The following is a 47,662-nucleotide window of genomic DNA, read 5'->3' on the forward strand; positions in this document are numbered from 1 at the left end:
CTTCTAGCCCTCATGCTTGTGGTCCTTGTCGTGGGAGTAGATCGCCAGGTTCTGCACCGCCAGAGGTCCGAACAGTTCCAGGTAGGCGGGGTTGTGGGTGACCACCTCCGGGGTGCCGGTGCAGCAGACGTGGTGGTTCAGGCAGACCACCCGGTCGGTGGAGGCCATCACCAGGTGCAGGTCGTGGGAGACCATGAGGACTGCGCAGTTGCGCCGGTTCCGGATGCGGGTGATGAGCTGGAACAGCTCGACCTGCCCGTGGACGTCGACCCCCTGAACCGGCTCGTCCAGAACCAGCAGGTCGGGATCGCGCAGCAGGGCGCGGGCAAGGAGGATCCGCTGCAGTTAGCCCCCGGAGAGCGCCTGCAGCGGGGAGTCGGCGGTCTGGAGGGCGCCGACCTCTTCCAGGGTCGCCTCCAGGTCCTCCACGGCTCCCCGTCGGGCGAGGGATAGAAAGCGCCGGACGCTGAGGGGGAGGGTGCCGTCGATGTGAAGGCGCTGGGGCATATAGCCGATGCGCAGCCGGGGCCGGCGCCGCACCTGCCCGGCGGTCGGGGGAAGCAGCCCGAGGGCCACCCGCAGCAAGGTCGTCTTGCCGGCGCCGTTGGGGCCGATGACCGTGACGATCTCCCCGGGACTGATTGCCAGGCTGACTTGTTTCAGAACCTCGCGCCCCTGCATGCGGGCGGTGGCATTCTCTATCTCGAGCAGAAAGGTGCTGCCCATGGGCTCCTCGCGGGGGATGGCTATTCTAGCGGCAGTCGGGGCAGAGCCCCTGGATCTCCAACGTTTGCTGTTGGACTTGGAAACCCGCCGCCCGGGCGCTTCTCTCGATGGCCGCAGCGACCCCGGCCTCGTCCATTTCGACGAGGTTGTGGCAGGCGCCGCAGATCAGGAACTGGCCGGTGTGGAGGGTGCCCGGCCGGGAACAGCCCACGTAGGCGTTGAGGGAGGCCAACCGGTGTACCAGGCCGTGGGCCTGCAGGAAATCGAGGGCCCGGTAGACGGTGGGCGGTGCGGCACGGCCCTCCTCGCGCAGCATGTCGAGCAGGGCGTAGGCTCCCACCGGCCGATGGCTTTGCCAGACCAGTTCGAGCACCCGGCGGCGCAGCCTGGTGAGGCGGGTGCCGTTCTTCCTGCAGATCGATTCGGCGGCCGCCAGCGCCGCGGCGACGCACCCGGCGTGGTCGTGGTCAGCGCCGGCGAAGCGAGATGGTGAAGGGGCTGATTTCGGGGCGGCGGTCATGGCAAACGGTCCTTCCTTCCTTAGTGTTAATGTTATAACATAACAAATTGCATTGATGTCAACGAATCGACTCTTCGGAGAAAGACCATGCTCTCGACCCTCCCGCGCCTTGCCGCCCTGTGCCTTTTCTTCTTTCTGCTGACCCTGGCCCCTGCCCGGGCCGACTCCCCGCCTCGGGTGGTGGCCAGCATCCTGCCGATCCATTCCCTGGTGGCCTCGGTGATGGCCGGGGTCGGGCAGCCGACTCTCCTGGTCAAGGGCGGCGGCTCTCCCCACAGCTACGCGCTACGCCCCTCGGAGGCCCGGTCCCTGGCCCGGGCGGATCTGGTCGTCTGGGTCGGCCCCGAACTGGAGAGTTTTCTGGAAAAGCCTCTTTCGAGCCTGGGCGGCGGGGCGAAACTCCTGACCCTTGCCTCAGCCCTCGAGGGGGAACTGCTGGCTGCGCGCGAGGGGGGAGGCTGGGAGGAAGGCGGGTCCCACGCCAAGTCCCACCATGGCCACGGTCACGGCGCCACCGACCCCCACTTCTGGCTCGATCCCCGGCTGGCGGGGCGGGTCGCCGGCCTTCTGGCGGAGGCCCTCGGCGAGGCCGACCCGGCGCACCGCGAGCGTTACAGGGAAAACGGCGCCGCTCTGGTGGAGAGACTGGAAGGGCTTTATGTCGAGATGCAGGAGAGGATCGCCCCGGTGCGGGAGGTTCCCTACGTCGTATTTCACGATGCCTTTCAGTACCTGGAGCGGACCTTCGAGCTGCGGGCGGCCGGCGCCCTTACCATCAACCCCGACCGGAAGCCGGGTGCCCGCAGGTTGCGGGAGATCCGGGCGGAAATCCGACGCCTTGAGGCACGCTGCGTCTTCAGCGAGCCCCAGTTCGAACCCCGCCTGGTGGCCGCGGTGATCGAGGGGACGGGGGCGCGCAGCGGAGAGCTCGACCCCCTCGGCGCAAAGCTTTCTCCCGGTCCGGAGGCCTACTTCGAGCTTCTGCGCCGCCTGGCCGCCTCCCTGGAGGAAGGCCTCCTGCCCGCCCAGCCCTGATTCTTTAGACGTGGTTGCGCAGCTGCAGTTCCACGGGGTGGGGGTCGAGGTAGACCTGCTCCCGGAGGTAGGGCTGGTCGTACTTGCGCACGAAGTGTTTGAGCAGGGTCACCGGGACGATCAGGGGCAGGATGCCTTCCTGGTAGCGGGCGACGATCTCCAGGACCTCCTGCTTCTCGTCGGCCGTCAATTCCTTCTTAAAATAGCCGAGCATGTGCTGCAGGACGTTGACGTGGTTGCTGACCGTGGCCTTCTGGCGCATGGCATTCATCAGCTGCTCCTGATAGGCGCCCAGCAGTTCATCCAGAGGCAGCTCCTTTGCCGTCGCAACGAGTTCTCCCATCTCGCGGTAGAGCTCGGGGCTGTGGGCGAGGATCAGCAGCTTGTGGCGGGTGTGGAAGGCGACCAGGCCGCCGCGGCTCCGGTCGGTCGCCAGAGTGTCCCTCCAGCGCTTGAAGGTAAAGAGGCTCTCGATGAAGTTCTCCCGCAGCCTCGGGTCGTGCAGCCGGCCGTCCTCCTCCACCGGCACCAGCGGGAAGTGCTCCATGAAGACCCGGGCGAAGATCCCCACCCCCCCCTTTTGCGGCACCCCGTTGCGATCGTAGAGTTTGACCCGCTCCATGCCGCTCGAGGGGGAGCGGCTCTTGAAGACGAAGCCGCACAAGTCCTCCTTTTCCAGCTCCATGGCCCGCTTCTCAGCCCAGTCGGTCATCTTGTCGGTGATGTCCTCGCCGCCCTGGGAGAAGACCAGCCGCGGCCGCTCCGGGTCCCCCACCAGGCGCAGAGTCGGCCGCGGCGTCGGCAGGCCGAGTTCCACTTCGGGGCAGACCGGCACGAATTGGACGTACTGGCCGAGAGTGTCTCTCAGGTAGCGGTCGAGGGCGTGGCCGCCGTCGTAGCGGACCGGTTCCCCGAGCATGCAGGCGCTGACGCCGAGTTTGATCCTTTCCATACATCCTCCTGCTGCCTCCGGCTGAAGTCGTCGTTAGGGACAATGGCGAGGCTGGGGTCCAGTTTAGCAGACGGGCCGGGTTTGGCCATGCCGGGGGGGGGATTCGGTAGGCGCCCGGGCCTAGGAAAGGGTGGCGGGGCGGGAGTCGAGCATGAGCCGGATGGCTTCGGTCTGGCCGGCGGAGAGGCCGGCAAACTTGGCCCCGATTCCGGGCACGGCCAGCGATTTGCCCCAGGGGATGTGTCTGCAGATCTCTACCCGGATCGGGGTGCGTTCCTCGAACTCGAGGATTTGGATCCAGGCGGTTTCGGTCCCTTCCCATCTCCTGGTCGAGTACAGGAAGCATCCGCCCCGGGCTATGTCCATGGTGACCGTTTTTTCTGTGTCTTCGGCAGGGAAATCCTCTCTCGGCGACAACAGCACATTAAAGTGAAGGCCGATTCGCGGGTTCCTGCGGATGCCTCTTGCCTTGAAGGGCAGGCAGTGGGAGGTTATGAATTCTTCGACGGAGATGCCCTGGTTGGTGCTTAACAGCAGAGCTCGCACGTTTTCCCCCTGCCCCCCCCGTTTCAGGCGGATAGTCGGAAAGATCTCCAGGATGTCCTGCACCCGGGCCCTTTCTGAATGGCTGGCCTTGATGCCGGTCACCACGTCGAGCAACAGTCCGTTGTAGGGGGTCTGGACAAGCGCCCGGTGGATGTCGGCCAGGCTGGAGACGGAGTCGCAACAGGCTCCCGCGCTTTCCGCCGCCCGCCGGTAAGCGGCGCAGGCCTCTTCATTGTCCGATATGATCAAAACCCGGATGTTCATGTGGGCAGGCCCTCCCGACCTCTTCCGTCCTTTTGCGAAGCCGATACCATAGCGGGGAGGGTAGGTGAAATCAAGTGGTTATGGGGGGGCGATTGGCGTGCGCCTCCGCGGACCGGTCCCCCCGGGCAGGCAGGCGCTGACCGCCATGTGAAGCCCGATCCCCCTGGCAGTCTTTCTTCGAGCCTCTTTATTTCCGTTGGCCAAGTCCTTTACCCCCCAGTAGGGCCTCCACCCTCATTCTTTGTCCGGGGAGCAGATTCAGGAAGGCGACCCCGAGGCCGGGGAGTTTTTTTCCGGCTCCCCACGGTCTGTGCATGCGGACCTCGACCTCCATCGGCGTGTCGTCGTCAAGCTCCATGATCCGGACCCAGGCCCGGCTTCCAACCTCCCAGGGAGAACTGCTGATAATGAAGCACCCTCCTTCGGAAAGGTCCAGAGTGTTGGTCTTCTCCGTAGCTTCGGGGGGGAAGTCGGGGCGGTTCGAGAGCAGGACGCTGAAGTACGTCGTCATCCGTTGAGCCTGGCGCAGGGGGCGGGCGCGCCAGGGGCGGCAGTAGCGGTCGATGAAGTCGGTCAGGGGGGCGCCGGGGTCGAGTTGCCCGCCGGCCACAATCGCCCGGACCTGTTGTCGCTCGGGGAGCCAGCGCAGGCGGACGGTGGGATAGATATCCTGAACCTTGCTGACCAGTTTCTTTGCGGCGGCATCGGAGCGCACCAGGGTGGGCAGGTCGAGGAGGAGGCCGTTGAAGGCCGTCTTCTCCAGGGTCCGGCGCAGGCCCTCCAACGATTCCAGGGTTTCGCAGGCGATTTCACTTTCGGCAACCGCCTGTAAATACCCTTCTCGCGCCTGCCGGTCGGCTGCGACCAAGAGGACTCGTGTTGTCATTGTGAACCTCCTTCTTCTTTCATCGACAGGATGACGGGATAATTTTACCAGAAACGGTTCTGGCCAGTCTCTATCCGGGGGGGTAGAATGGAGTTTCAGAGTCGCCAAACTTTTCGAACGGAAGGTTTCAACATGCAGAAGGTCCCGATTTCGCGCATCCGCGAGGTCAACCTCGCTCCGTTGAGGCAGGAGGGGGGGTACGTCCTCTACTGGATGATTGCCAGCCGGAGAACGAGGTGGAGTTTCGCCCTGCAGCGCGCGGTGGAGATGGCGACCGAACTGAACCGCCCCCTGGTGGTGCTCGAGCCCCTGCGCTGCTGCTACCCCTACGCCAGCGACCGCCTGCACGCCTTCATCCTGCAGGGGATGGCAGAGAACGCCCGCAGCCTGGCGGCCCGCCAGGTCCTCTATCATCCCTACGTCGAGCCGGAGGCGGGGGAGGGCAAGGGCCTTCTTCTGACCCTGGCGGAGCGGGCCTGCCTGGTCGTCACCGACGATTACCCCGCTTTTTTTCTCCCCCGCATGGTCGCCGCCGCGGCGGCCAAGCTGGCGGTTCGTCTGGAGGCGATCGACGGCAACGGCCTGCTCCCCCTTCACGCCGCCGATCACGACTACCCGACGGCCTACGCCTTCCGGCGCTTTTTGCAGAAGGTTCTGCCAAAATATCTTTTGGAATTCCCCGTGGAGGACCCCCTGCAGGGGGGGACGCTCCCTGACCCTCCGAAGCTCCCCGCGGAGGTTCTCCGCCGCTGGCCGGGTGCCGGAAAAGAGCTGCTGGCCGCATCGCGCCGGGTCCTGGCCCGCATGCCGATCGATCACTCCGTTCACACCGCTCCGGCCCGGGGGGGCTCCCGGGAGGGTGTGAAAGCCCTGCGCCGCTTTCTGGAGAAGCGGCTGGCGCGCTACTCTGAGGAGCGCAACGAGCCGGAGGCGGAGGTCACAAGCGGCCTCTCTCCTTACCTGCACTTCGGCCACGTCTACGTCCACCAGGTTTTCGCCGAACTGGCCGAGGCCGAGGGCTGGTCCCCCGATCTCCTGGGGCCCGATACGCGGGGCAAGCGCACGGGCTGGTGGGGGATGGGCGTGGCGGCAGAGGCCTTCCTCGATCAGGTCGTCACCTGGCGCGAGCTCGGCTTCAACATGTGCACTTTCCGGGATGATTATGCCGCCTACGCCTCTTTGCCCGAGTGGGCGCGGCGGACCCTGGAGGAACACCGCGGGGATCCCCGTCCCGTCGCCTATACCCGGCAGGAGCTGGAGGCCGGGAAAACCCGCTACCCCCTGTGGAACGCGGCGCAGATGCAGCTGGTGCGGGAGGGGCGGCTGCATAACTACCTGCGCATGCTGTGGGGCAAGAAGATTCTCGAGTGGACTCCGTCGCCGCAGGATGCGCTGGAGACGATGATCGCGTTCAACGATCGGTATGCCCTGGACGGGCGCGATCCCAACTCCTACAGCGGCATCCTCTGGTGCCTTGGCCGTTACGATCGCGCCTGGGGACCGGAACGGCCGATCTTTGGAAAGATCCGCTACATGAGCTCGGAGAACACCGCCCGAAAGGTGCGGGTGAAGGGCTACCTGGAAAAGTACAGGCCGTGAAAGTCACCTTCCTCTGTACCCGCGCCTATATCGACGCGTCCAATCCACTTCACCGGAGGCACAGCGCCCTTCTTCTCGCCAACGGCGGGGGGCGGGTGCTGGTCGACTGCGGCCTCGATTGGGCCGAGGCGCTCCCCGGCCTGCATCCCGAAGCGGTCGTCCTCACCCACGCCCACGCCGACCACTCAGGCGGGCTCGCATCCGGTGCTCCCTGCCCGGTCTACGCCACCGCCGCGACCTGGGAGGCCATCGCCGACTATCCCCTGGCCGAGCGGGAGACCGTCGAACCCCGCCGCCCCTTCAGCCTCTGCGGCATGCTCTTCGAGGCGTTCGCGCTACGGCATTCCCTGCGCGCCCCGGCGGTAGGTTATCGGATCAGGGCCGGAGAAACCTCCCTTTTCTACGCCCCGGACCTGGCGGCTATCGACGAGCGGCGGGAGGCCCTGGCGGGGGTTGATCTGTACATCGGGGACGGCTCGGCCCTCCACGACGGTCTGCTGCGCGTCGAGGAGGAGACTCTCTGCGGCCACGCCCCGGTGGCCACCCAGCTCGGCTGGTGCGCCCGGGAGGGAGTGCAGAGGGTGCTTTTCACCCACTGCGGGGAGGCGATCGTCCCCGGGGAGGAGGCGGTCCTGGCCGAGGAGGTCGCCGCAGAGGCCCTGCAGCGAGGGGTGCTGGCGATTTTCGCCCACGACGGCATGGAGATCGAACTGCACTGAGGGGATAGGGGAGAGTGCGAAGTGGGAGCCTTTGATGCCTCCCTGAAAATCTTTCAGTCAAAAGCTCGTAAAAGGGCGGTGATCATATCATTTTCACCACCTGCCTCGCGGCGGTCTGTACCGGGTCCCACACCGGCGAGTAGGGGGGCGCGTAGGAGAGGTCGAGGTCGATGAGCTGGGCGGCGGTCATGCCGGCGTGGAGCGCGGTGGCGAGGATGTCGATCCGCTTGGCCGCCCCTTCGATGCCGACGATCTGCCCGCCGAGCAGGCGTCCGCTTCCCTTCTCCATGAGAATCTTCACCGTGATCCGACCGGCCTTCGGGTAGTACCCGGCCCGGGTGCGGCTCTTGATGGTCGCGCTGGCGAATTCCAGGCCAAGGCGGCGGATCTCCTCCTCCTGCAGACCGGTGCGTGCCACCTCGTATTTGCAGATCTTGCTCACCGCCGTGCCCACCACGCCGGGGAAGACCGCGCTGCCGCCGCCGAGGTTGGTCCCCGCTACGACCCCCATCTTGTTGGCGACCGTGCCGAGGGAGACCCAGAAGGGCTTCCGACTGACCAGGTGAATGGTTTCGGCGCAGTCCCCCGCCGCCCAGACCCCGTCGACCGGGGTCTGCATCCGGCTGTTGACCCGGATCGATCCCCTCTCCCCGAGAGGGATGCCGGCCCGCTCGGCCAGTTCCGCATTGGGGCGGGCCCCCATCCCGAGGATGACGATGTCCGCGGGCAGGGTCTGTTTGTCCGTTACGACCGCCGTCACCCGGTCCCCGGAGGCCTCGAAGGCGGTCAGGGATTCTTCCAGGTGCAGGGTGACTCCGGTTTGGCGCAGGGCCTCGGAGACGAGGGCTCCCATGTCGGGGTCGAGGGTTCCCATGACTTGCTCGCTGCGCTGCACGAGGGCGACCTCGAGGCCGCGGCGGAGCAGCGCCTCGGCCATTTCCAGGCCGATGTAGCCGCCTCCGACGACGATCGCTTTTCTCGGCTGCCGCTCTTCCAGGTAGCGCTGCACCCGGATGCCGCTCTGCAGGGTGGAGAGGCCGAAGATCCCCCCGGTGCTCGACCCGGGCAGGCGCGGGCAGAAGGGCACGGCCCCCGTGGCGATCAGGAGCTGGTCGTAAGGCTCCTGCCACTCCCGCCGGGCGTCGCGGTCGCGCACCCGCACTAGGCGATCCTTCGGGTCGATCTCCGTCACTTCGTGCCGCACCTTCGCCTCGATGCCGTACTTCTTGCGGAAATCGTCCGGCGTACGGGCGATGAGCTTTTCCACCTCCGGCACCAGGCCGCCGATGTAGTAGGGCATGCCGCAGGCCGAGTAGGAGGTGTGTGGGCTGCGCTCGAAGACGAGGATGTCCAGCTCCGGGTTGTCGCGCTTCGCCTTCGCCGCGGCGCTCATTCCCGCCGCGTCCCCGCCGATGACGACGAGACGCTCTTTGCTCATGGTGGTCCCTCCCGAAAGAGTTTAAATGCGAGCCGCATTTCACTGGAACTGTGATGATCCCAACGGGGGGAGGGTCTGGCGAAGTCGAAAAAAGAGCACGCCGCACCTCCTTTTACTCCAATTTATCACCACGGAGGGCGGCTGCAACCGGATTGGAAGAGGAGGGGCGGGTCCCAGGATTCGTGCTGTTAGGGCATAGGGAATGATTCGCCGGGCGGGTCCAAAAGAAAAGATTGTTCAGTGGATTTATTGGAGAGTTTTTTAAGGGGAAAAAGGGTGCGCTACGAAGTTGGGTCTACTTTCGACATCGAATCTCTGTTAATAAATTGACCACAAGGTCTTAAACAGTCCAATTGCCTTCATGCCCTTAATCACCTCGATTATTCCAACGATCCAGATGAACCATAATGCACTGAAAATATGCTTTCTGTAGACTCTGGGATTGACAGTGTAGCTGTTCGGTTCATCAAAAGTCGAGAACCTCGGGAAAAAAGGCGGCACTTTTTTGTGTATTCTTCGAAGTCGGCTCCAAATATTTTCTTGAGTCGCCGTTCTTCCCCGGAGATGACGACCGGATAATAAAGGGCAAAAAGGAGAATCAAGGCTGCCGGAAAGGTGAAGGTTTCGGTGGTGCAACCAATCCCGATCAATCCAATTGCGCTGAAAAGGTACAAAGGGTTTCGACAAAGACTATAGGGTCCTTTTGTGACAAGTTTTTTATTTTTGTAGCTGGCGATATAAAGAGAGCACCACATTCTTCCCAAGGAACCAATGCCGACAAAAAAGAGGCCTATGAAAAACAGGACAAATGTGATCGTTTCATTTTTGATGTCCCATTTGCTTTGCGTGGTGCATAAAAAAAACAATGCGACGGCTACGACGGCACGGGACAAAAACATCCTGTGCTTTTCTGATAATGCTTTGGTTTTTTTCATGCTTTCCTCTGGGGAAAATTTCTCGAGAGAAAGGTCGCCGGATGTTCATGGCATAGATGGAAAAATAAAATCAGACTGCTCTCCTGTTCATGTTTTTAACCTTTACTCTGTTGTTGGTGTCCCGGCTTTGTCGGATTAGCTCGTTGTTGGCAACCGTTGACGTTGATTTGGCCATTCGGTCATAAAGGAGGACGTTTACCGATGCAGCAAGGTTCATGCAACCCATAGTCGGTACGTAGACAACCGAATCGGCTTTATCGATTAGTTCTTGGCTGATTGTGCCGTCTTCGGGGCCGAAAATATAAAATGCTTCGTCAGGGTGCTGAAATTCGGGCAAGGGTGTGGCCCCTTCGACTAACTCAACACATACGATTTTCGCAGTTTCTGGAACGCATTCCAAAAGACATGTTGTCCCGGTTAGGGGAATATTCCGGACTGCATCCTTTGTGTCGGTATTGAACTGCGCTGCCCGGACGTAACGCTTCCCCGTATAAAAAACTGAATCAGCCCGGAAGCAGCCAGCCGCACGCATGACTGCGCCTACGTTTGACGGGCTTTTGGGATTGGTTAAGCCGATTATTATCTTTGAATTTTTTGTCTGCATAACTCGCTTGATTTTAGCTTGTCGGCTCAGGAGAATCATAAAATAACGGGTCTTTTTGATGGACAGGTGATTTCTGGGGACATGAAGCCTCTTTGGGACGTGCAAATGCTTCCAGAAAAGCGAGCGACACAACTCTCCCCTGTTGCGGTGATTGCTCAAGCGCCATCTTGAGGCTCCTCGAACGCATCCGTCAGCATCTCCAGCAAATCCTCGCCCTCGGCATCCCCCTTCAGTACCCGCTCCCGGATCGCCATGGCGAGTTTCGCCAGCTCCGGCTCGCTCCCCTGGTATGCGCTGCCGGTGCCGATCAGCTCTTCGAGTACTTCGCGCTCGATCTCGGCCAGGCTGCGGTGGGCCGCTCCCTCTCCCTCTGCCGCCCCGGCGGCCAGGGAAAGCTGGTTGCGGATCTCCACGTGCAGGGGGGAGGCGATTTCCTCCAAGGCCGCGAGGATCTGGCCCCTTCCGAGTTCGAAGGGGTGAAATCCGACTTTGCCGTAGAGTTTCACCTGGAGCAGGGGGCGGGTTTCCTCTCCCGGGACGCCCAGGGCAGCGGCGGCCTCGCCGGCGAATCGGTCGATGGCTACGGAGGCGTGGGCGGCCCCTCCAAGGTCGATGGCGAGGCTGAGCATGGGGCGAGGCGCGGTGGGGCGGAATTCGTGGTTAAAAGTGCTGCCGTCCACGGTGACCAGGTAGTAGCCCTTGTCGTAGGTCTCTTCCCCGAAGTTGACGCATTCGGGGGCGCCGGGGTTGAAAGCGTAGGGTCGGCCGCCGTCGGTTTCGATCACGTACGGCTTGTGGCCGTGGCCCAGGGCGACGTAGCCGAAGGTATCGGCGAGGGGTGCGGCCTCCTGCGGTTGCATCTTGCCGATTTCTACCGGGGTGTAGCTCCAGACCCCGACGTGGAACAGGAGGATGTTGTCTTCGGTGGCGACCGCTTCGCAGATGCGCGGAACCTGGGATCCGGCGTGGGCGCCGATGTAGCCGAGGCCGTAGATGTTGAGGCCGCCGATCTCCACGTGTCCGCCGGCCCCTTCCTCGGAGTCGAAGGGGGCGAAGCGGTAGCCGCCCTCATCGGTCCGTTCGGGGCGCAGCAGGCGGATGTAGCCCATCTGGGAGAGGGCCTCCATCCAGGAAATGTTGTCGCGGCGGTGGATCCAGTCGTGGTTCCCTTCGATGGCGATGCAGGGGATGCCCGCCGTCTTCAGGGGCTGGAGGACCTCGATGGTGCGGGCGAAGGTGCGGGGCAGGATCTGCCCGGTGTGGAAGAGGTCTCCGGCGATGAGGACGAAATCGACCTCTTCCCGGACCGCGTCGGCGACGATGCCGGAGAGGCAGGCGAAAAAGTCCTCGAAGCGCTCCTTTTCGCCGGGCGAGCCCCGGTAGGTCTTGCCAAGGTGAATGTCGGCGGTATGGATGAAGCGGATCGGCATGGCGGCGACTCTCGGTATTGTTGACGGGACGCCTCAAGATATCAGGCCCGGCGGCGCCCTGCAAACCAAAAAACCCGGAACCCCTGTCTTGCGCAAAGACGTCAAGGACGGCCAAGAATACCGATCTTCCCCCGCCGCGAAGGGTGAGGAATTGCCACCTTCTCCCTCAGGGAGAAGGGTCAATCGGAAGGAACAGCGATTTCCTTTGCGGCTTTGCGGCTTTGCGGCTTGAGTGAGCGCATGCGAACGGGCGTGAGGCCGGTTTTGACCTTGTCCTCGGGTTTTTTCCCCATTAGGGACTTCGCCGCAGGCGGTGGAGGGTGATCTCCGGAGGGCAGAAGTAGCGCACCGGGAAGGTCGATGTGCCGGTCCCCCGGGAGGTGTAGCCGCACATCCCGCCGTAGTGCCAGCGGCCGCTGAGGTAGCGGCGCGGGGCGGAGCAGTTGGTGAGGATGGGGATGCGGCCGGGCAGGCAGATCTGCCCGCCGTGGGTGTGTCCGCACAGGTAGAGTCTTGTTCCGAAGGCCGCCGCCTCGGGGATGACTTCGGGGGAATGGGCGAGGAGGATTTTGAATTCGCCGGGGGGCAGTCCGGAGAAGGCCCGGGAGAAGTCGTGGGTTCCGTAAAAGTGGGGGTCGTCGAGCCCGACCAGGCGGAGGGAGTCGGGGCCCCGGCGCACTTCGAGCGCCTCGTTGAGAAGGATGCTGATGCCGAGCCGCTCGAAGCCTGGGACCTTTTCGATAAAGTCGTGGTTGCCGAGCACACCGACGATCCCATCCCGGCGGGTCAGGGCGTCGGCCAGGGGGGGCATGCGCCTGAGGGTCTCGCCGTAGTCGTGAACGGTGAGGAAGCGGAAGTCGCCGGTCAGGACGGCCAGGTCGAAGTCGAGGGGGCGCACGATTTCGGCGAGACGCTCTCCCTCGTCCACCATGCCGTCGATGTGCAGGTCGGACAGGTGCAGGATCGTGAAGCCGTCGAAGGCCCGGGGCAGGTCGGGGAAGGAGAAGGTCTCCTCCTCCACCCGGAAATCGAGGGTGTTGCGGATCCCGCGCCGCAACAGTCCCAGGGCCTTGAGGCCGGTCCGCAGGACCTTGGGGGTCAGGCGCAGGTTCTCCCAGTGGTAGCGCCCCCGCCCTTCTCCGAAGAGGGTGCCGGACATGTTGACCTGCTGGCGCAGGCGCCTGGAGAGGTGCGCTTTGCCCATGCGGTGTTCGAGACGAAGCAGGTCCTCTTGTTCCATGACGTCCCTGGCGGGTGGTCGCCCCCGCGGCCCTGGCGGCTTTAGCGGCCTCGGAACAGGGAGCCGAGCAGGCCGCGAACGATCTGGCGCCCGATCTGGCTGCCGATGCTGCGCATTACGCTCTTGGTCACCGATTCTCCGTAGCCCTGGCGGCCCCGGGCCGGCTTGGCGGCCTTTTTCTCCGGCTTCGCCTTCTCGGCGGCTGCGGCCGCCTGCTCGGCCCGGGCGGAGAGCTTTTCGTAGGCCGATTCCCTGTCCACCGCCTTGTCGTACCGGCCCCCCACCGGGCTGCGGCCGAGGACCGCGCGGCGTTCCTCCGGGGTGGCCGGCCCCATGCGCGAGGCCGGCGGGCGGATCAGGGCCCGCTGCACGACGCCGGGGCGGCCCTTCTCGTCGAGAAGGGAGACCAGGGCCTCGCCGACGCCCAGCTCGAGGATCGCGGTCTCGGTCTCCAGGTTGGGGTTGGCGCGCATGGTCTGGGCGACGGCCCGCACCGCCTTCTGCTCGCGGGGGGTGTAGGCGCGCAGTGCGTGCTGGATGCGGTTGCCGAGCTGGCCGAGGATTTTGTCCGGAATGTCGAGCGGGTTCTGGGTGACGAAGTAGATTCCCACCCCCTTGGAGCGGATCAGGCGCACCACCTGCTCGATCTTGTCCACTAGGGCCTCCGGGGCGTCGTCGAAGAGGAGGTGGGCCTCGTCGAAGAAGAGGACCAGTTTCGGCTTGTCCGGGTCGCCGACCTCGGGCAATTCCTCGAACAGTTCGGACAGGAGCCAGAGCAGGGCCGTGGCGTAGAGGCGCGGGCTCTGCATGAGCCGGTCGGCGGCGAGGACGCTGACCGCCCCCTGGCCGGAGAAGTCGCAGCGCATCAGGTCGGCCAGCTCCAGGGCCGGTTCTCCGAAGAACTGCTCGGCGCCCTGCTGCTCCAGGACGAGAAGGCGGCGCAGGATGGCCCCGACCGAGGCGGCGCTGACGTTGCCGTACTGGAGGGTGAGCTCCTTGGCGTTCTCGCCCACGTGGGAGAGGATGGCCCGCAGGTCCTTGAGGTCGAGCAGCAGCAGCCCCTGCTCGTCGGAGATGCGGAAGGCGATGTTGAGCACCCCCTCCTGGGCCTCGTTGAGCTCCAGCAGGTTGGACAGCAGCAGCGGCCCCATGTCGGAGATGGTGGTGCGTACCGGGTGGCCCTGCTCGCCGAAGAGGTCCCAGAAGAGGGTCGGGGTCGCCGCCGGCGCGAAGCCCTCCAGCCCGATCTTCTCAGCCCTCTCGATCAGCTTCGGCTTCGCTTCGCCTGGGTGGCTCAGGCCCGAGAGGTCTCCCTTTGCGTCGGCGAGGAAGACCGGCACCCCGGCCCGGGAGAGGCCCTCTGCGAGGATCTGCAGGGTCACCGTCTTGCCGGTGCCGGTAGTTCCGGCGATCAGTCCGTGGCGGTTGGCACGGGAGAGGAGCAGCTGAAGGGGGGTCTCTCCCCGGCCGATGAAAATGCCCGCGGTTTCGTTCATGGTCAAACCCTCCGGGAGAGTGCAAAAGTGGCGGTCAGCGCTTATCGTGGCGTAAACGATTGAAACCCATGGGGGAAATGTACCAGAGGGAACGACAAAGTAAACCGCGGAGGGGGCAGGACAGGGGGGCGTTCTTCTGCTATCATGGCCCCACGGCGCACAAGGAGGAAGCGATGCCCCGCCCCTGCCACCTGGAAAAGTTCACCAGTTACGAGCGCTCCGTTCCCCGCGCCCTGAAGGGGGCCGGGGCCGCGAAGGTGCTGGCCGGCCAGCGGCGCATCCTCATCAAGCCCAACCTGGTCAACGCCTCGCCGCCGCCCGTGACCCTGCCGGTAGAGGCTGTCGAGGCCCTGGTGGGGGCGATCAGGGGTTGCTCCGACGCCGAGATCGTGGTCGCCGAGGGGGCCGGGGACCTGCACCTGGAGACCCCGGCGATTTTTCGCATCCTCGGCTATGACCGGCTCGCCGCGGCCTACGGCCTGGAACTTGTCGATCTCAACGAGGCGCCCCTCAAAGAGCTGAAGGACCCTTCCTGCACAGTCTACCCCTCCATGTTCCTGCCCGAAATTCTCCTCGAGAGCTACGTCATTTCCTTTGCGGTGCTCAAGGCCCATTCCCTGGCCGATGTGACTCTTTCCATGAAGAACATGATCGGCTGCGCCCCGCCGAGCCACTACCAGCAGGGCGGGCACTGGAAGAAGTCGGCCTTTCATTCCCGGATTCACGAGTCGATCTTCGAGCTTAACCGCTACCGCAAACCCGACCTTGCCATCATCGACGCCAGCGTCGGCTTGGCCGAGCACCACCTCGGCGTAGCGCCCTGCGATCCGCCGGCGCGAAAGATCGTGGCCGGGTTCGACCCGGTGGCGGTGGACGCGGCCGGGGCCCGCCTTCTCGGTTCGGACTGGAGACAGGTCGGGCACATCCGCCTCGCCGACGGGGTGCTGGGGGAGGCTGAGGTCAGAGGAGGGTGATGAGGGAGTAGCCCCAGGTGGCGGCGGCCCCGGCCAGGGAAAGAAGGACCGCGGCACTGCCCATGTCCTTGGCCTGCTTGGCCAGCTCGTGGTACTCGGGGGAGGCCTTGTCGACGATCGCCTCGAGGCCGCTGTTGAGCAGCTCCACGATCATCACCCCGAGGTGGCAGAGGATCAGCAACAGCTTGAGCAGGCCGGGCAGGGGCAGGGCGAGGGCGAGGGCGGTCAGCACGACGGCCAGGACGAATTCCTGCTGGAAGGCGGATTCCTTGGTGAGGGCGTGGCGCAGCCCGCTCAGGGAGTAGAAGAGGGCCTTCCAGACGCGCTCCAGGCCACTCTTGGGTGTCGGCTTGCTCGGCATGGGCACGTTGTCACCTTTGGGCATGAGGTTTCGCCTGGGGCGGGCAGAGGAAGGGCCAGCCGTCTTTCATCTTCCGCTCTTTTTTTCCAGGGCCTTGAAGATCATGTCGAGAACGGCCTTCTGCTTCGCTTCGTGCTTGTTGAGCACCGCCAGACAGCTTCCCATCGGGAAGTGCTCGTGCAGGTAGTCGGCATCGCGGCCGGAGAGGATGATGATGCGTTTTTTGCTGAGCCCTTTGCCGGTCGCGTAGGCGAGAATTTTTTTTCCGTCCAGGCCGGGCATTTCCAGATCGACGAGAAGCAGGGCCAGGTCGGAGGAGATCTTTCCCAGGCCGCACACCGGGTCGGCGCAGGTAAAGACCTCCAGGGCGGGGAAATGCTTCCGGACGTAGGATTCGATGAACCTCAGGAACGCCCGGTCGTCGTCGATGATCAGGACTTTTTGCATGGTTTTTTTCCGGGCCGGTTCGGGATGTAACTTCGCGGCAATCCTCGGGTGGAGGGTGCCGCACCAAAGTTAACATGTATTTGCCCGGAATGACAAGGATCGTAGCCTGGTTCCCCGGCGGCGCAGGAAGACGGTTGCGCCGAACCTTTGCTCAGGCCGGGGCGGCGGGCGCGGCCTGCGCCGGTCTGGCGAATTTTTTTGAGAGCCGGGCGTCGAGTTTGTCGGCGGGCATGGGGCGGGCGAACAGGAACCCCTGCATGTGGTGGCACCCATGGGCGCGGAGGAAGTCGCGCTGCTCCGGGGTCTCCACCCCCTCGGCGATGATCTCGATGCCGAGGCTGCGGGCCATGGCGATGGTCGCCTGGACGATGGCGGCGTCTCCGGTGTCGTCGGGGATGTCGCGGACGAAGTCCTGGGCGATCTTCAGCCGGTTGATGGGGAAATGCTTCAGGTAGCTCAGGGAGGAGTGCCCGGTGCCGAAGTCGTCGATGGCGAGATGGATGCCCCGGGTGCGCAGGTCGGTGAGGGTGAGGATCGTCTCCTCGGCTTTCTCCATGATGGTGCTCTCGGTGAGCTCGAGCTCGAGGCTGGTGGGATCGACCCCGGTTTCCTCCAGGATCGTCTCCAGGGTGTCGATGAAGTCGGGCTGGACGAACTGGCGCCCGGAGATGTTGACCGCTATCTTCATGGGCGAGTAGCCGGCGTCCTGCCAGGACTTGGCCTGGGCGCAGGCGGTGCGCAGGATCCACTCGCCAATAACGAGGATCAGACCGCTCTCCTCGGCCTGAGGAATGAACCGCCCCGGGGCGATCAGCCCTTCTTTCGGGTGGCGCCAGCGCAGCAGGGCCTCCATGCCGGTCAGCTGACGGGTTCGGAGGTCTATCTGGGGCTGGTAGTGAAGCTGAAACTCCCCACGCTCCACGGCCTGGCGCATGTCCCGCACCAGGTTGAGGCGCTCCAGGCTTTTGGAGGTCATCTGCTCGGAGAAGTACTGGTAGGTGTTTTTGCCCCGGTCCTTGGCCTGGTACATGGCGGCGTCTGCGTTCTTGAGCAGGGTGTCGGCGTCCTCGCCGTCGTCGGGGTAAAGGGCCATGCCGATGCTTCCGCTGCTGTAGAGGACCTGGTTTTCCAGTTCCACCGGGCGCGCCAGGTCGAAGAGGAGTTTGCGGGCGATGACCGAGGCGTCGAGGGGGGTCTGGATGCGGCCGATGAGGATGAACTCGTCGCCTCCGAGCCGGGCCAGGGTATCGCAGTCCCGCAGGCTCTTCTTGAGGCGCTCGGCGATGACCCGGAGGAAGCGGTCGCCGTTGGAGTGGCCGAGGGAGTCGTTGATGTCCTTGAAGCCGTCGATGTCGATGAACAGCACCGCGAATCGGCCGCCGGTGCGTCTCTCCTGGGCGAGCAGGGCCTTGAGCCGGTCGCGCAGCAGGCGGCGGTTGGGCAGTCCGGTGAGGGCGTCGAAGTAGGCCAGCTGGCGGATCTTGTGCTCGGTCTTCTGCCGGTCGGTGATGTCCCGGAAGGTGATCACCGCCCCGACGATGGCGCCGTTTTCGACTATCGGCACGGAGCTCGATTCGACGGGGAAGCTCGCGCCGTTCTTGCGCCAGAAGGTCTCCCCGGTCACCCGGTGGACCTGGCCGTCGACCAGGGAGGCGTGGGCCGAGCACTCCTCGCGGGGGTGGGGGGAGCCGTCCCGGCGGGAGTGGTGGATGATGTCGTGGATGTTTTTGCCGACGAGCTCCTCGCTCGTCCAGCCCAGCATTTTTTCGGCGGCGGGGTTGAGGAAGGTGGCCCGGCCGTCCTTGTCCAGCCCGAAGATCCCCTCCCACACCGAGTCGAGGATCAGCTCGTTCTGGCGCTGCAGGGCGGCGAGGGCCGTTTCTGCCTTTTTGCGCTCCTCGATGTCCCCGACCAGCCGGTTGACCACCTTGGTCAGCTGCTTGGTGCGGACCCCGACGAGCTGCTCCAGGTTGTCCCGCTGCTCGCCCAGAGTCGCCGACATGGAGTTGAAGGCCTCGGACATCTCCGCCAGTTCCTGTACGAAGGGGCGGGGAATCTGTTCCCCGAGCCGGTCCGGTTCGGTTGCGATCTGGTTGGCCTTCTGGCGGATGTTCTCCAGGGGGGAGAAGATCAGCCGGCGGTTGATGGCGAACTGGAGGGCGAAAATGCCTCCGAGGGTGGCCAGCAGCAGTGCCGACAGCTTGAAGGTGAAGAACTGGGCTTCGTTAACCGCCGTCGCCAGGGGGATGCGCACCGTGTAGGCGGAGACGATTTCCCCGGGTTCCCGGTGGAAGCTGCGCTCGGCGCCGTACTGCTGCAGCATGCCCCGGGGGGCGTCCGCCGGGTCGCCATGGCACTGCAGGCAGGCCTCCTCGAGGGTCTTGCCCTTGCGCATCACGACCAGGAAGGGTTCGCCTTCCAGGGTCCGGATCTCGGTGCGCTCGGTCAGCTCGGGGTCACGGTTCAATTCCAGGATGAACTGTCGTTCGAATTCCTGGGCCTCGCTGTCCGGGCTGCGGGCGTTGATTGTGCTCTCGCGGAAAAAGATGTTTTCCTGGGAGATGTCCCGGTAGATGGCTTCGGCGTGGCGCACGAAGTAGGAGGTGGACATCCACACCGGTTCGAAGTAGTCCTCGTCGCCGACCTGGTCGAGGATTTCGAACACCTCGGGGCGCAGGTTTTTTCGGAAATAGATCTGGGTCGCCGAGACCCGGTCCAGGATGGCGCCGGCGATGCTCTCGTAGTGGGCGATCGCCTGGCTCTTCAGGTTCAGGTAGACGATGCTGGTGATGGCCACCGCCACCACCACGACCAGGGTGACCAGGATGAGGTTGTAGGCCCGGGCGAGGTTTATGTTCCGAAGGGGTTTCAATGATGTTCCAACAGTGCGGGGACGGGGAAGGTGGAAGGGGGCATGGGTCCGCGGTCCTTTTTCCGGTGGAAAAAACCGACCGTCGGCCCCGGGAGGTTCAGAGTCGTTCAATCGGTTCTCGATGTAATCGGTGTCGCTGGCCCGGCCGTCATAGCTTTCTTTCCGGGAGGGGATTCTCTGTCTGTTATTTATAGGGTTTCCGGGTGAAAAGGTCAACAAGAATACCCCTCACCTCTGTGCCGCGCCGGTTCAGAGGGGGTGGCCGTGGAGCAGTTCCCGCGCCTGGAGGACGTCCTCAGGTTCGCCGATCAGCATGAGGGTGTCGCCGGGCTCCAGGTGGAGTCCGGGGCCGGGGCCGTAGATGGTTCGCTCGTGGCGGATGACGCCGACCACCGTGACCCCGGTCTGGCGGCGCAGGTCGATTTCGGCCAGGGAGCGGTGCAGGCAGGGCGAGTCGTCGGGAACGGCCTGGAACTCGACCTTGCCCCCCTCCAGCACCGAGAGATAGCCGGAGAGGTTGGCGGGCGGGGAGGCGGGGGTACGCAGGTCCTGGTAGTGTTCCTGGCGCAGGTGCGCCAGGACCTTCAGGGTCTGCCCTTCGGGGACGGAGAAGCGGCGCAGCAGAAAGGCGCTGAGCTGTAGGCTGGCCTCTAACTCGTCGGGGACCACCTCGTCGGCGCCGAGGGAGGTGAGGTAGTCGAGTTCCGCGACGAAGCGCGTGCGGGCGAGGATATAGAGTTCGGGGTTGAGGTCCCGGGCGGCCCGGATCGCCCGGGCCAGGGCCGAGGGGTCGTTGATGGCGAGCACCGGGGCCCTGGCCCTCATGATGCCGACCTCCTGGAGCAGGGTTGGACTGGTGGCGTCGCCGTAGACGACGAACTCCCCGGCTTTGCTCGCCCGGCGCACCGCCTCGCCGTTCATCTCAAGGTGGACCGCCGGCAGGTGCATCTGGCGCAGGACTTTTCCGATGTTGCGTCCCGAGAGGCCGTATCCGGCGATGATGACGTGGCCCTCGAGGTTGCCCGTGCGTTCCCTGACCTCGGGGGAGGTTTCCCCGGCGGGGCGGCCGAAAAGCCCCGCGATGCGGGCGGCGATGGCGGGGGCGCGGGGCATCAGCAGGGGGGTGGCGACCATGGAGAGGGCGATGACCGCCAGGGTCATCTGGTAGATCGGCTCGTCGAGCAGCCCCAGGTGCAGGGCCTGCCGCATGAGAACGAAGGAAAATTCCCCGACCTGGAAGATGATCAGTCCGCAGAGCAGGGCGGCCCGCAGGGGGTAGCGGGTGACCAAAGCGGCGGCCGTGCCGGTGATGATCTTGATCAGGCACAGCAGGGCGCAGAGGCCCAGGACCAGCGGCCATTGCTCGGCCAGGACCCGCACGTCGACCAGCATTCCCATGGAGATGAAGAAGAGGGCCAGGAAGGTGTCCCTGAAGGGGACGACGTCGGACAGGACCTGGTGCGAGTAGTCGGACTCGGCCAGCGCCAGGCCGGCCAGGAACGCTCCGAGGGCGAGGGAGAGTCCGGCGGCGGCGGTTACCCAGGCGGTGCCGAGGACCAGGGCCAGCACCGTGAGGCGGAAAAGCTCCGGCGACCGGGTGCGGATGATGCCCCGCAAGAGGGGTTGGAGCCCGTACCTGGAGAAGAGGAACAGCCCTCCCATGAGGGCCGCCGCCTTGGCCAGGCCGAGGGTGGAAATGCCCTCGGTCTGGCCCCCGAGCAGGGGCAGGGCGACGAGGAAGAAGATCACCATCAGGTCTTGGAAGAGGAGGATGGCCAGGCAGGTGCGGCCGTGTGCTGTGTCGATTTCACCCCCCTCCAGAAGGAGCTTGAGGACGATGGCTGTGGAGGAGAGAGCCAGGGCCATGCCGAGGGCGCCGGCCGTTTCGTAGGGCAGCCCGGCCAGGCGGGCGCCGGCGAATACGATCAGGGCGGTGAGCAGGACCTGCACCGTGCCGCAGCGCAGCAGCAGGCCCTTGATGCGCAGGATGCGGGAAAAAGAGAATTCCAGCCCGATGGTAAACAGCAGCAGGATGACACCGATTTCGGCCATCACTTCCACCTCGTGGACGCCCTCGATGAGGTGCAGGCCGTAGGGTCCGATCAGAATGCCGGTGGCCAGGTAGCCGACCATGGGCGACTGCTTCAGGCGGGCGAAGAGGAAGGCGTTGGCGAGGGCCATGCCGAAGAGGATCAGCAGGTCATTGAGGAACGAGAGGTCGGTCATGGTGTGCACCTGCTGGAGACGTCGGGGTTCCAGGGCGAAGCGGGGGCCCAGGGACTATGGCGGATGTCTGTTTCGTAAAGACCGGTTCAGTGCAGGATGCGGCGTCGCTGGGCGACGCCCGCCACCGCCCCGCGCAGTGCGCTGACCACGGCCGGCTTGCGCAACCCGCTGGCGGCGCCCTCCTCGATTGCCGGGGGGTCTTGTTGGCTTTGAGCGGTCAGGAAGACGAAGCGGTACTTCAGGTTCGGGTCGATGCCGACGGCTTGCTGGTAGAATTCGAGTCCCTCGCTCTGGTCCGGGTCGAGGTCGGAGAGGACCACGTCGTAGCGCTCCAGCCCGACCCGCTCGAGCCCCTCGGGGATGCTCTCGACGATCTCGGTTTCGCCCAGGGTGGCGAGAACCGCCTGCAGCACCCGGGCCGCTGCAGGGTCCCTTTCGACAATAAGGATGCGGGTCCCGGAGACCTGCGGCATGCGGGCGATAGTGTCCATGAAGCGCCCGCCTTCGGGCAGGGAGGCGAGAAAGGCGGAGATCTGCTCCTTGTGCCGGTCGATTTCGGTGGCCGCAGCCAGAAGATGGCCGCCCCGGCCGCGCAGGGTGCTCATGGCGTAGAGGAAAATTTCGTTCCACTCGGAGAACTCGACGGCGATCATGATCTGCAGAAGCTCCTCGAGGGGCATTTTCCCCTCTGCCAGGCGCCCTTTGGCGCGGCGCATCTGGCCGTCGACGCTGTCCCGGGTCGGCTCGTCGATGGCGACGATGGCGGTCTCGGTGTCCCGGCCCTCGAGGGCCGCGCCCGCGGTGCGCACCAGCTGCCGGTGCCAGCTATCCTCCTCGGCCAGCCCGGTGAAGAAGGCGGCGACCCGGGCTTCTCCTGCGAAGACTTCGGCGGCCAGAGTGTAGAGGGCGGCGGCTTCCTCTTCGACCTCCTCAAGCCAGGCGACGATGTTTTTCATGGGGGCTCCTTGCGACGCGGGGGACGTTCTTTCAGAACCCGACCCGCAGGCCGAGAGAGAGTCTGTGGCTGGAATACTCTGATTCGAACGTTTCCCCGGTGGCGTCTTTTAACTCGGGCTCCACGGCGGAGAAGTAGCGGTAAGCGAAGTCGAGGTTAACGAGGCGGTGCATGGCCAGGCTGATCCCGGCCAGGGCCTGCCAGGCGAAGACCCCGTCCTCGTCGTCCGCCAGGGGCTGTCCGGAGGCCCGGGCGTTGTTGAGGGAAACGAGGGCGTAGCCGAATCCGAAGCCGATGAAGGGGGTCCAGGCCGAGTCGTTGCGGCTTTCTCCGACCGTGTTGAGCATGAAGGAGAGAGCCGAGATGTCTCCTTCGGCATCGACCTTGCCGTCCAGGAAGTGGGCCTCCTTGAGGTCGCTCTGGCCAGAACTGACTTCCAGTTCGACCCGGCCGCGTCCGATCCGGGGGTGGTTCTCCCCGAGGTCGTAGCCGAAGGCTCCTCCGTAGAGGGTTCCTGGATCGAAATCGAGGTGGAAAGAGTCGCCTCTCCCCGTGTTTTCAGCCTCGTCGAGGAGCAGGGCACCGAAATGGGCCCCGATATAGGGTCCCTCCTCGCCCGCCAGGGCGGGGGCGGCGAACAGGGTCAGGCAGAGAACGCCCAGCGGCAGCGCGAGTCTTCTGATCATGCGGTCTTCTCCAGGAGGCGGCCTGTCACAGGGGCGCCGCCTTATTGTTATTCGACGGTGAGTTCGGTCGAGGCGCTGATTCCGCTCTTGGAGGCCTCGATGAATGCTTCTCCCTCGTCCAGTCCCCGGGCCAGCCCCTTGCTGTCGCTGTCGTTGCTGACCGTGGCGACATCTTCGTCGTCCGAACTCCAGTTCGCGTCCCGGGTGATGTCCTGGGTGGTGTTGTCGGAGAAGGTCCCTGTGGCGGTGAACTGCTGACGGGCGCCGACCTCGATGGTCGGATCCTCCGGTTCGATCTCGATCTCCTCGAGCAAGGCGTCGGTGACGGACAGGTCGGCCTCCGCGATGATGTCCTGGAACTCGGCTTCGATGGTGGCGTCCCCGGCCGAGAGGCCTCGGGCCAGGCCTTCGTCGCCGGCATCGTTGCTGACCGTGGCGATCGATTCGTCATCGCTCGACCACAGCACCTCCTCGGTGAGGTCGGAGGTGGAGCCGTCGGAAAAAGTCCCGGTGGCGGTCAGTTCCAGGCTGGTGTCGGCGGCGAGCTCCGGGTCGACGGGGGTGATGGCGATCGAATCGAGAACGGCGGCGCTTACGATCAGGCCGGCTTCGGCGCTGAGGCCCGCGAAGGCGGCGATGATCGCCGTGGACCCTTCGGCGACCCCGGTGGCCAGGCCTTCGTTGCCGGTGGCGTTGCTGATCGTGGCCACCGCCGCGTCGGCGGATGACCAGTTGACGTCCCGGCGGAGTTCCTGGGCCGATCCGTCATCGAAGGTTCCGGTGGCCTCGAACTGGACGTTCAGACCAGCCGTGACGTCGGCCTGGTCTGGCGAGACGGTGAGGGAGGCCAGTGCGGCGTCGGTGACGATGAAGGTCAGCTGAGTGCTCAGCCCCTCCGTCTCGGCGCTGACCGTGACCGTGCCGGGTGCGAGGGCCTGGCCCAGTCCCGCCGTCTCAGGGCTGTTGCTGACGGAGAGCAGGGTCGGGTCGGAAGAGTTCCAGACGACTTCGGCGGTCAGGTCCCGGGTAAAGGCGCCGGAAAAGTTGCCGGTGGCGGTGAACTGGTTGGTGGTGCCGCCGGCGACGAAGAGGTTTTCTGAACCGATGGCCAGAGAGGTCAGGACTGCGAAATCGTTAGGCCGGGTTGGGTCGTCGTCTTCGCTGCAGCCCGCGATTGCCGCCAGGATTATCAGGCACAGGGCCGCCAACAAACGTTTCATTCCGCTGATCTCCTCCTGGACGATGGCATGGGGCGGGGCGTCGAGGCCCAGCGCCCGAAGATTGCTTATAGCACGGGGACGAAAACCTGTTCAAGTTCAAGCGTCCCCGAGAACGAAGGCGGGGAACTTTTTCCCCCGGCTCAGGATGCGGGGAGGTCTCTCAGGGACCTTTCCAGCCCCCTCAGTCCTTCTTCGGTCAGGACCGCCCGGACATTGCACTCAGGGCACTGGCGGTTCTGCTCCGGAGCCAGTTCCCGCAGGTTCCGCTGGATGGTGATGTTGCAACGGGGGCACTCGTAATCGATCCATAACTCCATCGCCGGTCCTCCACCCTGCTCGCGTTTCGCTCAAACTGAAACTCTGCCAGAGTCCGGGCGGTTTGCAAGTAAAAAGGCGGGAAGCCCGGTGCCGGGCTTCCCGCCGAGAGGGATGAGGGTGGCTGCCGTCGCGGGCGGTGCCGGTCTCTTCGGAGAGTCAGGGCAGTCCGAGGGCCTCTTTGCAGGAGGGGCAACGGACTTTTTTGCCGACCATTTTCTCCTTGTAGGCCAGCTTGTGGCCGCATTGCTCGCATCTGGCCAGGTGAACGCCGGGCTTGCGGGGGTCGTCGGGTAACCTGGAGGCCATAGGTTCTGCGGGAGGGGGCTGGAAACTTTCGGCCGGTGCTTCGGTTTCTTCTTCCTCTGCGGCCTCCTCCCACGGCTGTGCGGGGAGGGATTCCTCCCGAAGGGCGGTGGCAGTCGCAGTCGCCTCTTCTGCGGCCTCCTCTGCGTCTTCGGGGGGAGCGGGAGTCTCCTCTGCCGACTCCTCTTCGGGGCCGGGCAGGACATCTTCAACCGGCGGCGGTTCGGCGCCCCCCTCCTCGTTCTCTTCGGGAGTCGGCTCCGGAGCGGCCTCTGCGTAGACCGGTTCTGGGCCCGCCTCGAAAGTGAAGTTTTCTTCCCCGGTTGCTGCTGCAGCGGGGGCTTCTTCCATCGTCGCAAGGGGGGGCAGAGTCAGGGACGGGGCCACGGCCTGCTCCTGTTCCACCGCCGCCAGAAGCTGGTCGAACTTGCCGTTCAGCACGTCGAGGGCTTCGCGTGTGGAGCGGGTCCACTTGGCGACTCGCCAGGCGGCGAGCAGCAGGAGCAGAAGGAGAAAGGTGCCGATCAGGGGAAGAAGGAAAATCAGAAGCCCGGCGGCTCCGGCCAGTTGAGTGGCGATTTCAAGATCTTGGGGATTCATTCCCGCCTCCTCGCAGAAAAAGGGTGGTCTTCATTACAAATCACTCCTTTTAATACCCCTAATCCTGAGAAGGTGTCAATGCTTTCCGTTGGGGGCGGCGCGGTCGGGGCCTTACGGCTGGTCGTTCTGGCGGGCGGTTTGCTGGCGCATCTGCTGCACCACGTCGAGCACTTTGCGGGCATAGGCGGCCCGCTTGTCGGTGCTGATCGCGTTGTAGCAGCCGATCCCCTCCCAGGTGTAGCCGAGCCGGTCGATGCACTCGGCGAGGATCCGGGCGCCGACCTTGACGTTGGTGCAGGGGTCTTCCAGGTTGTCCCAGGTCTGGGGATCGATCTGCCCCTCCCAGCAGGAGTTGATCTGCATCACTCCGAAATCGACCGAGCCGTTGCGGTTGACGCAGACTGCGAGAGGGTCGAATCCCGACTCGACCTTGGCGATGGCCCAGAGCAGGCCGGGGGGGACGTCGTACATCTCGCCGGCCTCTTCGAAGCAGAAGGCCTCGCCGCGAGCCGGAAGAAGGACCGTCAGCAGAAACAGCAGTCCCAGAAGGGCGGATCGTCCGGGGCCCATGGGGCCCCGGACGAATGGGGACGAAAATGTGTTCAAGGCAGGCATAACGCTATAAGAATACACCACCGGGGCATGGGCTGTCACCCCTTCCCTCGCAGGAGCGCCCTTAGCGGGCCTCGCTCAGGAATCGGTAGAACTCCGAGTCTGTGGAGAGGACCAGGCGGGCGTTCTCCCCCACCGCCTTGCGGTAGGCCTCGAGGGTGCGCAAAAAGGCGTAGAGCTCGGGATCCTTTCCGTAGGCGTCGGCGTAGATGGAGGCGGCTTCGGCGTCGGCCTGTCCGCGAATCTCCACGCTCTGGCGGTAGGCCTCCGACTCGATCGTCTTGAGTTCCTTCTGCATCTGGCCGAGGATGTCGGCCTTTTCCCCCTCCCCCTCGGAGCGGTACTCGGCGGCCACCTTCTTGCGCTCGGAAATCATCCGCTCGTAGACCCGCTGGCGGACCTGTTCGACGTAGTTGATGCGCTTGATCTGCACGTCGATGAGGTCGATGCCGTACTCGGGGGTGCTGGCCCGGGCCTTCTCGAGGATGCCGTTGAGGATCTCCTCCCGGCCGGCGAGGGAGGAGGGGGCGATGGTCTCCCCCTCGACCTCGATCTCTTCTCTGGCCCCTTCGGGAGCCTTGTAGTCCCAGCCCCGGACCATTTCCACCAGGAGGTGGCCGGAGACCGCGTCGCGCACCACCGAGTCAATGATGTCGTCCAGGCGGCTCTGGCCTCCCGCCTCGGTGGCCACGGTCTTGAAGTAGAGCAACGGGTCGGAGATGCGCCAGCGGGCGGTGGTGTCGACCCAGATGTACTTTTTGTCCTTGGTCGGAATCTGGTTGGGGTCGCCGTCCCATTTCATGATGCGGCGCTCGAAGCGGTGCACGTCCTGGATCAGGGGGATTTTGAAGTGCAGCCCGGCCAGGCTCACCCCGCCGACCGGCTTGCCGAACTGGGTCACCAGGGCCTGCTCCCCTTCGCCGATGACGAAGAGCCCTCCCTTGGCTATCAGAATCAGGGCGAATATGATAACGATCAGAAACGGCTTTTTCATTTGCTCTCTCCCTTTCTCTCGGTTCGCAGGGGGAGCAGGGGCAGGGCGCCCGTCCCGGCATCGTCCATGACGTAGATTTCTTCGAGGCGCGGCAGGATTTCCTCGAGGGTCTCAAGGTAGAGGCGTTTGCGGGTCACCTCGGGGGCTTTGCGGTATTCCCCCAGCAGGGCGGTAAAGCGGCTCGTCTCCACCTTGGCCTGGTTGATCCGCTCCACGGCGTAGCCTTCGGCCTGGAGGATGCGGCTGCGGGCGACGCCGCGGGCCTTGGGAACCTCGCGGTTGTACTGCTCGCGGGCCTGGAAGATGAGGCTCTCCTTCTGCTGCTCGGCCTCGTTGACCTCGTTGAAGGCGGCCTTGACCGGGTCGGGGGGGTTGACGTCCTGGAACTTGACGGTGACGATGCGTACCCCGATATCGTACTCGTTGAGGATCGACTGCAGATCCTTCTCTATCGCACCGGCCAGCAGGGCCCGCTCGGTTGTCAGCACTTCGGTGACGTTCGAGTTGCCGACCACCCTGCGCACCACCGCTTCGGAGATGTCGCGGATCGTCTGCCGGGGATCCTTGACGCGGAACAGGAACTTGTGAGGGTCGGCGACCTGGTATTGGACGATCCACTCCACGTCGCTGACGTTGAGGTCCCCGGTCAGGGTCAGGGATTCCTCTTCGAGGCCGCGCTTGGTGTAGGAGGAACGCACTCCGGGAGAGACGGTGCGGAAGCCGAACTCCTCCTTGAGCACCCGGCCGGTCGGGACCAGGTAGACCCGATCGATGCCGAGGGGGAGCTTGAAGTGAAGGCCCGGCTCTGCGAAGCCGCTGAAGTGGCCGAAGCGAAGCACCACCCCGGTCTCCTCGGTATCCACCTTGTAGAAGCTGCCGCTGATGCCGAAGACGAGCAGCGCCAGAAGCAGAAAGAGGAGCAGTGCTTTCGGCGGCGGCCCCTTGCCGTCCTTCATCCGCTTGACCATATCGACGACCTTGTCTTCCAGCTGGTCGCCGCTGCTGCCTGATTGCCAATCGTTCATGTCATTCCCCTCCTGTTGTGTCGGGCCGCCCGGCGGGACCGCCCGAAATCGAAAAAATAAATTATAGCACAGGGACATCCCGGGCGCGCGTCTCTTGGAACTCGGCTTGAAGGTGTGCTAGGATGAACGCCAAACCATCGTCAGCAAGGAGCGATCAGCGGTGAGCAAACAGTTGCCATCCGGGGAGACCGGGGTCCAGGAAGAGAGCCGGACCCGGACCGCCAGGCCCCCTCTATTCAAAGTGCTGTTGCACAACGACGATTACACGAGCATGGAGTTCGTGGTGCAGGTGCTGGAGACCGTCTTCCGAAAGTCCCCCCCCGAGGCCAACCGGATCATGCTCAATATTCATGTCAAGGGGATGGGGGTTTGCGGAATCTACCCCCACGAGATCGCCGAGACCAAGGCGGTCCGGGTCAGGTCCCTGGCCAAGGAAGAGGGCTTTCCCCTGCGCTGCACCCTGGAAGAGGCCTGAGGGAGGCTTATTGATGTTTACCGAGGAAGTTCAGATCGCTTTTTCCCTCGCCGTGCGGGAGGCCCAGCGCCGCCACCACGAGTACCTTACCACCGAGCACGTCCTTTACGCCATGCTTTTCGAGGAACAGGGGCAGGACGTCATTCGCAGTTGCGGCGGCGATCTCGAGGCCCTGCGCGGCACCCTCGAGGATTACTTCTCCGAGCATCTCGAGAGCGTCCCGGGGGAGAGCCAGGAGCAGGTTCCGGAGCAGACCGTCGGGCTGCAGCGGATGCTGCAGCGCACGGTGATGCACATGCAGGCCGCCAGCAAGAAGAACATCACCGTGGGAGACGTTCTCGCGGCGATGCTCGAGGAGGCGAACAGCCACGCGGCCCATTTTCTCCAGGGCCAGGGGATCAGTCGGCTCGACGTGCTCGACTACATCTCTCACGGGGTGGCCAAGGTCGCCGGCCCGGAGGAGGAACGCCCCTCCCCGGGGGAGAAGGAAGGGCAGGAAGACGCCAAGGGCGCCCCGGCCCGCGACCCCCTTGCCTCTTATACCGTCAACCTGCTGGAGCGCGCCGCCGCCGGGAAGATCGACCCCCTCATCGGCCGCAGCGCGGAGCTGGAGCGGACCGTCCAGGTGCTGTGCCGCAGGCGCAAGAACAACCCGATCTACGTCGGCGAGCCGGGGGTCGGCAAGACCGCCATCGCCGAGGGCCTGGCCCTGATGCTTCACGAGGGGAAAGTGCCCGATGCCCTCGGCGAGAGCGAGATCTTCGCCCTGGACATGGGGGCGCTGCTGGCCGGGACCAAGTACCGGGGCGATTTCGAGGAGCGGCTCAAGGCGGTTATGGCCTCCCTCGCCAAGAAGCCCGGGGCGATCCTGCTCATCGACGAGATCCACACCATCGTAGGGGCCGGCGCCACCAGCGGGGGCTCTCTCGACGCCTCCAACATCCTCAAGCCGGTCCTGGCCATGGGAGAGCTGCGGTGCATCGGCTCCACCACCTACGAAGAGTATAAGAACCTGTTCGACAAAGACCGTGCTCTCTCCCGGCGCTTCCAGAAGATCGACGTCCTGGAGCCGAGCGTGGAGGAAACGGTGGAGATCCTTCAGGGGCTCAAGAGCCGCTACGAGGATCATCACGGGGTGCGCTACGGCGAGGCGGCCCTGCGCGCCGCCGCCGAACTCTCCGCCCGGCACATCACCTCCCGACACCTGCCGTACAAGGCGATCGACGTGCTCGACGAGGTCGGGGCCTACCTGCGCCTGCGCCCGGGGGCCAAGAAGACCGTCGGGGTGGCCGAGGTGGAAAAGGTGGTGGCGAGGATGGCCCGGATTCCGGCCCGCAGCGTCTCGCGCTCCGACCGGAGGCGCCTGAAAAGCCTCGACCGCGACCTCAAGCGGATGGTGTTCGGCCAGGACGCCGCCATCGAGGCCATGTGCCGCTCGATTCTCCGCGCCCGGGCGGGCCTGGGGGATCCGGAGAAGCCTGTAGGCTCATTCCTCTTTACCGGCCCGACCGGTGTCGGCAAGACCGAGGTGGCGCGCCAGCTGGCGGCCCAGATGGGGGTGGAGTTCCTGCGCTTCGACATGAGCGAGTACATGGAGAAGCACTCGGTGGCCCGCCTGATCGGGGCGCCTCCCGGGTATGTCGGTTTCGAGCAGGGGGGGCTTCTCACCGACGCGGTGGTCAAGCACCCCTACAGCGTTCTTCTGCTCGACGAGATCGAGAAGGCTCACCCCGACCTGTTCAGCATCCTGCTCCAGGTCATGGATCACGGCACCCTGACCGACAACAACGGCAAGCGGGCCGACTTCCGCAACGTGGTGCTGATCATGACCAGCAACGCCGGCGCCCGGGAAATGAGCACCAGCCTCATCGGCTTCGGCGACAGCCCTCCGTCCTCGCCGAAGCAGGCCGTGGAGAAAACCTTCTCCCCCGAGTTCCGCAACCGCCTCGACGCCGTCATCCCTTTCTCTCACCTTAGCGAGGAGGTCATGGTGCAGGTGGTGGACAAGTTTGTCGCCGAGCTGCGCGGGCGCCTTCAGGAAAAAAAGGTTGAGTTGGTCCTGTCCCCCGCCGCCCGCCGCGACCTGGCCCGGAGGGGCTACGACCCCGTCTTCGGCGCCCGTCCCCTGGCCCGCCTCATCCAGGCCGAGATCGGCGACGCCGTCGCTTCCGAGATCCTGTTTGGCCGCCTGGACGGCGGCGGCCGGGTGCGGATCGGCCTGCGCGGCGGCAGGCTGGAACTCAACTACGACTAGTTCCTTTCCCGCCCGGCGATCCACGTCATCGCGGCCCCCGAGACTGCCCGTGCCGGTTTTTCGACTGAGCCAACAGCTTCGCTTTCCACCCCCGGACCTCTCCGAGCCCGACGGCCTGCTCGCGGTCGGCGGAGACCTTTCTCCGCCGTGGCTGCTTCTGGCCTATTCCTCCGGCGTTTTCCCCTGGTTCAACGAAGGCGACCCCGTTCTCTGGTGGTCCCCCGATCCCCGCTGCGTTCTTGAACTGTCCGACCTGCAGGTCTCCCGAAGCCTGGCCAGGGTCCTGCGCCGGGGAGAGTTCGCCGTTACCTTCGACCGCGCCTTCGCCCGGGTCGTCAGCGCCTGCGCGGCGCCGCGCTCGGATTTGGAGGGGACCTGGATCACCGCGGAGATGGAGGCCGCTTACGGACGGCTGCACGAGCTGGGCTACGCCCATTCGGTGGAGTGCTGGCGGGAGGGGGAGTTGGTCGGGGGGTTGTACGGGGTCTGCCTGGGACGCTTCTTCTTCGGCGAGTCGATGTTCCACTCGATCACCAACGCTTCAAAGGTCGCCTTCGTGGCGCTGGCCCGGCACCTGGCGGAGCGGGGGTTCGAACTGCTAGACTGCCAGCTGCCGACCGCCCACCTCTTCTCCCTCGGTGCCCGGGAGATGCCCCGGGGCGTATTCCTGGAGCGGCTGCGCCGAGGCGGGATGGAACCCTCTTGCGAGCCCCTGCCGGGCGACTTTTCCTGAGGGCGCAGGGGCCTGAGGGAGCTGCCGGATGACCGGGCCGGGTGCCCATTCGGGCAGTCCGCGGCTCAGATGGGAAGGCTTCCGCGGTTCCCCTCTCCGGTTCCTTGTTGGGCGTTTCGGCGCACGAAGCTCTCGATCCGCTCCTGGTCCGACTCGAGGATGTTGATGAACTGCATGCCGGTCGGACGCCTCCCCTCCTCGTCCGCATCTCCCGTCCAGACGACCTCGGCCAGGGCGCACACCGGCGGGCATCGGTCGTGCAGGTCGAGCAGGAGCAGGCACAGGTCTGCCGCCTCGGCGGGGGTCTTGATGCTGAAGCGGATTCCGCTGGAGCTGAGGTTCACCCGGCAGTCGGGAAAGCTCGGCAACTGGGACAGGTCGGGTTTGGTCTCCAAAATGTGGATGTTGCGCTGCCACTGGTCCCTGAAGGAGCGCAGCTTGCCCTGCCCCCGGGTGAACTGAAGGCCGGTGCTGGTCTCCACCCGTTGCTGAGAGCGGCGCTGGAAGACCTCCAGGTCATCGTTGATCTCGACGCGGAGGAGGTCGGTGCCCCGCATCTCCCGAAAACGCCCGGTCAGGCGGATGCCCAGGCCCATGGCGTCGGAGAGAATTTCAAAGGGCATGCCCGGGGTGAAGGGGTAGTGCTCCCCCTCGGGAGTGCGATACGGCAGGGCGAGGTCGAAGTAGCTCGGCCCGTGTCCCTGGAAATAGGCCGTGAGAACCTCGAAGCGTCGCGGCGGCAGGGTCGGGCCGAAGGGGCGCAGGAGAATCTTCTGCTTCGGCTTGAAATATTTGAGGTACTGCATGGACGTTCGCTCTCCGTCGGCGGAAGGGAATGGGGCCCATCGGTTCTTTTGTTTTTCGCTCCAGAGGCGGCGGGTCAGGCCGGGTCCTTCGAGGCGGCCCCTCTGAGGGCCAGCTGCCCGGCAAGGTCGTCGATTAACTGGCGGGCCACCCGCCCCGAGCGGGCCCCGCGATCCCGGGCCCAGTGCAGGGCCTCGCGCTCCAGTTGCTCCCGGCCGGGGGCGAGGCCCCGCTTGCGCGCCAGGTGGCGGGTGATGGCCAGGTAGGTCGCCTGATCCATCGGGTGGAAGCCGAGGGTGACGCCGAAGCAGTCGGCCAGGGGAAGCTTCTCGGCCGCCTCCTCCTCGGGGCGGATCTCCGCGCCCCCGGTCTTCTCCGCCGGGCGCTCGGGCACCGGGTGGCGGCTGTTGCTGGTGGCGTAGACCAGCACGTTGTCCGGTCGGGCCTCGAGGCCTCCCTCCAGAAGGGTTTCCAGTTCCCGGTAAGCGACCTCGTTTTCGCCGAAGGAGAGATCGTCGCAGAACAGGATGAAACGGTAGGGTAGCTGCCGGAGCCAGGCGGTGATTTCGGGGAGCTGGAAGAAGTCCTCCTTGCGAACCTCCACCATGCGCAGTCCCTGCTTCCCGAACTCCCCGAGCATGCCCTTGACCGCCGAGGACTTTCCGCCGCCGCGCTCCCCCCACAGCAGAACGTTGTTGGCCGGCAGGGACCGGACGAACTGCAGGGTGTTGCGGCGCATCCGCTTCAAAGCGTCGTCGATGCCGAGCAGGTCGGCGAGGTCTGGGATGTCCGGGCTGGTCACCTCGGTGAAGAAGCCCGACGGTTCGTCCCTTTGCCAGCGAAAGGCGTAGTGCTGGCGGAAAGCCTCCGGGTCGGGTTCCCACTCGGCCAGCTGGCGGGAGAGGTGCTCCTCGCCCATGTCGAGCAGGCGCTCCAGGCGTTCCAGAAGGTAGTTCCAGTCGATGTCCACATCCATGGGCGGGTCCCCTCGGTGATGTTAAACTTGTACCAGTAATCCTCTTGAATTTCCAGCGCTTTTTCCACCCGCTCCCAGATTGCATGGAGGGGCGGCCCTGTGCTAGGATCGCCCCGCCGCGGTTCGGCGGAGGGTTCGATGCCGGCGGCCGGGAAGAGGAGATGTCGTGAAACGAACCACAGAAGAGCTTTTTGCCGTCACCGCCCCGGGTCTGGAGGAGGTCTGCGCAGGGGAGCTTTCCGCCCTGGGGATGGAGGCGGTGCGGGCGGTGCCGGGCGGGGTGGAGTTCTCCGGAGGGCTTCGGGAGATCTACCTGGCCAACCTGTGGCTGCGCACCGCGAGCCGGGTTGTGGTCCGCCTGGGGCAGGTCAAGGCCCGCGATTTTCCCGGTCTGTTTCAGGGCGGCGTGCGTCTGCCCTGGGGGAAATTCGTCCGCCCCGGCACCCGGACTCGGGTCCGGGCCGCCAGCCACGCCTCTCGCCTGGGTCACACCGGGCGCATCGCCGCAACCCTGGCCGATGCCGCCGACCGGGCGCTGGGCCGGCCGGGGCCTCCTGGGGACGGCCCGGAGCAGCTGGTCCTGGCCCGTTTCCAGGACGATCTTTGCACCCTCTCCGTCGACAGCTCGGGGGAGTTGCTCCCCCGGCGCGGCTACCGCGAAGAGGGGGCTTCGGCCCCCCTGCGCGAGACCCTCGCGGCGGGCATCCTGCTGCAGCTCGGCTGGGACGGGACGCGCCCCCTGGTCGATCCCATGTGCGGCTCGGGGACCTTCCTGGTTGAAGCGGCCCTGATCGCCGGGAACCGGGCTCCGGGGGCGCGGCGGGTTTTTGCCTTCCAGGGCTGGCCCCGCTACCGTCCGGGGCTCTGGGAAGCGCTGTCGACCGAGGCCGCACGGGCGGAGCGCAACGTTGAAGTGGCCCTGCGGGGTTCGGATTCCGACCCCGGCGCGGTGGCGGCGGCCTCCCGCAACGCCGCGCGGGCGGGGGTGGCGCAGGAGCTGGAACTCGCAGTTGCCGACCTGTCCAGCCTGAAGCCTTCCCCCGGGCCGGGGCTGGTGCTGTGCAATCCGCCCTACGGCGAACGCCTCGAACGGGACAGCGATCTCCGCCCCCTGTTCCGCACTCTGGGCCAGGTCTACCGGCAGGCTTTCGGCGGGTGGCGGGGCGCCCTGCTCTGCCCGGATCGAAGACTGGCCGAGGCCACGGGGCTGACTCTGGCCAAGCGCGCCGCGCTGGTCAACGGCGGCATCCGGGTGGCCCTGTTTACGGCCCGGCTTTAGGTCGAAGAAAATTCTTGACCTTCGGCCGGGAATGAATTAGGGTGCCAACTTGCCCTTGCGGATCGTCAGGTTCGCGGGGGTCCGATATGGAAGCGAAAGCGAGGTGATTCGTCCGTGGAAATCCAGGTCATCGACGGCAACGTCTAGAAGGCCATCCGGGTTCTCAAGCGTAAGCTGCAGCAGGAGGGGCTGTTTCGTGAAATGAAGCAGCGCAAGTTCTACGAAAAGCCCTCTGTCAAGCGCAAGCGCAAGGAGAAGGAGGCCCAGCGCCGTCTGCGCAAGAAAATGCGCATGATGCGTCGCGATTAATACACCCCGCTCGAAAGATATTTTGTTCAAGCCGAAAGGCCGGTCCCCGCGACCGGCCTTTCGCATTTCGGGGGGTGACTTTAGGCTGGACTTGGGGGCAATGAATTGCTATTAATAACCCGGTCCGCGAGGGCCGCAGGCACGCTATTTCATCACCCCGACAGGAGGTCGTCACATGGGAGACACGGTTCACTACAGCGACCTGGGTCTGGTCAACACCCGGGAAATGTTCACCAAGGCGGTCGGTGGCGGCTACGCCATCCCGGCCTACAACTTCAACAATCTCGAGCAGCTGCAGGCGATCGTCACGGCCTGCGCCGAGACCAGCTCCCCGGTCATCATCCAGGTGAGCAAGGGGGCCCGCGAGTACGCCAACGCCACCATGCTGCGCTACATGGCCATGGGCGCCGTGAAGATGGCCCGTGAGATGGGCTCCCAGATCCCCGTCTGCCTGCACCTCGACCACGGCGACTCCTTCGAGATCTGCAAGAGCTGCGTCGACAACGGCTTTTCCTCCGTGATGATCGACGGCTCCCACCTTCCGTATGACGAGAACGTCGCCCTGACCAAGCGGGTCGTCGAGTACGCCCACCGGTTCGACGTCACCGTCGAGGGCGAGCTCGGGGTGCTGGCCGGCATCGAGGACGATGTCCAGGCCGAGGAGTCCACCTACACCAAGCCCGAGGAGGTCGAGGACTTCGTCAAGAAGACCGGCGTCGATTCCCTCGCCATCTCCATAGGCACCAGCCACGGCGCCTACAAGTTCAAGCTGCAGGAAGGCGAGGAGGTGCCGCCCCTGCGTTTCGACATCCTCGAGGAGTGCCAGAAGCGCCTCCCCGGCTTTCCCATCGTCCTGCACGGCGCATCGAGCGTCGTCCAGTAGTACGTTCAGCTGATCAACCAGTACGGCGGCAAGATGGAAGGGGCCGTCGTGGTGCCCGAAGAGCAGCTGCGCCGTGCCGCCGCCAGCGCCGTGTGCAAGATCAACATCGATTCGGACGGCCGGCTCGCCGTCACCGCCAAGGTGCGCGAGTACATGGCCGCCCATCCCGGCGAGTTCGATCCCCGCAAGTATCTCGGCGCGGCCCGCAAGGAACTGGTCGAGCTCATCAAGCATAAGAACGAGGCCGTGCTCGGCAGCGCCGGCAAAGCCTGACCCCGTTTCCGATTCATCCCGCAAAAAGCCGCTTCAGATCGTTGAAGCGGCTTTTTTTGTCACCCCCTCGCGGGCAGGCGCCAGGGTGCGGCCGCGCCGGGGAGCGAGCGATAGCCCGGTTATGGGGCCGCTGCCGGATGGGGGGCGCTACGGGAAAACGCTGGCGTGGAATGTGCAGTACCTGGATCCCGGGAGCATCGAAGGTTGACAGGCGCCAAGTTCTAATGATAAGGGTTGCTTCCGCGGCGGCGCGAAGCCTCGCACCCCTTCCCGGGGCTCGGCGGACCGAAACCGTGCCCCCTGGTCGCAGGCGGCCCGTTCGCCGGGCATTGTCCCATCGCGTTTATCTTCTCTCTAAAAAGGAGGATCGTTTCATGTTCAGAGCAAGCGCATCACTGTTGGTCGCCGCCCTGTTGCTCGCCGGCTGCGCCAACCACCTGCCCGAGGAAACCGTAGCGTCTCACAAGGTCAACCGGGTCCCCGTTTCCCGGCAGCTGAACCTGTCCCTGGACCAGGGCCAGGTCCTCTCCCGGGACATGCTCAGAGTCAAGGCGACCGAGACCAATACCATCCAGATCCAGGAGTTGACCAACACCCAGGTCTACGAGGCCTTCACTCCCTACCAGGTGCTGCGCGAAGTCTACGAGCTGCCCTTCGGGGTGATCTCCATTGTCGGGGGAGTGGTGATAAACGTTGTCGACGTTGCGCTGCTCGGGCTGTTGCCCAACAGCTTTACCGATGGGGCGCTCAGTGCCGGCTTTGCCGGGATCAACCCGTTCCTGAATATCGAGTCCGCCTCCCGCAAAAAGCTGGAACTGGCCTCGCAGATGGAGGAGGTCCAGGACCAAAGGATCGAGTCCATCGAGACGGCCCTGGCCGGCCAGCCCCTGCAGGTGACGAGCATGGGAGTGCCGCACCGGGTCGAATTGAACGAGAGGGGCGAGGCGAACATCTGCCTGTTCGACCTGTTCGACGTCCTGCCCCTGTCCCGGGAACTGGTCTTCTCGGTGGAAGTCGACGACGCCAGGGCGGAAGAGGCGACCACGGTCAGCCGGCAGCTGACCGCGAGCATCTACCAGGCCCAGAAGATCCTCGCCCGCCACGGCCGGGAAGGCGGGGAGCGCGAAGAGATCGGCGTGACGGAAGCGGCCCGGGACATCCTGGCCCTCTCCGGTCTCGGTTTCGAGCACGCCTCCCAGTCCCTCGAGGAACAGCTGATGAGGGGCATGACCCCGGCCAGGCAGCAGCAGTTGATGGGAGCTCTTATCGAGCCTGCCGAACTCGACCGAATCGCCCCCTCCCCGGCGGCGGCCACCGCGGTCGCCGAGGCCTCTGGTGAAATCGAAGTCGAGCCGGGCTCCGCCGTTCCCGCGGCCAGCGAGCCCGTTCCGGAGCGGACCGGGCCCGAAGCCGTCGACGCGGAGCAGGGGCTGGGCGAGGAGGCCGGGGCCAGCGCCGAAGCTTCTGGCGGGACTGCCGACTCCACCCTTTAGAGCGGGCGGGAGGGGGCGCGGCCCCCGTTCCTGTTTCGAACAGAAAGCTTGCTGCCGGCGGATTTCGCCCGCCTGTTTTTCGAAAAGTTTACGCCGCTCCGGCGGCGTCACGCGGGGAGAAATCCCCGGATGAAACGAAAAAAAGCCGCTTCGAGATTCTCGAAGCGGCTTTTTCCGTATCCAGGCGTCGGTCTACTTTTTCATCCCTTGGTGGTGCCCCTGGCCGGCATCCTTCTCGAAGGTCACCTCCAGGGACATCTCTTCTCCTTCCCTTTCGATGACCAGGGTGCCCCCGTCTCCGGGGCGCTTCTGCTTGACCTCGTAGATCAGGTCGAAGCTGTCTTCGATGGCGACGCCGTCGAAGCTGACCAGCACGTCCCCCTTCTCGAGTCCCGACCGGGCGCCGTTGGAGTCCGGCATGACCATTTTGGCCAGCACTTTTCCGTCCTCCTCCTTGAGCATCACTCCCAGTTTGACCCTCTCCATTTCGAGGCTTTCGTATCGCGTCATCACCTGATAGTCGTAGGCGGGCATGGGAAAGTCAGGGACCTTCACTTTCATGAACCGAGCCATTTTCTCCTCGGGGATTTCAATTTCCCTGGAGCCGACCGAGGTGTAGGAGACGGGCAGGCGCCGAAAGACCCGGCGGGGGATGCCGTAGCCGTGGCGGATGTGGTTCCCCCCCGCGACGACGACCATGCGCCAGTCGTCGTCCGGGCGGTCCTTGAGGAAACGGACGATGCTCTCGGCCATGGTCTCGTCCCACAGGGTCTGCACCCGCAGGAAGCCGCCCCGCATGGCCTCTCCCCCGTCGTGTCCGGCGAAGACCGCCTCGGCCATCGCCTTCTGGTAGGGGTCGTTCATGTCGATTTCGGGCAACTGCGCGCGCTGCTCCTCCGGCAGGTCGGCGAACTCGGTTCGGCTGACCGCCATCCGGAGCTCCTTTTCGGCGTTCAGGGCGACGATCGGGATGGCGTTTCGTTTGGCAAAGAGCAGTAGGCCCTTGTACTGGTCGAAGTTCCACGACTGGTCGAACCGGGTCTTTTTCAAAAAGGTCTTGTCGTCCAGGTCCCCGGCAAGCCAGCTGTCGAGGGTCTCCTGCATGGCGGGGGAAAACATCTCCATGCCGAGTGCGACCCGGCCCGGGTGGCGCTCGGACATGGCCTTCAGGACGGTCACCTCGAGGCGGTGGGAGGCGGGGTTGTCGTGGGTCTCTCCCACGTAGACGATGCGGGGGCCGGTCACCGCGGCGAGCATCGCCTCCTCCGAAACGTAGGTGCCGGTGGCCAGGTGCAGGATGTCCCCCACCACGGGCGCTCGGGGCGGAGGGTAGGGGCTCTCAGGGTTGCCGAGCATCTTGGCCCCCGTGCAGGCTCCGAGCAGAAGGGGAAGGGCGGCTAGAAGGGCGGCCAGGGGCTTGCGCAAGGTCAGTGTCATAGACGTCGTCTCCGTCGCTCGGGGTCTTCGGGCTTTTCTCGGGAGGTCTCCGGTTCCGGCCGGCTCTGCCTGTCATCTCGCTCCTCTTCGGTCGATCACCCGGTTTCAGTAGATGTTCTTGGAGTAGAAGATCTCCGTCATCTCCCGCCGCAGGTTCTCTTTGACCCGCGCTTTTTCGGCGTCGGAAAAGTCGGTGGCGGCGGTGGAGAAGAGGTAGGTTTCCAGGTCGAGTTCGCGCAGCAGCATCTTGGTGTGAAAGAGGTTCTCCTGGTGGATGTTGATGTCCACGCACTGGTAGCGATCCAGGATCGACTTCTTGATGAATTGTTGGATGGAGTGTACCTTGTGGTCGATGTAGTGCTTCGTCCCTCTCACGTCCCGGGTGAAGCCCCGCACCTTGTAGTCCATCAGCACGATGTCCGAGTCGAAGGACTCGATGAGGTGGTTGAGGGCCTTGAGGGGGCTGATCTTGCCGCAGGTCGAGATGTCGACGTCGGCCCGGAAGGTGGAGATGCCGAGCCGGGAGTCGGTTTCCGGGTAGGTGTGGACGCAGAGGTGGCTCTTGTCGAGGTGTGCCAGGACCTGTTCGGGTTTCGGCTCGACCGGCTCCTCGGCGATGAGGACGGTCACGCTCGCTCCCATCGGGTCGTAGTCCTGGCTGGAGATGTTGAGGATGTTGGCGCCGATGATTTCGGACACCTCGGTGAGGATGCGCACCAGGCGCTCCGAGTTGTACTCCTCGTCGATGTACTCGAGGTACTCCTTGCGGGCCTGGGGGGCGCGGGCGTAGCAGATGTCGTAGATGTTGAAGGAGAGGGTCTTGGTCAGGTTGTTGAACCCGCGCAGCCTCAACTTGCGCCGCCGCCGGGGGCGGGTGACTTTTTTTGCGCACATGGGCAGAATCCCTTTCGGACAGGAGACTTGTCCGGCGGGGCCGAACGGGAAAATTAGACCACAGTTCGGCGCCCCGAAACAAGCTTATTCTGTCCGGCCGCGGCTACTGCCGGGGCCCTGTCCGCTCCATGCGGATAAAGAACATGAGCAGGGCGGGAATGACGAAGATGGTGAAGACCGTGGAGAGGGCCAGTCCGCCGAGAACCACGCTGCCCAGGCCCCGGTAGAGCTCGGAGCCGGGCCCCGGGGCCACCACCAGGGGGAGCATGCCGAAGATCGAGGTGGTCGCGCTAATGTAGATGGGACGCAGGCGGGTGCGGGTGGCGGCCATGACCGCCTCGCGGTGGGCCAAGGCGTGCTCGCGGACGTTGTTCAACGACTGGTGGACGATGAGGATGGCGTTGTTGACCACCACCCCGATCAGGATCACGAAGCCGAGCATGGTCAGGATGTCGAGGGGCTGCGGGGCGATGAACCAGTTGGTCAGCTTCAGGCCCAGGAAGCCGCCGGCCCCGGCCAGCGGGACGGTAAAGAGGATGATCAGCGGGTAGACGAAGTTGGCGAAGAGGGCCGACATGAGCAGGTAGGTGATGACCAGGGCGAGCAGGAAGTTCCACTGCATCGCCTCGCGGGTCACGGTCAGCTTGTCGGCGGCGCCGGCCAGGCGCACCGAGAGCCCCTTCAGCAGCCCGGCCTCCTCCAGCCCCGGGATGACCTCCTCTTCGATCGTCTCCATCGCCTGCTGCAGGGGCATCTGCTCCGGCGGCGTCACCTGCAGGGTGAAGGTCCTTTTGCGCTCCAGGTGGCGGATCTGGGTCAGGCCCGTACTGCGCTGCAGCTCGGCCAGCGAGGAGAGGGGGACCGTGGTCCCCAGCGGGGTGGCGACCTGGGTGGCGTAGAGGGCCTCGGGGGTCTCGGCGCCGGTCTCGGGGGCCTTCAGGACGAGGTCGATGGTCTTCTCCCCCTCTTCCTTGAAATCGCCGATCTTGCGGCCGTCCATGAGGACGTCGACGTTGACCCCGAGCTCTCCGGCGCTCATCCCCGAGGCGATGAGGCGGTCGCGCCGGGGGACCAGGTTGACCTCGGGGTAGAGGACCTCGAAGGAGGGCAGGGGGCGCACCTGGCTGCCGGGGATCGCCTGCATGACGGCGCCGAACATGGCGCCCGAGGCAGGCACCAGGCTCTCGATCCGGGCGCCGCTGATGTCGACGTCGATGGTGCGGCCGCCGCCGATGCGGTCCTGGAAGATGCCCGCCTGCAGGCTGACCCCGAAGACCCCGGGGAAGGAGTTGACCTCCCGGCTCATCAGGGGGATCAGCTCCCGGGCCCGCTGGTCCTCCTCGGCGATGGCGCCGAAGAGGCTGATCTGTTCGGCGCCGACGTAGAAGACGTTCTCCAGCCGGGGCAGGCCGTCGACCTCCCCCTCGAAGTGGGGGGCGAGGTCGTCGAAGAGTTTTTCGCCGATGGCCTTGCGCTCCTCGTAGGAAAGGCCCGGCGGCGGGATGAGGATGTTGATCAGCAGGTTGCGGTTGCCCTGGGGGAGGTACTCCATCTTCGGGAAGAAGACGACCGTGATGGCGACCGCCGCCGCGGTCAGGCCGGCGATGGTGACCAGGCGGCCGGGGACCGTCCCGGTGGCCAGCCCCACAAGGGTCATGATGCCGTCGGCGACTTTCCCCGCGGCGCGGTCGATCCCCTGCAGGCTGACCCGGGAGCGCCTGGCGCGCAGGGCGAAGATCTGCCGGGAGACCATGGGGATCACCGAGACCGAGACGAAGAGGGAGAGGGCGATGGCGCAGGTGACGGCGATGGCGATGTCCTTGAAGAGCTGCCCCGCCTCCTCCTCGATGAAGACGACCGGCAAAAAGACGGCGATGGTGGTCAGGGTCGAGGCCAGGATCGCCCCCCAGACCTCGCGGGTGCCGTCGTAGGCGGCGGCAAAGGGGGACTTGTCCATGCCCCGGTGGCGGTCGATGTTCTCCAGCACCACGATGGCGTTGTCGACCAGCATGCAGACGGCGAAGGAGATGCCGGCCAGGCTGACGACGTTGAGATTGCGCCCGAACAGGCGCATGAAGATGAAGGTGCCGATCACGCTGATGGGGATGGCGAAGGCCACGATCGCCGTGGAGGAGAGGGAGCGCAGGAAGAGCAGCAGGACGATCACCGCCAGCACCCCGCCGATGGCGATGTTGAGCTGCACCAGGTCGATGGCGCCGTTGATGTAGGGGCGCTGGTCGTAGGCCCAGTCGAGGTGGATGCCCCGCTCCTTCAGCACCCCTGCGTTGAGCCCGTCCACGACCTCCTTGACCTGGTCGGTCATCTCGAGGATGTTGGTGCCGACCTCGGGCTGGACGCCGATGGCGATGCCCTGCCGGCCGTTCTGCATCATCGCCGCGGTCAGCTTCTCGTAGCCGAAGCCGACCTCCGCCACGTCCCGCACCCGGATGCGCGTCTGGCCGGTCGAGGCGAGGACGATCTCGCCGATCGCCTCCGGGGAGCGGAACTCGGCGACCGTGCGGATGCGGTAGTCGCGGCGGCCGACCCCGAGGTTGCCCGCGGCGACGTTGACGTTCTCCCGCCCGAGGACCCCGATGACGTCGCTCACGGTGAGCCCGTGGCCGGCCAGCTTCGCCGGGTCGACGACGACGTGCATCTCCTTCTCGGTGCCGCCGAAGACGAAGAGGTCGGCGACGCCCCGCACCCTCTCGAGGTGCTGGCGGATGTCGTTCTCGAAGTAGGTGAAGTAGGTGTTGATCGGCGCCTCGTTGCCGGGCCGGGTCTTCATCACCATCCAGATGACCGGCGAGGAGGCCGAACCGGTCGCCTTGAGGACCGGCTTGTCCACGTTCTCCGGGTAGGAGGGGACCTCGTCGAGCTTGTTGGAGACCCGCAGCAGGGCCGAGTCGATCTCGGTGCCGACGGCGAAGCGCAGCACGATCTCCCCCTGGCCGTTGAAGCACTGGCTCTCCATGGTGCGCAGGTCGGGGATCCCCTTGAGGACTTTTTCCTGCTCCTCGACGATGTCCCGCTCGATCTCGTAGGGGGTGGCGCCGCTCCAGACCGTGCGCACCGTGATCTCCGGCTCGGTGACCGTCGGCGAGAGCTGGTAGGGCATTTTCATCAGGGCGAGGGTGCCGAACATCAGCAGCAGGATCACCCCGACGATCACCGTCACCGGTTTTTCGATGGAGAAGCGGACGACATCCATGGGCTACTCGTCCCCCCCCGCGACCCGCACCGGCTGTCCCGGCCGCAGCCGTTCGTTCCCCTTGACCACGACGGAGGCGCCTTCGGTCAGGCCCTCCCCCTCGATCCCGGCGCTCAGCCCCAGGTAGCCGAGGACCATCACCGGGACGAACTGCGCCTGCCCCTCGGCGACGAGGGCCACGCTCGTCCCCCCGGGGCCGCTGACGATGGCGTCCCGGGGGACGACGAAGCTCTCCCGGGCCGGCCCGGTGGGCAGGGCGACCCGGGCCTCCATCCCCTCGAAGAGGCCGTGCTCGTTGGCGGCGCGGATCTTCACGGGGAAGGTCCGGGTCTTGACGTCCCCCCGGCCGATCAGGGCGACGATCCTGCCCGTCTGCCGATTCCCGCCCGCTTCGAAATCGACCTCAAGCCCGACCCGGAGGTGCGCCAGCGCCTCCCCGGGGACGCTGACTATCACGTCCACCTCGTCGTCCCGGGCCATGGTCGCCACGGCCGAGCCCGGCTCCAGCCATTCGCCCCGGTCGGTGAAGCGCTCGAGGATCACCCCGTCGTAGGGGGCCGGGACGGTCTTCTTGCCGAGCTGGGTCTGCAGGGCGGCGACCTGCGCGGCGAGGGAGTCGACCCGCAGGGCGAGGGCCTCGCCGGCATAGAGGTAGTTTTCGTACTCCTGGCGGGAGACCGTCTTCTGGTCGAAGAGGGTCCGGAAACGCTCGGTTTCCAGGCGGGCTTTCTTCGCCTCCACCGCGGCCTGCTTGCGCGAGGCCTCGATGGCCGCGATCTCCCGGCGCAGCACCGACGCTTCGAGGACGACGAGTGTTGCCCCGTCGGCGACCCGCTGCCCCTCCTCGAAGGCCACCTTCGCCACCCGGCCGTTGGCCTCGGCGGCGACCTCGGAGGTTTCGGGATAGGTGACGGTGCCGACGAAGGTGGCTTGGGGGGCGACCGTGCCGACCGTGACCGGCGCGACGGCGACCAGGGCTGGCGGCGGCCCGCCCTCCTGGGCGAGGGCCGGGAGGGCGAAGAGGAGCGGGGCGAGGAGGAGGACCAGTCTGCGCATGGGCGGGGCTCCGGGTTGGCGGCCGGGCGGCCGGTGGGAACGATGTGGGAAGCTTTTATTCTCTCTAAGATGGAGGGGGTGTCAAGGAAATTGGGGTGGCGGGGGTGTTTTACGGTGGATGGCCCAGGTTGCGGGATCTGACACGGCCGCCAAGTCCTTCGAGGCACAGGCATTTCTGGTCTGCAGGTTTAAAATACTGCCATAGTGGTATTTTGTGTGGCTGGGGCTTGGGCGCTTGAATGATACTGTCTTGGCAGTATTTTGCTTGACGGGGGGCTGGTGCTGACATATATACTACCCAGGCAGTAGAATAAATACAAGGGAGGCCGTCATGCCCAAGACGATCAAGCCATTGCCGACCCCGGTCCAGCAAGGGCCGCTGGATGCGGAAACTCTGGGGACGTTTGTCCGCGCCCGGCGTACCCAGTCCGCCATGGGGATTCACGAGGCAGCCGCTTTCTGCGGAGTCGCTGTCGATACGCTGACCAAAATTGAAAAGGCCAAGGGGGATGTCCGGCTCTCCAGTGTTCTCACCGTCTGTCGAATGCTCGGCATCAGCCTCACGGTAGAGAATTGGGAGGAGTAATGTCAGCACAGCTCTCTGTATTTTTGAATCGCGAACCGCTCGGGACGATAACCCTGCATGGCAAGGAGGACCGTTATCAACTGGAGTATGCATCCTCATGGCTTGCCGGCCCGGGGTTTCCAATCTCTCCCCATTTGAACCCCGGGGAGTGCGGCTCGGAACCGGTAAAGCGGTTTCTTGCCAACCTTCTTCCGGAAGGGAAGTGGTTAGACGAACTGTCGGTCGACAACCAGATCTCACAGGGCAACATCTTCGGACTGATCGCACTGATCGGATCGGAGACAACCGGCGCCTTGACCTTCCGGTATGATGGCGAAGGTCTGGAGCCAAGACCGACTGAATTACGCCCGATCAGCGATGAGGAACTGACCGAGCGCATCGCCCAGCGCCAGCAGGTCTCCATTGCCAGGTGGGATGGAAAGCCGCGCCTCTCCGTGACCGGGGTCCAGGATAAGCTGCCGATCTTGATTATGCCGGATGGTGCGTTCGGTTTTGGTGAGGGGGAGTTGGCGTCCACCCATATACTCAAATTCGGCAAGAGACCGGACATGCACATGGTGGTCAACGAGTTCATTTGCATGGAACTGGCCCGCCTGGTCCAACTTCCCGTGGCCAGGGTCTCCCTGCGGAGGCTTGGAGAACCGGTGCTGCTGGTAGAACGATTCGATCGCCGCTGGAACGGGGGCAAGGTGGACCGGTTGCATCTGATCGATGGCTGTCAGATGCTCGACCTGCCGCCGACCTATAAGTACGAGCGTCCCTTCGGCACCTCCGGGGAGGGGGCGCGAATCAGGACCGGGGCCAGTCTGCCCAGGTTGTTCGCAGCGAGCCGGCAGTGCCGGATTCCGGCCCTGGCGAGCAGAGATCTGCTGAACTGGGCCCTGTTTCAGTTGCTGATCGGCAACAGCGACGCCCACGGAAAAAACATCTCGTTCTTCATCGACAAGAGGGGGATCGATGTGGCGCCTGGCTATGATCTGCTGAATATCGATATCTACGGCGACGAATTTGACCGGGATCTTGCCATGGCCGTGGGTGACGAGTTTGTCGCCGGTGAGATCCTGCCGTATCAACTGGCTGAAATGTGCCACGAGTGTGGGTTGCCGCAGAGGCAGGTCGCAACGACCTTGACAAAGCTCTGCACAGCCGTTTTGAAGAACCTGGACAAAATCTCGTTGGACCAAGTGCTTGTGGAGGACGAAGTTTCCTTTGCCGAGGGACTTTTTGGGAGGATCAGGGCCAATGCAAGCCGGTTTCTCGGATTCGCCGAGGAGCTGCCGCATGTCAGGCTCTGAAGGGTTGGGGATTCGCCCCCGGGGGTGAAACCTGGGATCTCTAAAGTTGCGGCGGAAAGAAGCGTGGGCTCAGCAGGATACAGGGCCGCTGGCTTTGCGGCAAAGAAAGATGTTGGCGATTGGAACTTTGTGCGCCTTGGATGGTTTCTGACGGAGAATGGCAGAAAAGTTAACCTGACCCTAATGATCTCTAGAGCCCTCTAACTACCTGGAGTTTCAATACGGGCCTGCCCCCCCCCGTGGCCATTAGAGGTATTTCACGCAAGCAGAAGCGCCATATGCCCCTCCACATGTCTGGAAAACACAAAAAAGCCCCCAAGCTCATGAAAAGCAAGGGGGCTCCAAGTGGTACGGTATGTGGGTTTCTGGGGTCATGTCTTGCCCTGCCACTTTTTTGCAAGGGTGACCGTGGCCGGGGTCCTCTTCGCCTTCTTTATGCAGCCGCTCACCGTCTCTACCATGAACTGTTTCGGGGGTCAGGTCTTGCCCTGCCACTTTTTTGCAAGGGTGGCCGGGGCCTTCTTCGCTTCCTTCATGCAGCTGCTCACCGTCTCCACCATGAACCGGCAGACTTTCGCCAAACCCGTCTGCAGTTTCTCCCTGACCCTCTCCATCGCCATCGAAAGCCTCGCCTTCGCCCTGGCCGTGGGGTTTGTCGGCAGGCTATAACCGGCGCTGCGGGCCGCCTGGGAGCCTGCCCCTGTCTTGCCGGGCTCGGCGCGAATATTTCGAGGCTTGACCTCCGGCCCGCCGTTGCTGATATTATGGCGTCACGGTTTCCATGGCCATCGAGAATTAAAAAACAGATTTTGGAGTAGCAAATGGGGCTTTCCATACAAGAGCAGCTGCTGAAGGCTGGGTTGGTTGACCAGAAACAGGTAAAAAAGGCCAACCACGAAAAACGGGTGCAAAACAAAAAGAAGAAAAAGGGGGAAGCCTCCTCCGACGACAGCGCCGGGGTCAGGCTGAAGCAGCAACGGGAGGCACAGGCAAAAAAAGACCAGCAGCTGAACGCCGAACGGAATCGACGGGCACAACGTGAGGCCGATCAGGCTGCCGCGCAGCAACTCATCGAGACCAATCGGCTGCCGGTGGAAGAGGGACCTGTCGCCTACCACTATGTGGGTGATGGCGGAACGATAAAGCGGATTTCAGTGACCCGGGATGTCGCGGACAAGCTGGCCGAAGGGCTGATGGGTCTGGCCGTGTACAAGCGGGATGTGGTGATGATCCCTGCTGAAACGGTCCTCAAGGTTCTGGAGCGGGATAAGGATTCGATCGTAACTTACAACGACCCTGCGCAAGCCGAGGATGACTATCCGACCGATTGGTAGGCCCTCCCGGTAGCCGGGGCCAGACATTTCTCTGCCGGCTTTTTGCACAACAGCTTCAAGCTCGGCCAGTAAAGCCCACCATCCCTCCCCTGTGACGCCGCCGGAGCGGAGTGGATGAATTCGGAAAGACGCGGACGGATGTCCGAAGCCGAAGGCAAGTTTCCGTCCGCGCCGAATTCATCTGCGTAGCGCAGGGGACCCGAATGGCAAGGAACTGGGGCGGCCTTCTTTGGTGTTACCTTTCTTGGCCGAGCAAGAAAGGCAACTCGCCTGGCGGGGCGAAACCCGCCGGTGTGGAAGTTCCGGTGGCAGGAAAACACCCATCCTCCCTCCCAGCGAGCCTTCCCCGAAAATCCCTGAAGAACCCAAAAAAACGGGCGGCCAACC

The 47,662-nt window shown here is 64.7% G+C and carries 42 protein-coding genes and 2 pseudogenes; 15 read left to right on the top strand and 29 right to left on the bottom strand.

Annotated elements, in window-relative coordinates; translation table 11 throughout:
- Positions 1-3: 3 nt before the first annotated feature.
- Positions 4-681 (bottom strand): annotated as a pseudogene (znuC, locus tag C0617_RS17220) (zinc ABC transporter ATP-binding protein ZnuC).
- A gap of 70 nt (positions 682-751) precedes the next feature.
- A complete protein-coding gene (locus tag C0617_RS15140) occupies positions 752-1,246 on the bottom strand; it encodes a transcriptional repressor (RefSeq protein ID WP_291317874.1) in 495 nt (164 codons plus the stop codon).
- A gap of 87 nt (positions 1,247-1,333) precedes the next feature.
- On the opposite strand from C0617_RS15140, the gene C0617_RS15145 reads away from it, so the two are divergent.
- Entirely contained in the window at positions 1,334-2,281 is a 948-nt protein-coding gene (locus C0617_RS15145) for a zinc ABC transporter substrate-binding protein (protein WP_291317875.1), read from the top strand.
- A 4-nt stretch (positions 2,282-2,285) separates the two neighbouring features.
- Here the strand turns inward: C0617_RS15145 and C0617_RS15150 are convergent, their stop codons facing one another.
- The 3 genes from C0617_RS15150 to C0617_RS15160 form a co-directional block, all read right to left on the bottom strand.
- Entirely contained in the window at positions 2,286-3,233 is a 948-nt protein-coding gene (locus C0617_RS15150) for a DUF523 and DUF1722 domain-containing protein (RefSeq protein ID WP_291317876.1), read from the bottom strand.
- A 120-nt stretch (positions 3,234-3,353) separates the two neighbouring features.
- Complete coding sequence (locus C0617_RS15155) at positions 3,354-4,043, bottom strand: response regulator (RefSeq protein ID WP_291317877.1); 690 nt, start codon at positions 4,041-4,043, stop codon at positions 3,354-3,356.
- A gap of 187 nt (positions 4,044-4,230) precedes the next feature.
- On the bottom strand, positions 4,231-4,929 hold the full coding sequence (locus tag C0617_RS15160) for a PilZ domain-containing protein (protein ID WP_291317878.1): 699 nt from the start codon (positions 4,927-4,929) through the stop codon (positions 4,231-4,233).
- A 132-nt stretch (positions 4,930-5,061) separates the two neighbouring features.
- Here C0617_RS15160 and C0617_RS15165 point away from each other — a divergent pair, with 132 nt between their 5' ends.
- Positions 5,062-6,528: a deoxyribodipyrimidine photolyase gene (locus C0617_RS15165; RefSeq protein WP_291317879.1), complete on the top strand. Its 1,467-nt coding sequence runs from the start codon at positions 5,062-5,064 to the stop codon at positions 6,526-6,528.
- A complete protein-coding gene (locus tag C0617_RS15170; RefSeq protein ID WP_291317880.1) occupies positions 6,525-7,247 on the top strand; it encodes an MBL fold metallo-hydrolase in 723 nt (240 codons plus the stop codon). Before C0617_RS15165 ends, C0617_RS15170 begins: the two co-directional genes overlap by 4 nt.
- An 82-nt stretch (positions 7,248-7,329) precedes the next feature.
- On the opposite strand, the gene C0617_RS15175 is transcribed toward C0617_RS15170, so the two are convergent.
- From C0617_RS15175 to C0617_RS15200, 6 genes are all read right to left on the bottom strand, one after another.
- Positions 7,330-8,685 carry an FAD-dependent oxidoreductase gene (locus tag C0617_RS15175; protein WP_291317881.1) on the bottom strand — a complete coding sequence of 452 codons (1,356 nt, stop codon included), beginning with the start codon at positions 8,683-8,685 and terminating at the stop codon, positions 7,330-7,332.
- 380 nt (positions 8,686-9,065) lie between these two features.
- Positions 9,066-9,620 (bottom strand): isoprenylcysteine carboxylmethyltransferase family protein, encoded by a 555-nt coding sequence (locus tag C0617_RS15180; protein WP_291317882.1) that lies wholly within the window; start codon positions 9,618-9,620, stop codon positions 9,066-9,068.
- 70 nt (positions 9,621-9,690) lie between these two features.
- A complete protein-coding gene (locus tag C0617_RS15185; protein ID WP_363324404.1) occupies positions 9,691-10,224 on the bottom strand; it encodes an RNA methyltransferase in 534 nt (177 codons plus the stop codon).
- 155 nt (positions 10,225-10,379) lie between these two features.
- Complete coding sequence (locus C0617_RS15190) at positions 10,380-11,654, bottom strand: exonuclease SbcCD subunit D (protein ID WP_291317884.1); 1,275 nt, start codon at positions 11,652-11,654, stop codon at positions 10,380-10,382.
- Between the two features lie 292 nt (positions 11,655-11,946).
- Positions 11,947-12,894 (bottom strand): metallophosphoesterase, encoded by a 948-nt coding sequence (locus C0617_RS15195; RefSeq protein WP_291317885.1) that lies wholly within the window; start codon positions 12,892-12,894, stop codon positions 11,947-11,949.
- A 41-nt stretch (positions 12,895-12,935) separates the two neighbouring features.
- Positions 12,936-14,390: a helicase HerA-like domain-containing protein gene (locus tag C0617_RS15200; protein ID WP_291317886.1), complete on the bottom strand. Its 1,455-nt coding sequence runs from the start codon at positions 14,388-14,390 to the stop codon at positions 12,936-12,938.
- 173 nt (positions 14,391-14,563) lie between these two features.
- On the opposite strand from C0617_RS15200, the gene C0617_RS15205 reads away from it, so the two are divergent.
- Positions 14,564-15,364, top strand: a complete 801-nt coding sequence (locus tag C0617_RS15205; protein ID WP_291317887.1) for a DUF362 domain-containing protein — start codon at positions 14,564-14,566, stop codon at positions 15,362-15,364.
- Here C0617_RS15205 and C0617_RS15210 read toward each other — a convergent pair.
- The 12 genes from C0617_RS15210 to hflK form a co-directional block, all read right to left on the bottom strand.
- Entirely contained in the window at positions 15,351-15,749 is a 399-nt protein-coding gene (locus C0617_RS15210; protein WP_291317888.1) for a diacylglycerol kinase, read from the bottom strand. The two genes, C0617_RS15205 and C0617_RS15210, sit on opposite strands and share 14 nt — an antisense overlap.
- A gap of 42 nt (positions 15,750-15,791) precedes the next feature.
- Positions 15,792-16,172, bottom strand: a complete 381-nt coding sequence (locus tag C0617_RS15215) for a response regulator (protein ID WP_291317889.1) — start codon at positions 16,170-16,172, stop codon at positions 15,792-15,794.
- Positions 16,173-16,323: 151 nt separating this feature from the next.
- Positions 16,324-19,044, bottom strand: a complete 2,721-nt coding sequence (locus C0617_RS15220; RefSeq protein ID WP_291317890.1) for an EAL domain-containing protein — start codon at positions 19,042-19,044, stop codon at positions 16,324-16,326.
- Between the two features lie 249 nt (positions 19,045-19,293).
- A complete protein-coding gene (locus tag C0617_RS15225; protein ID WP_291317891.1) occupies positions 19,294-21,270 on the bottom strand; it encodes a monovalent cation:proton antiporter family protein in 1,977 nt (658 codons plus the stop codon).
- 86 nt (positions 21,271-21,356) lie between these two features.
- Positions 21,357-22,226, bottom strand: coding sequence for a response regulator (locus C0617_RS15230; protein WP_291317892.1), 870 nt, complete (start codon positions 22,224-22,226; stop codon positions 21,357-21,359).
- A 31-nt stretch (positions 22,227-22,257) separates the two neighbouring features.
- Complete coding sequence (locus C0617_RS15235; RefSeq protein ID WP_291317893.1) at positions 22,258-22,911, bottom strand: outer membrane beta-barrel protein; 654 nt, start codon at positions 22,909-22,911, stop codon at positions 22,258-22,260.
- A gap of 47 nt (positions 22,912-22,958) precedes the next feature.
- On the bottom strand, positions 22,959-24,131 hold the full coding sequence (locus C0617_RS15240; RefSeq protein ID WP_291317894.1) for an Ig-like domain-containing protein: 1,173 nt from the start codon (positions 24,129-24,131) through the stop codon (positions 22,959-22,961).
- A gap of 140 nt (positions 24,132-24,271) precedes the next feature.
- Positions 24,272-24,448 (bottom strand): hypothetical protein, encoded by a 177-nt coding sequence (locus tag C0617_RS15245; protein WP_291317895.1) that lies wholly within the window; start codon positions 24,446-24,448, stop codon positions 24,272-24,274.
- Positions 24,449-24,605: 157 nt separating this feature from the next.
- Entirely contained in the window at positions 24,606-25,352 is a 747-nt protein-coding gene (locus tag C0617_RS15250; protein ID WP_291317896.1) for a hypothetical protein, read from the bottom strand.
- Positions 25,353-25,463: 111 nt separating this feature from the next.
- Positions 25,464-25,922 carry a lytic transglycosylase domain-containing protein gene (locus C0617_RS15255; RefSeq protein WP_291317897.1) on the bottom strand — a complete coding sequence of 153 codons (459 nt, stop codon included), beginning with the start codon at positions 25,920-25,922 and terminating at the stop codon, positions 25,464-25,466.
- A 106-nt stretch (positions 25,923-26,028) separates the two neighbouring features.
- On the bottom strand, positions 26,029-26,958 hold the full coding sequence (hflC, locus tag C0617_RS15260; RefSeq protein WP_291317898.1) for a protease modulator HflC: 930 nt from the start codon (positions 26,956-26,958) through the stop codon (positions 26,029-26,031).
- Entirely contained in the window at positions 26,955-27,983 is a 1,029-nt protein-coding gene (gene hflK / locus C0617_RS15265) for an FtsH protease activity modulator HflK (protein WP_291317899.1), read from the bottom strand. The genes hflC and hflK overlap by 4 nt, the downstream gene beginning before the upstream one ends.
- Positions 27,984-28,155: 172 nt before the next feature.
- On the opposite strand from hflK, the gene C0617_RS15270 reads away from it, so the two are divergent.
- From C0617_RS15270 to aat, 3 genes are read left to right on the top strand one after another with little or no spacing between them, the layout of a single operon-like run.
- On the top strand, positions 28,156-28,458 hold the full coding sequence (locus C0617_RS15270) for an ATP-dependent Clp protease adaptor ClpS (protein WP_365889422.1): 303 nt from the start codon (positions 28,156-28,158) through the stop codon (positions 28,456-28,458).
- Positions 28,459-28,471: 13 nt separating this feature from the next.
- Complete coding sequence (gene clpA, locus C0617_RS15275; RefSeq protein WP_291317901.1) at positions 28,472-30,712, top strand: ATP-dependent Clp protease ATP-binding subunit ClpA; 2,241 nt, start codon at positions 28,472-28,474, stop codon at positions 30,710-30,712.
- Between the two features lie 49 nt (positions 30,713-30,761).
- A complete protein-coding gene (gene aat, locus C0617_RS15280) occupies positions 30,762-31,445 on the top strand; it encodes a leucyl/phenylalanyl-tRNA--protein transferase (protein WP_291317902.1) in 684 nt (227 codons plus the stop codon).
- Between the two features lie 65 nt (positions 31,446-31,510).
- Here the strand turns inward: aat and C0617_RS15285 are convergent, their stop codons facing one another.
- Together C0617_RS15285 and C0617_RS15290 are read right to left on the bottom strand one after the other, a co-directional pair.
- A complete protein-coding gene (locus C0617_RS15285; RefSeq protein ID WP_291317903.1) occupies positions 31,511-32,251 on the bottom strand; it encodes a PilZ domain-containing protein in 741 nt (246 codons plus the stop codon).
- 74 nt (positions 32,252-32,325) lie between these two features.
- On the bottom strand, positions 32,326-33,225 hold the full coding sequence (locus C0617_RS15290; RefSeq protein ID WP_291317904.1) for an ATP-binding protein: 900 nt from the start codon (positions 33,223-33,225) through the stop codon (positions 32,326-32,328).
- A 166-nt stretch (positions 33,226-33,391) separates the two neighbouring features.
- On the opposite strand from C0617_RS15290, the gene C0617_RS15295 reads away from it, so the two are divergent.
- The 4 genes and pseudogenes from C0617_RS15295 (at position 33,392) to C0617_RS15310 (ending at position 37,462) form a co-directional block, all read left to right on the top strand.
- Complete coding sequence (locus tag C0617_RS15295) at positions 33,392-34,504, top strand: class I SAM-dependent RNA methyltransferase (protein ID WP_291317905.1); 1,113 nt, start codon at positions 33,392-33,394, stop codon at positions 34,502-34,504.
- Between the two features lie 153 nt (positions 34,505-34,657).
- Positions 34,658-34,813 carry a 30S ribosomal protein S21 gene (gene rpsU / locus C0617_RS15300; protein ID WP_291317917.1) on the top strand — a complete coding sequence of 52 codons (156 nt, stop codon included), beginning with the start codon at positions 34,658-34,660 and terminating at the stop codon, positions 34,811-34,813.
- A 175-nt stretch (positions 34,814-34,988) separates the two neighbouring features.
- A pseudogene (locus C0617_RS15305) lies at positions 34,989-35,969 on the top strand (class II fructose-bisphosphate aldolase).
- Between the two features lie 374 nt (positions 35,970-36,343).
- The gene (locus C0617_RS15310) at positions 36,344-37,462 is read left to right on the top strand and encodes a hypothetical protein (RefSeq protein ID WP_291317906.1); all 1,119 of its coding nucleotides are present in this window, start codon (positions 36,344-36,346) and stop codon (positions 37,460-37,462) included.
- 192 nt (positions 37,463-37,654) lie between these two features.
- On the opposite strand, the gene C0617_RS15315 is transcribed toward C0617_RS15310, so the two are convergent.
- The 4 genes from C0617_RS15315 to C0617_RS15330 form a co-directional block, all read right to left on the bottom strand.
- Positions 37,655-38,899, bottom strand: coding sequence for a ChaN family lipoprotein (locus C0617_RS15315; protein WP_291317907.1), 1,245 nt, complete (start codon positions 38,897-38,899; stop codon positions 37,655-37,657).
- A gap of 105 nt (positions 38,900-39,004) precedes the next feature.
- Positions 39,005-39,793, bottom strand: coding sequence for an adenosylmethionine decarboxylase (gene speD, locus C0617_RS15320; RefSeq protein WP_291317908.1), 789 nt, complete (start codon positions 39,791-39,793; stop codon positions 39,005-39,007).
- A 103-nt stretch (positions 39,794-39,896) separates the two neighbouring features.
- Positions 39,897-43,004, bottom strand: a complete 3,108-nt coding sequence (locus C0617_RS15325) for an efflux RND transporter permease subunit (RefSeq protein ID WP_291317909.1) — start codon at positions 43,002-43,004, stop codon at positions 39,897-39,899.
- 3 nt (positions 43,005-43,007) lie between these two features.
- Positions 43,008-44,060: an efflux RND transporter periplasmic adaptor subunit gene (locus C0617_RS15330; protein ID WP_291317910.1), complete on the bottom strand. Its 1,053-nt coding sequence runs from the start codon at positions 44,058-44,060 to the stop codon at positions 43,008-43,010.
- A gap of 331 nt (positions 44,061-44,391) precedes the next feature.
- On the opposite strand from C0617_RS15330, the gene C0617_RS15335 reads away from it, so the two are divergent.
- The 4 genes from C0617_RS15335 (at position 44,392) to C0617_RS15350 (ending at position 47,275) form a co-directional block, all read left to right on the top strand.
- Complete coding sequence (locus tag C0617_RS15335; protein ID WP_291317911.1) at positions 44,392-44,646, top strand: helix-turn-helix domain-containing protein; 255 nt, start codon at positions 44,392-44,394, stop codon at positions 44,644-44,646.
- Positions 44,646-45,941, top strand: a complete 1,296-nt coding sequence (locus C0617_RS15340; protein WP_291317912.1) for a HipA domain-containing protein — start codon at positions 44,646-44,648, stop codon at positions 45,939-45,941. Before C0617_RS15335 ends, C0617_RS15340 begins: the two co-directional genes overlap by 1 nt.
- A gap of 345 nt (positions 45,942-46,286) precedes the next feature.
- A complete protein-coding gene (locus tag C0617_RS15345; protein WP_291317913.1) occupies positions 46,287-46,610 on the top strand; it encodes a hypothetical protein in 324 nt (107 codons plus the stop codon).
- A gap of 152 nt (positions 46,611-46,762) precedes the next feature.
- Complete coding sequence (locus tag C0617_RS15350; RefSeq protein WP_291317914.1) at positions 46,763-47,275, top strand: DUF2058 family protein; 513 nt, start codon at positions 46,763-46,765, stop codon at positions 47,273-47,275.
- Positions 47,276-47,662: the final 387 nt, after the last annotated feature.

This window comes from Desulfuromonas sp. (assembly GCF_002868845.1).
Classification (GTDB): Bacteria; Desulfobacterota; Desulfuromonadia; order Desulfuromonadales; family BM501; genus BM501.

Bases quoted from the DNA above. Each gene is read 5' to 3' on its own strand.
- C0617_RS15140 (WP_291317874.1), bottom strand. From the start codon at position 1,246: ATGACCGCCGCCCCGAAATCAGCCCCTTCACCATCTCGCTTCGCCGGC.
- C0617_RS15145 (WP_291317875.1), top strand. From the start codon at position 1,334: ATGCTCTCGACCCTCCCGCGCCTTGCCGCCCTGTGCCTTTTCTTCTTT.
- C0617_RS15150 (WP_291317876.1), bottom strand. From the start codon at position 3,233: ATGGAAAGGATCAAACTCGGCGTCAGCGCCTGCATGCTCGGGGAACCG.
- C0617_RS15155 (WP_291317877.1), bottom strand. From the start codon at position 4,043: ATGAACATCCGGGTTTTGATCATATCGGACAATGAAGAGGCCTGCGCC.
- C0617_RS15160 (WP_291317878.1), bottom strand. From the start codon at position 4,929: ATGACAACACGAGTCCTCTTGGTCGCAGCCGACCGGCAGGCGCGAGAA.
- C0617_RS15165 (WP_291317879.1), top strand. From the start codon at position 5,062: ATGCAGAAGGTCCCGATTTCGCGCATCCGCGAGGTCAACCTCGCTCCG.
- C0617_RS15175 (WP_291317881.1), bottom strand. From the start codon at position 8,685: ATGAGCAAAGAGCGTCTCGTCGTCATCGGCGGGGACGCGGCGGGAATG.
- C0617_RS15180 (WP_291317882.1), bottom strand. From the start codon at position 9,620: ATGAAAAAAACCAAAGCATTATCAGAAAAGCACAGGATGTTTTTGTCC.
- C0617_RS15185 (WP_363324404.1), bottom strand. From the start codon at position 10,224: ATGCAGACAAAAAATTCAAAGATAATAATCGGCTTAACCAATCCCAAA.
- C0617_RS15190 (WP_291317884.1), bottom strand. From the start codon at position 11,654: ATGCCGATCCGCTTCATCCATACCGCCGACATTCACCTTGGCAAGACC.
- C0617_RS15195 (WP_291317885.1), bottom strand. From the start codon at position 12,894: ATGGAACAAGAGGACCTGCTTCGTCTCGAACACCGCATGGGCAAAGCG.
- C0617_RS15200 (WP_291317886.1), bottom strand. From the start codon at position 14,390: ATGAACGAAACCGCGGGCATTTTCATCGGCCGGGGAGAGACCCCCCTT.
- C0617_RS15205 (WP_291317887.1), top strand. From the start codon at position 14,564: ATGCCCCGCCCCTGCCACCTGGAAAAGTTCACCAGTTACGAGCGCTCC.
- C0617_RS15210 (WP_291317888.1), bottom strand. From the start codon at position 15,749: ATGCCCAAAGGTGACAACGTGCCCATGCCGAGCAAGCCGACACCCAAG.
- C0617_RS15215 (WP_291317889.1), bottom strand. From the start codon at position 16,172: ATGCAAAAAGTCCTGATCATCGACGACGACCGGGCGTTCCTGAGGTTC.
- C0617_RS15225 (WP_291317891.1), bottom strand. From the start codon at position 21,270: ATGACCGACCTCTCGTTCCTCAATGACCTGCTGATCCTCTTCGGCATG.
- C0617_RS15230 (WP_291317892.1), bottom strand. From the start codon at position 22,226: ATGAAAAACATCGTCGCCTGGCTTGAGGAGGTCGAAGAGGAAGCCGCC.
- C0617_RS15235 (WP_291317893.1), bottom strand. From the start codon at position 22,911: ATGATCAGAAGACTCGCGCTGCCGCTGGGCGTTCTCTGCCTGACCCTG.
- C0617_RS15240 (WP_291317894.1), bottom strand. From the start codon at position 24,131: ATGAAACGTTTGTTGGCGGCCCTGTGCCTGATAATCCTGGCGGCAATC.
- C0617_RS15245 (WP_291317895.1), bottom strand. From the start codon at position 24,448: ATGGAGTTATGGATCGATTACGAGTGCCCCCGTTGCAACATCACCATC.
- C0617_RS15250 (WP_291317896.1), bottom strand. From the start codon at position 25,352: ATGAATCCCCAAGATCTTGAAATCGCCACTCAACTGGCCGGAGCCGCC.
- C0617_RS15255 (WP_291317897.1), bottom strand. From the start codon at position 25,922: ATGGGCCCCGGACGATCCGCCCTTCTGGGACTGCTGTTTCTGCTGACG.
- hflC (WP_291317898.1), bottom strand. From the start codon at position 26,958: ATGAAAAAGCCGTTTCTGATCGTTATCATATTCGCCCTGATTCTGATA.
- hflK (WP_291317899.1), bottom strand. From the start codon at position 27,983: ATGAACGATTGGCAATCAGGCAGCAGCGGCGACCAGCTGGAAGACAAG.
- clpA (WP_291317901.1), top strand. From the start codon at position 28,472: ATGTTTACCGAGGAAGTTCAGATCGCTTTTTCCCTCGCCGTGCGGGAG.
- C0617_RS15285 (WP_291317903.1), bottom strand. From the start codon at position 32,251: ATGCAGTACCTCAAATATTTCAAGCCGAAGCAGAAGATTCTCCTGCGC.
- C0617_RS15290 (WP_291317904.1), bottom strand. From the start codon at position 33,225: ATGGATGTGGACATCGACTGGAACTACCTTCTGGAACGCCTGGAGCGC.
- C0617_RS15310 (WP_291317906.1), top strand. From the start codon at position 36,344: ATGTTCAGAGCAAGCGCATCACTGTTGGTCGCCGCCCTGTTGCTCGCC.
- C0617_RS15315 (WP_291317907.1), bottom strand. From the start codon at position 38,899: ATGACACTGACCTTGCGCAAGCCCCTGGCCGCCCTTCTAGCCGCCCTT.
- speD (WP_291317908.1), bottom strand. From the start codon at position 39,793: ATGTGCGCAAAAAAAGTCACCCGCCCCCGGCGGCGGCGCAAGTTGAGG.
- C0617_RS15325 (WP_291317909.1), bottom strand. From the start codon at position 43,004: ATGGATGTCGTCCGCTTCTCCATCGAAAAACCGGTGACGGTGATCGTC.
- C0617_RS15330 (WP_291317910.1), bottom strand. From the start codon at position 44,060: ATGCGCAGACTGGTCCTCCTCCTCGCCCCGCTCCTCTTCGCCCTCCCG.
- C0617_RS15335 (WP_291317911.1), top strand. From the start codon at position 44,392: ATGCCCAAGACGATCAAGCCATTGCCGACCCCGGTCCAGCAAGGGCCG.
- C0617_RS15340 (WP_291317912.1), top strand. From the start codon at position 44,646: ATGTCAGCACAGCTCTCTGTATTTTTGAATCGCGAACCGCTCGGGACG.
- C0617_RS15350 (WP_291317914.1), top strand. From the start codon at position 46,763: ATGGGGCTTTCCATACAAGAGCAGCTGCTGAAGGCTGGGTTGGTTGAC.